The sequence below is a fragment of the Mesorhizobium sp. WSM4837 genome (genome assembly GCF_055811435.1).
In genome coordinates this window covers 1-48,592 of record NZ_JBVVQE010000056.1, presented here as the reverse complement: position 1 = coordinate 48,592, position 48,592 = coordinate 1, and the positions used below count along the sequence as shown (strand labels likewise).

The following is a 48,592-nucleotide window of genomic DNA, read 5'->3' as shown; positions in this document are numbered from 1 at the left end:
CCGCACTCGATCACATGTCCAATGCTTCAGGTTCCTCCTTGCAAAATGGCTGGCATCCACACAAGAACTTGACGCACTCGAACCGGTTCATTCCCTGACCCGATGGGGACGTAAAACGCTCCACCATGCGATCGCTGGAGCCGATGCCCGCCCGCGTCGGGCGCACAAACTTGGGTACACTGGCAGCTAAGCACCTAGCAGCGCACCATATAATGCGGTTTGGTCATCAGGATTATCAATTTTCCACGTCTGGTCCGCACAATCCAAAACAAGTAAACTGTCAATCTTTACAGCAGTTTCCGGAGTTATCTCCATTAACATTCTGTCACCTACGTGCGAAAATCCAATCTTCGTATTTTTTCGAAGTGAACGCGTGTTTGCTGGACGAATCGATCCAGTCACTTTCTTAACCTTCAATCGCTCGAAGGCAAACTGGACTACTGCCCTGCCAGCCTCGACGGCGATCCCCTTCCCCGAGGCCGTAAGGTGGAGGCAAGTTACGATTTCTACATTATTCGAGACGTGGGACAGATTGGGGCCGCTGCAAATCAATCCGCAATAGCCAGCGAATTCTCCGGTTTGGCTTTTATCCTTGACGAACACCATCCATAAGCCGAAACGATTGAGCTGCCAATGATTGATGAACTGAAGCAGTGCAGCTTTCGACTGCTCTATCGTCGGATAGACTCCATCGCCGATGGCGTTCACCACGAACGGATCGTTATGAAGTCCATGTAAAAGAAGCTCGTCGCTATGCGACGGCGGCTTTAAGATAAGACGCGACGTTTCTAGGATGTACATGAGAGCTCCAGTTGTCTCGCTCCTACAGGCGTTTGCCGATCAGGCGCTGTGCGCGGTGATTATCGGCGATGGCCGTTGGGCTTACCTCCCCGCAGGCATTCTCGACCTCGGCACCGCCCGATTTGTGACAGTTCGTCCGCGCGTTCGTGTTGTCAGGTGTGATGCCCATGGATCCCGGCTCGGTGATGAGATCGGCACTCATGCCGGCGACAAGGCGCGTGGCTGGCATCGAGAATCCCGCCTCGATGCCCCCTACGTGGTCAGTGACATGCTTTCGCAGTCTATCCCTCATAGCAATTGGGCTCAATTGCCCGCCTCCACCGTGATGAGCAGACCTTCGGCCTGCTTGGCGACCAGCGAGGGCACGGTCATGAGTGCGGCGACAGCATTTTCCGTGGGTTTGATCATAGAAACATCCGCTGCTGCGTTCGGGAGGTACCCTGCATCGAACGTGCCAGAGTAAAACATCAAGCAAAGCAACGGAAGGCAGGTTTACGATCCTGTCGAGTATCCGACATTGAGAGCCGAAACCTTGCACCGGCGCCGATTTGCACGTAGTCGTACTTTTCGACTTCATAGCGTTGCAGGCGCTCTTGGCACTTTCCACACGGTCGTCATCGAGGAATGGCCTCCGCGCCGAGTGTCGATCCCTTGAAAAGGAATTTCCGTTGCGCAGCTGACTAGCAGGCGTCGCGCATGATCGGGCCAGCCGCGTGTGCGCTTGGCGAACGTCTTGAGCTCGGCTCGGCCTCGCGGCGAAGGCCAATGAGAACGCAAGGTGGGACGACATCGGTTCCACGCCAGCAACCCTGGTTTATGGACTGCAGCACGCAGAACGGCTCTTGCCATTCCTCGCTGCGCAGGCTCGCTGACCGCGTCAAAGACTTGAACGATTCATCCTACGGCAAGAGTTTATCCATCCTGCGGATGCATTGCATCGAAACAATCAATATTACGAAGAGTAACGTCCATGAAAAGAAGCCGCTTCGGAAGGCGGCGCATACAAGGAGGTGTCTCGTCGATGAAGGCGAAATTCCCTCTATGCAAACTTGATCGGCTCCCTTTCTTCATATCACGAGGCAGGTGCCAGCTAGAGTCGGTGCAGACACAGCGGTGAATGCACCGCGCTTGTAGGGCTGAGGTAGCCGTTCGCCTGCGTCGTTGACTATTCCTGTCCAAAACGCTTCCTCCATTGGAAATTGAGAAATGAGTCCATCTCGGCGTACAGCATTTATCACCGGTATCACCGTCCAGCACGGCGCGCTGCTTGCCGAACTGCTGCTTTCGAAGGGCTACATGGTGCATGGCCTGACGCGGCGAGCGTCGCTGATGGGATACCCAGCGGATCGACCACCTTTATCAAGCTCCTCATGAGGACCATCCCGACATGGTCCTGCATTACATGACGGATGCGACAAACCTGATCCGTCTTCGGCAGGAAACGCAACCCGACGAAATCTACAATCTGGCTGCGCAAAGCCACGTTCAGGTCTCCTTCGGGACCCCGCAACACCGCCAAATGCCAATGCGCTCGGCACGCTGACGGCTGCTGGAAGCGATCCGCATTCTTCGTCTTGAGACAAAAACGCGGTGCTACCAGGCATCAACTTCCGAACTCTTTGGTTCGGGCCAGGGTGTCCCGCAGCAGGAGACCACTCCGTTTTATCCACGCTCGCCCCTATGCGACGGCGAAGCTCTACGCCTACTGGATCACCGTGAACTACCGCGAGGCATACGGCTCTGTGCAAGCACCGGCATACTGTTCAATGAGGGCCGACGTTCGGCGAAACTTTCATCACGCGCAAGGTGACGCGTGCGGTGGCTGCGGTCATGGCCGGCAACAGGACTGCCTCTATCTCGGAAACTTGGAAGCAAAGCGCGACTGGGCTCGGCGCGCGACTATCTCGAGAGCATGTGGCACATCTTGCAGCATCACGAACCTGACGATTTTGTGCTCGCGACTCGCGAGACGCATTCCGTCCGCAGCTTTGTCGAGGCTGCCTTCAGGCGAGTCGGAAGGAGATCGTCTGGGAGGGCGAAGGCGTAGACGAGGTGGGACGCGAACGCGGGAGTAACCCACCGCTGATCCGTATAGACAAACGTTATTTCCGTCCGACCGAGGTTGACCTGCTGATCGGCGACGCCTCCAGACTAAGGCGCCACCAAGCTCGGTTGGAAGCCAAAAAACCACCTTCGACAAGCTCGTCTCGGAAATGGTCGATGCCGATTGCCGCGCCTACGGGATCATGCTTTCGTGACGTGAAAACACGGATGACTTGGCGGGCAGGTTCATCTTGCCGTAGATCAATCCGCATTCGCACGCCCGCCCTCTCGGGCAGTCCCGGCATCCAGCCAGGTCCGGTCGTTTGGGTCGGCAAATTCACACATCCTGCGAAGCAGAAAACCATCCGCTCCATTCATGCGATCGACGATTTCGCAAAAAACTGGCCTTCAAACAGATCGGAGTAACCACCCATAGAAGGTTGCCCAATACGTGACGTCGTTCAAAATCCATGGAGCAAAGGGTAAACAGGTAACGTCGCCGTTTGGAAGAACAACGTTCCGATACTGTCGTTCGTCCACGCAGGTCAACGCTGCGTCCACTGGCTGCCGTGGTTCTAGCATCTTGAGGTCGACGTTCCGCCCCTGCTGGTCACGGGTCGTGCGCGAACAAGTGCTTCGGCAGATGATGAGACCATGTCGGGATGAACCTCGCCTAAAACCATAGATTTCTGCGTCGACGAGTTGACGAACCAGATCGCGATACTTGTCTCGGACAAGGGGGCTGTTCATGTGGGTGCCATCATAGAAAACATGGACCACGAATAGGCCCAAGCGCAGGGGTTGCAGGCGTTGCAGATCCTGCCCGTTCATTCCCACCAGCGTCGTGAAAATCCTGATGCCGTGGCCTCTGGGGCGTGCTCCACCATTTCGGTACAGTCCGGATTGAGCCAAGGATCGGAGTACCCCGCAAAGCCAATGTCGACGGAAGTGGGTACGCGCGCCAGACACCGCTTGAAATCCTCAAGACCTGGATGCTTGGCATGAGAGACTTTTCTTTGCTGGTCCGCGAGCTTGTCCCGCGGACAATATGAACATCCCACGATGCATCCCGTGGTCGTCGTTATCTTTAAAAACCTGCCGGCTGGGATTGCTGACCGAAGTTCCGGCAAAATCACTGGTAATGACTCCTACCTTCTTACATCCTGCGAAGCGCCACGACAGTCTGCTTTGGCCTTCTTGACACCGCCTGCTAAGCCCACTGAGGCAACGCGGCCATCTAGCCTAAGCAGCCGGCTCCAAATTTTCCGAGCGTCGCTTCACAAACTTCGAGCGCATCGGCCCCAGACCGCATCGCATCTGTCTAGCATCAGCCATCGCGGAACATGCAGCCCTAACCGTTGATCGCGGAGGCGCCGCCGAGATGCGCGTACAGCACCCTTGATCCGGCCGGAAAGGAGCCTTTCTGGATGAGGTCGATCATCCTTTGCATCGATTTACCTTCGTAGACGGGGTCCGTAATCATCCCCTCAAGCCGCGCATACAGGCGAATGGCCTCCTTGGTTCCTCGGACGGACTGCCATAACAGGGGCCCGCGTAGTCATCGAGCAACACGACGTCATCTTGGACGATCTCCGTTCCGAACTTGATGAGCGCCGCTGTATGTTGGGCAATGCCAAGCACCTGCGCTCCGGTCTGTGCGGGGGTGGCGGAGGCGTCGATTCCGATCACTTTGCGCTGTCGACCGTCCTCGGCGAACCGACGAGCATGCCGGCCTGCGTAGAACCGGTGGCCGTGCAAGCCACGATGTAGTCGAAGGCCCAAGCTGTTTTTCCTGATCGCGCACTTCCTCTGCGAACTCCACATAGCCAAGGCCGCCATTCGGGTGAACTGCCGCCTTGACTTCGTAGACTGCTTTTCCCAGCTGCGGCTGATACCAATGTCAAAGCCTTCGTCTACCAAATGCATCTCTGCTCCTATGAGGCGGCTCAAGAGAATGTTGCCGACTCGGTCGTAGACGACATCCTCATGTGGTACCCAGCTCTCCTGGACCAGCAGACATTTCATGCCGGCCTTGGCGGCGACCGCAGCGACCATGCGCGTGTGGTTGGACTGCACGGCGCCGACGGTGACGAGCGTATCGGCATTTAACGCGATCGCGTCGGGAACGATGTATTCGAGCTTGCGCAGCTTGTTTCCACCGAAGGCGAGACCAGAGTTGCAGTCCTCGCGTTTGGTGTAGATTTCCACCTTGTCCCCGAGAAGCTTTCCGAGGCGCTCGAGCTTCTCGATGGGTGTAGGCCCGAAGGTGAGCGGGTAACGCTCGAAATTTTCCAGCATGTTTTCTCCGGCGGCACGGGATCGAGCTGAACGAGCGACGCAGAGCTGTTTTGCAAGAGGCCTATTTGATAGTGAGGTCGGCTGCGTTCGGATGTTCCAACAGAGCGCCACTGTTATGTTTTCCGGCGCTTCGTTCTCCTTCGAGACGAGCAACCCGCGTGCCGTGCGATTCACTACCATTGTCAGGAGAACCGAACCTGCATTCCCTTGGTGTTAGAACGATGAGAATGCCGTCGCCTTCGACCATACTAGGCAACCATGACCTCAATAATCAAACTTGAACAAAGTGATGAATCTGGGCTCTGATCTTGTTACAGCGCCTCAAGGGAGGAGCAACGATATGCCGAGCGTTTGATTGCGCCGGGGCACGTCTTGAGTATCATTCCTATGCTCATCATCGTCGCGCGACTGGTACCGAACTTCCTGGGACCTATCGAAAACAGACCCGTGCTCGGCTTTTCCGGCGCAGCTGGATCGCCAAATCAGAAAGAGCACACTTGCGAAATAGCCCAGCTGAAGAAGTAGCGAACAGCCCAGCGTCGTGACGACTGCTAGACGGAACGAATAATGCGAGGCGAAGTAAACCGTCACAGCGTTGCCGCACAGGACGAGCCCGAGGAACCGGCAAAATGTGATGAAGCGCAATGCCGTTCTCCTGATTTGTCTCGTCAAATCATGCAACTCATGTTGCGATCTGGTCGGCCGCGACATGGGTCTGGCAGTTTTTCGGGCAGACGCGGCCGCAGGCTCCACAGCCAATGCAGCGGCCGGCATGGTCGACAACCATGATCATGCGATTGAGCTCACCATCGAAGTCGTCGTCACCGCCGTCGCAGGCGCCGAGGATTTCCCCCGCGTCATCGACGCCGTAAAGATGCATGACCTCGCGCGAGCAGACTTTGAGACAGCGGCCGCAGCCGATACACATCTTGCCATCTATAGCGATCAAATATTCCGGCACCCATATGGAGCCGTCGCGGGTGATGAATTCGCCCTTCATCGTAAAGTCTTCATTTTCGCGAGCTCTCTCCTGGCACCATGCAACTCCGCATAAACGGCGTGCGCTTTCTCGGCCACTTCCTCTATCTCAGTCCATTTCACCGGAAGACCCTCGGCAAGGTCGCGCAAGTTCGTCTTAGCAATTGCTGCGCGCAGTTGAAGCTTTCGGACCTTTTTCACCATCTGATCCAAGTTTGACATGATCCTTCCTTGAAAATCGGTCTTTTCACGCTCGCACGACATGGCAATAGGCATAGCTGCAGTCGCGTCATCGACCAGTTTGGTTCCGGAATCCGCAGTTCCGGAAAGTCTCGAGGCCCAAGCGGCGGACGCCTCGACAGAATGAGCAACTGCCTGCCCGCGAAAAGCACGCGCCCGAAGCCCAGAAACTTTCACCTTGCGGGCACTTCATCAGGCCTGAGCAAACCCTGCTGCGGTGAAAACGTAGAGCCTCCATCACGTCCCGATCCGGATCGCACATGATTGGATCTCACGCCGCAGTTCCTTGGTGACGGTAAAGCCGCCAGCAGCTCGGTCCCCGATTTAGCATCGGATAAGCCGCAGGAGGCATTGGTCAAACAGGGGCAAGACGCTCGCCGTCCTTGTTTACGGCAGGCCAGGCGCTGCGTGAGAGATTTCGTTTCCTCAATTCCAATCCTCGTCCGCAACCGAGGATTTCTGCTTTCGGGTACGCCGGGTTCGGGCACACCTGCGCAACCGCGGGCTGGCGTGGGAGGCCCCATTCCACGCAATTGACGTCTTCGTGGCCGATCTCGAACACTTCCTGGACTGTGTTGACTTCCAAGACATGCCAAATTCGGCTCGAACTTCTCCTCCGCGCCGTATCCGCTTGTTGGTCACTAATGTCTGAGCCTTTACTTGCAGCAAACGATCCCCCCCTCTGCTGCCTGGGCATACTTCCTGCGGGCGCGCCGCCGCAGAAAACTGGGATTGAGGGTTCAATTCCAGGTGTGGTTCCTTTGTGATCTTTGCTCATCAGGCGGCTGCGCTTTGACTTTCCGGAGCCTTATTTTGCGGAACCACGCAAAGATCCGCGGAACAGGCGTTCTCACCCGTGTAGTTGGCCAAGGCTTGGAGCAAGGGGGTAAGGTAGTACTGTTTGATGTGGTCCGGCATTGGCTTCGGAAAATCGAGCGATTTCAGCGCGACGTCGATCAGCTCGATCGCGCGAACCTTGTTGCCACACTCGTAGTGGTACTGAGCGACCGGAACGTACCAAACGAATTTAAGGGGGCCGTCGCTTTGTGGGGAACTCAGTGCCAAGATCTGTTCAGACAGCTCCTTGCCCATTGCGAAGCGCTCAGTATGGGGAAGATGGGAGTTGTTCGTCGAGGGATCGAAGAGTTGTTTCAGGGCCATTACCATCCAGGACACGGCCTCAAACTTCTTGTCGATAGCGTCCTCGACCAATTGGCGCATAACTGGCAAGCCGGTCTCCATGTCGCACATCTTGTGCAGCAGAAGATCCACATGAGTATGCCGGAACGCGTAATTGTCTGGCATTAAGGCTAGGCCTCCTTCGACGGCCGAGAGCGCCGCCTTCCAATCCTCCGCCTGCATGGCCGGCTGGAGTTCGGCGTATATCGGTTCGGTCAGCGCCAGTTCGCGCGCTGTGCGCTGATTCCTAGCGATCCGCCCTTTGTCGGCGGCTTTCGCTTCATCGCTGCTGCGCCAGCTTCCTTCTATAACTCTGGGTAAAACGTCATCGAGATCCACCGAGTGTCCGATGAATGCGATGCGTCCGTCGCGGTCCACCAGGAACGAGGCAGGAATCCCGAGAGAAGAACTCGCCTTCATCCATAGTCTGTTCATTTCGCCTGTGTAATCGAACGCGATCCGATAATTTAGATTGGGGAACCTCTGAATCAGCCAAGCATCCAAGCTCGTCCGCGTCTCCTCCGCGGTGGGGCCCTCTTCGCTAGCCGCGACTCCGACGACCGCAAATCCGCTGGTTTGATATTTGTCCTGTAGCTGCATCAAATGGGGCATCGCCGCCACACAAGGTCCGCACGCAGTCGCCCAAAACTCAACAAGGTACACCTTGCCGGGTTGAAAGTTGGTGAGGGGCTTGCCACGCAGCCAGCCTTTGACTTTGATCGGAGGAGCGGGGGATTCAATCCGCAACACCATGTTATTCTCCAAAGCTTTTCCCACACCTTGTTGGCGTCTATGAGCAATCTGACTCTACCCTCAGGAACGGAACACACCTGAGCCCATCACTCGTGTTGCTTATTCTCATGCGGGTCAGCTCACCCACCATCGCCGCACCTCAACTAGCAAAGGCCGTGCCAGCACGCCTGGCGCGCAGCAAATGCTTTATTGGCTTCAAAAGTCCAACAGGCCCAACACGGCGATGTTTCGAACCCGACATGTTTTCAGCCGGCTGTAAGCTTTTGGACACGCATCACTCATGTGTCAGTCGCTTTAGGACAGCGAAGACGTCCGCTGTATTGCCGACTGTAAGATTGGCCTCGCCTAGTGGAGCAGCAGCACTTCGGCGCCCGGCTCGAAGAGCTGGTAACCCCACGACTGGCTCGCGCATGCGACTGCCTGCCGGCCGGCTCATGGCTGACCTCTTCTCCTAGCGCCGGGGTCATGAGGGCCAGGCCATCGAGTTCGAGCTGCCGCGGGTGCTGCGTAAGCTGTTTGCCTAGACGTCGGACGCCGCATGCACGTCCCATATTTTTCGTGAGCGAGCTTGGGAAGGTTTCTGGTAGGTGGTACGCAGTTCAGGCATTCGCCTCTGCTCCCGCAGGAACGGTCAGCGCCCCGAGCCGGGTTCCGAGTTTCCTTGAACTAGTCCCAATCACTTGCCTCACCCGATCCAAACACGACACGCATCGCCACGGGCGGGAGCCCTTCACTCCACCGACCCATCCATGGGCGTCAAGACCACTGCGCAATTCGGAGTGAGCAACGTAACACGGCCTTTACCGCCGTAGCGCAAATGCACCCTCGCAGAATTATGCAGTGCGCCGGTTCAGTCATGAGACTTGGGAGAAGGCTGGCCTTCGCTGCAGCGAAGCCAGAATCACTACTTGGATGCCACCGCCAATGATCCGCCGTCCGTCATATCCCGCTGCCCATCTCTTCTGCTACGGTGTCGGACCAGCTCTTTACAGAGGTAGGGCTGATGAAACTGGGATGCTCGGGGTTGGCGCGCGGCGCGCGCCCCAGAAGGCTGTCGAGGATGCGACGCGCTCGCCAGGCCAGCAGGCTTAGATTCGGATCAGCCAGCCCACGCTGTCCTAGGCTCGCGTTTTGTACGAAGATGCGTCTGTCACGCGGTCCGTCCCAGCACACCGAAAAATCTTCGCGAATAGCCAATTCGTTGTCGCTCTTTTCCAGCCGGTTCGCCATCGGTTCCAAGAAGCCTGGCACCGCGCTCTCGTAACCGGTGGCCAGGATGACGATCTCGGCCGTGACTTCTTCGACCTCCTCCATGCCGTGCTGCAGGGTGAGTCTGTGGCCCGCGCCGGCGTTGATGCAGTGCGAGACAGTGCAGCCCGGCCGCAGTGTGAGATCGCATCGGTTTGGCTCTAGAAACGCGTGGCGGTATAGCGCCTGATAGGTCGCGCGCAACATGCTTTCCGAAATGCCGTCCGAAGCAAGCACGAAGCGCCGCAGGAACAGCTTGCGCTGCGGCTCGCTCATTGCCGAGAAACGATCCGAAAAGCAGGGCATGAACAACTCGTTTGTGAACGGGCTGTTGTCGATGGGCAGGTAGTTTTCGCGCTGCGAGACCCAGGTTATCGAGACAGGCCGCCGTTCTTTTGGCAGACCAACAAGGTGCAACAGCACCTCGGCTCCGGACTGTCCCCCGCCGACCACGCAGACATGCTTTTTGTGCACCTCAGGATGAATGTGCAGCAATTCAGATGAGTGGAACAGATTGCGTCCAGTCCAGCCCTGAAACTGCGGCGGAATATGCGCCTGCTTGCCAATGCCGACCACGACGTTTCTGGCGCCGAGAATCGCCTTATCGGTGCGCACCCGAAACTCGCCGTCAAAGCGGATTTCGCGCACCGTCTCGCCGCCGCGGACAAGCGGGTTCCTGTAGAAGGCCCAGTTCAGGTATTGCTCGAACTCAGCTCTGAGCACGGCTTCGAACTGTGCATTCAGGAAGTGGTACAGACGCCCGTTCTCATGCAGGTAGTTCACGAAAGTGTAGGCTGATCGCGGGTTTACCAGCGTGACCAAATCCTTGAAGTGGCTGACCTGGAGCTCCGAGAAATCGAATGCGCTGCCTGGGTGCCAGCGGAAGTCGACTTGCCGATCCAAGAACAGTGCCCCTTGCCCAATTTGCTCGTGCATCTGGCACGCAAGGCTCAAATTAGACGGCCCAGCCCCCACTCCAACGCAAGAGAGTTCCACTTGCCTTGCTCCTATAGGTGTTTCCCAATTAGGCGATGTTCACGGCGAATATCGGCCATGGCCATTGGGCTTACTGTCCATGCGGGCATTCTCGACCTCGGTGCTGCTGGATTTGCTAGAGTTTGATCGCGCTTTCGTATTGTCGGGTATGAAGCACCATGGATCCCGGCCAAGTGATGAGATCGACACTCATGTCCACGACTTGTGAGCGTGGACGGGATCGACGTATCTCCGCCCGCCTTGGATGATCGCGTCTCAGTCAGCGAGATGCTTTCCGACGTTATTCCGTGTTTTAATCGGGCGAAGTCGCCCGCCTCCACCATGATGCGCCGACCTTTGACCGACTTGGCTATCAGCGAGGGCGCGGTCTCGAATGCGGCGACAGCATTTTTCCCTGAGCCTGCTCATAGGAGGGCATCCGCTGATGTGTTCGGAAGATCCTCTGCATCAAACGTGCCAGAAGGAAACTTTCATGAAACAACGGTTAGCGGGTTTGTGATCCTGTCGGGTATCCGACAATGAGGGGGAAACCTTGCGCCGGTGGCCGATTTGCCGCGTCGCCGTCCTCTTGCCAGGAGCCGGTAGCTAATAGGGCAGCTCCGCATCGGAATTTTCTCTTAGGACGGCCAGCAACCCAGGTTCATAGACTGTGGCGCGGAAAAAGGCTCTTGCCACTCCTCGCGGCGGAAATCTGAAAAGACGCCTTCGGAAGCCGGGGGCCGCAGGAGGTCTCTCCCGTCTTGCGGAAGATGGAGGCGAGATCCGGATTTTGAGACGCAGAATCCAGCTAAAGACGGTCACACAGCTATGTCGAGGCCGTGCCCCATCCTGCAGCACCACGAGCCTGACGGTGCTCGCGACCAGTGAGACGCATTCGGTCCGCAGCCTTGTCGAGGCTGCCTCCAGGCGGGTCGGGAAGGAGATATTCTGGGAAGGCGCGCAGGTGTTGACGAGTTGGGCCGCGAACGCCGGAATAACCAGGCGCTGATCCAAATAGACAAACGTTGTTTCGGGCCATTCGAGGTTGACCTGCTGATCGGTGATGCCTTCAAGGCGGCCATCAAGCTCGATTGGAAGCCGACGACTACTTTCGATGAGCTCGCCTCGTAAATGATCGAGGCCGACTCCCGCGCGTACGGGATCACGCTCGCGTGACTCGAAAAACGCAGTGATTTCGCCGGGCATTTGCAGTCCAAAGCAGCATTCGCCGGCCCGCCTCTCTCAGGCGGTCGGCCGGCACCCAGTCAGCACCCGGTCGTTTGGATCGGCAAATTCACACATCCTACAGAGCAGAAAACCATCCGCTCCGTTCATGCGATCGACGATTTCGCAAAAGACTGCGCTTTTAAAGAGATCGCCGTATTCGTCGCATAGAAGGTTGCCCAGTACGTGACGCCGCTCGAAATCCATGGAGCAGAGAGTAACCTCGCCGTTTGGAAGGAGAACATTCCGATACTGTCGTTCGTCCACGCATATCAGCCCTCCGACGACTGGCTGCCGTGGTTCTACAATCTTAGGATCTACGCTTCCACCCCTGCTGCTCACCGGTCGCGCGCGAACTAGGGCTTCGGCAGGGATAATGTCGACGATATCGGGATGGGCCTCGCCCAAAACCACGAATCGAATTGATGGGATGTCGGCGTCGACGAGTTGCCCAACAAAATCGCGATACTTGTCTCCAACAAGGCGGCTATTCATGTGGGCGCCATCATCAAAAACATGAACCACGAATACCCCCAACCGCAGCGCCTGCAAGCGTTGTAGATCCCGCCCCTTCATTCCCACAAGTGTCGTGAAAATCCTGATGCCATGGCCTTTGGCGGAAGCGTGCTCGACCATTTCGGTGCAATCCGGATTGAGCCATGGCTCAGAATACCCGGCAAAACTAATGTCGACGGAGGTTGGTACGCGCGCCAGACAGCGCTTGAAATCTCCAAGACTAAGATACTTCGTATCAGATACTTTTCTTTGCCGGTCAGCGAACTTGTCCTGCGGACAATATGAACATCCCACGATGCATCCTGTGGTCGTCGTTATCTCCAAAACTCTGCCGGCTGGGATAGCAGAGCGCAGTTCCGGTAAAATCATTTGCTACTGACTCCCACTCGTCTGGTCATGCATAACGTCCAGCATGGTGTCTTTGGCTTCATGACACCGACGGTCAATACGTTCCGAATGAACCCAGCCATCTCCGACTGGGCAGCAGTCAACGGCCGGCTTCCTCAATCTGCCGAGCGAACTATCAACGAACTTTGGGCACATCGGCGCGGCAGCGCGGCGCAACCGCAATGTCGCGCGTCAGCCATTGCCAAAGGTGTAGCAGTGACCGTTGAGCGGGCGCGCCGCCGAGATGGCGTAGCAGACCATCAATCGTCTCGCGCGTTCTCATGCGGTCAGCCCCCACTCAATGGTGCCGCATCTCCAGCAAAGGCCGTGCCAGCGCGGTTAGCCGCAGCAACTGCATGAGTAGGCTTCGAGAAACCTCTCGCCCAAGGCGGCCGGTTTTTTTGGACCAGACATGTTTTTTTGTCGCTGTCAGCTTTTGGACATGCCCTGCCGTTGGTTCCAGGATGCGCGCCTCAAACTTTCCACGACTGACCTCTCCGACCGCTGAAGATTGCGCGCTGATAGCGCACACCTGGCGCGTCGGCGCCTTGGTCGCACTGACCTATCGCGCGGCGGTGGACGACCGGATGCGCTTTGGAAAATCCAATACGGTCGGAGCCTACTTCGGGCTTACGCCCAAAATATCAATCCGGTGAAACCGATCGAGACGGTGGTGTAGCAAGGTCGGCGATACCATGGTGCGAACCGGGCGCTTTGAAGCGGCGCACATCATGCTCAAAGCGGGCAACCCGCTTCTCGAGCCTGAAAGACTGGGCGCTCTCCGTGGCGAAACGTCGGGCGCATGGAGCGCGCCAAGGTGGCCCTTGCCCGCTAGTTGGGCATCGTGCTCCATCGCATGTCGGTGGAAGCTACCGAATTCCGTTCAGCAAGGCTGCCAGTGATGGCATAGGAGATGAGGATTTGTGCGAGCCGAACGGCTCTCCTGAGGGTCCGCGTCGCCGGGACGAGAGCCTGGCAAAGTCGCGTGTAGTGCTGTGAATGCTTCGGCAAACCACGTGCTGTATTGCCCAGATAGATTGTGCTGCCGACCCAACGCGTCGATATTGTCGCGGCGAGCCTATCCTCGCTACGCAGCGCAAGTGTTAGACGCACACGCTCGTCGAGCGGGGACGATCTGCTCGCGCGTCCCCCTGATTACAGCCATGAAGGCGAGCGAACAATTGCAAGAGGCACAAGCTACCGGCGCCATCGATCGTAACGATTTGTCTTATTCGAGCTCGACTGGTGTGGCGTTCCAGTCGGGTGGGGTCTGCCTGAGAATGTTGCGAACGAAGAAGTCCAGGAGTTTGCGCTTAGTATAGATGCCTGGCGCGCCGTGATCGGCACCAGGCACATAGACCATGTCGAAATCTTTGCCCGCCTTGATGAGCCGGTCGGCAAGCTGGAACGTGGAGGACGGGTCGACATTGTGGTCCATTTCGCCGACGACGAGCATCAGCCTACCCTGCAGCCTGTAAGCATTGTCGATGGCGGAGGATTGGGAATATTCAATGCCGACTGGCCACCCCATCCACTGTTCGTTCCACCAGATCTTGTCTATCCGGTTGTCGTAGCAGCCGCTGTTGGCGACCGCGACCTTATAGAATTCGGGATGGAAGAGCAGCGCGCCCACCGCGCTCTGGCCGCCTGCGGACCCGCCGAAAATGCCGACATTGGAGATATCGTACCACGGATACCTCGCGGCGGCCGCCTTGTGCCATAGAATGCGATCGGGAAAGCCTGCGTCATTCAGATTTTTCCAGGCAACGTCATGAAAGGCGCGCGAGCGGTTGTTGGTACCCATGCCATCGATCTGCACAACGACGAAGCCCAGCTGCGTGAGCGGCTCTGTCCGCCTTGAGAAGGATTTTGGGACAAAGGAGCCCTGGGGCCCGGCATAGATATTCTCCACCACCGGGTACTTCTTCTTCGGATCGAAATTGGCGGGCAGGTGGATGACGCCCCAGATATCAGTCTTGCCGTCGCGCCCCTTGGCTTGGAAGCTGAGTGGAGGCTGCCAGCCGGCGGCGACGAGCTCGGAGATGTCGGCGGTCTCCACCTGCATGAGTTTGGCATTGTCGCCGGCGCGGTAGAGCATCATGCGCGGCGGTAGATCGATGCGTGACCAGAGATCGACGTAATAGCGGCCGTCAGGAGAGAACTCGATATGGTGATTGGCCGGCTCGGGCGTGAGCTCAGTCAGCCCCTTCCCGTCGAAGCCGATGCGGTAGCCATGGACGAAGTAGGGATCCTCCCCCGGGTTCATCCCGCTCGCCTCGAACCAGATCTGGCGCTTGACCGGATCGACATGGTTGACCCCCCGGACCACCCACTCACCGAAGGTGATCTGGTTCTTGAGCGCGCCCGTCTGGCCGTCGAACAGATACAGGTGCTCATGCCCATTGCGCTCGGACGCCCAGATGATCTCCTTCCCGTCGTCGACATCGTAACGAAAGACTTTCCCGGTACCGTGCTGGTTCATCACCAGCAGCCGGTAATCAACGAAGGTCGTGCTGGTCTCTTCGATCAGCGAGCGTGCGCGCCCTGTGCGGGCGTCTACCTCGACCAGCCGATAGAGCTGATGGCCGCGCTGGTTATATTCGAAAGTGAAGCCGCGACCGTCTGCCCACCATTGGAGAGCGGAAAGTTTGAAGGGTTGGAGAACAGGGCGTTGTCGATCACGATCTGGCGGCGGGCGGCAATGTCGAACAGGACCGGCTGGGGCAGCGGAAGGACATCGCCCGGCTTGGGATAGACCATTGCCGAATATTCGCGCTGCAACCGGTCCGTCGACGAATTGAGGTAGGGGACCACCCGGTTGAAGCCGGGGCGAACACGGTAAGCCGCGAGGTGGCGCGAGTCCGGCGACCAGCTCAGTGTCGAAAAGACGTAGTAATTGCCCTCGGATCCATCCCGGCTCAGCGCAACATCCTGCAATCCGTCATTGCTGCGCAGGAAAACATTGTGGTTCTTGATATAGGCGATCCATTTGCCGTCGGGCGACGCGCTGCAGTTGTCGGGGTCGTTCTGCGCCGGCGGCGTGTATAGGTGGCCGAGCGGCCAAAGTTCCGGGTCGTCCGAATCCAATGTGGTGCTGGTACAGTCATAGCTTACAAGGTCGCAGCTCCACCAGGTGTCTTCAATCTGGAAGTCGAGCCTGCGACCATCCTCGGTCAGGTCGAAACGCTCGAAGGGAAGATCGTCGGCCTGATACCGCTTATGGCTCGCCCCGTTTAGCGCCGCCGCCAGACGGGCCTGATCGAAGGGCGGCCGCTTCACGCCCGTGGCGACATCGACCAGCATGAACTGGCGCTTGCCGTGGCTAGTCAGGCGGTAGACGAAGGCTTCACCCCCCGTCAGCCAGAAAGGCATTTCTGGGAGATTGACAGTGAGTCCGCTATAGCGGTCGTTTATGTTAAGTGCCCGCTCAAAATCGGCCGGCGCTGGCGGGGAATGTGCACCGTTCGAACCGTTGGGCAGCGTCTGAGTGGTTGCCGATCCCGATGCCCGCTGAACCAGTAGCCCGAGGGTCAAAGCGCCAATCTCGTCCATGTCTCTTACTTCTTTCGGTTTTCGGAATACGCATTTTGGATTTGGCTTCTCACGCCGGTCCGCAGCACCGCCGAGAGTCGCCTTGGAGGAGAGCCTCCAGGCGGGTGCAGCAGGGCCGCAGTCATCATCACAGAGAGTTCCTTGAGAACATCCAGGAACTGGTCGGGTGACCGATTCCAGAGTCGGCGTCCGCGCCAATAAGGGATCTTCGATGCCTACAATCAGGGAATTCTCAACGCCCGATCACACGTGACGATCACGGCCTCTTTCTTCTTCTGCATCTGGAAAGTCATGCTGTAGGACGCCGGATGTCGCGGCGGCAGAAATCATTGTGCACATGTCGACGCTCTCCGCATGAAGTCGGTCGGATGACACGAAGCAATATGCGCGCCAAAGGAAAAACCCGTTTAGATACAAGGCAACCGATCGAACCGGCTATGTCGCATGTCCGACATTCGTCGGGCGTCGGACAATGCCACCCGACATGTCGCGGGGCGTCAAATTGCCCCTCTTCCTCGACTGTGTGGCTAGACTTCCTGACGGGCAACATGCGTGCTCTAGGGAGTACTGCCCTAAGGGGCTCCTTCATAACCGGAGCCCTTCTCGCGGAGAAGTCCTGATCGCTAACGTGCTCGAATGGGAGCCCCCAGCCAGCCAATCCTCGTCGACGAAAGACCCCTCCGTAATCCCGCCCGCACCGAGGAGGCCCTTGAGGAAAATGCCAGTCGGATTGTGGATGGCATTGAAGAATACTTCCTCCGAGTGCGCATCGAGATGGTCATAGGTGAGTCACGAGAGCAGCGACATGCCGCTGGAATCGTAAAGGTTCTTCGATGCTTCGCCGGTACTGTACCAGTAGCGTGAGTCCACCCTCGAACGAAAAGACTCAGGCCGCCCCGGCTACCGACGCAGACTCGGCGATCACCGGCACCTCGGCAGCGGTGGCGCCCGCCGTCAGGCCAAAAAGCGCCACCTATGTCAAAAACAGTCGCCGCATCTTACCGGCACATCGCATGCCGACGACCTACCTCGAGTCCGCGGCCGGTGGTATCGCGCCCCGGAATCGCACGTACTCCCGCGTATCAGGATGTCTCGGCACCATGCTGTCTCTCCTCTACTCATGCGTCTGCAGCTATTTGCGCATGTTCCGTGCCAAATCTGAAATTATTCGGTTTCAATAGGATAGCTGCAAACCGCCGTGGCCATACCCGACATTGTTAGACTGCAGAAAAAGCGGAATGCGGGGGCGTGCCTTGCTGAGTGGCGTAAGTCGGCGGTGACGAAGCCGCTCGCGAGCGCGCCTCAACAGCGCTGAAGCGAGCGAGCGGCGTGTCGGTGGTCATCGATGCTCCCCGGCAGGGTCGGGTTGCTGATCTTCAACCTGAGTCGAAGGAGCCACCGATGAGACCACATGATGGACCAACGCTCCTCGTGGAGAAGACCCCTACGCTAAATTCGAGCTTTCTGAACGGCACTGCACGGCGGCTCTTCGTTCAGCTCAAGCGGCTCCGGCCAATTGCCGAATACGGGGTGGGCGGTCATGCATCTGTTCGAGCGGGAATGCTCGATGCAGCACCGTTCCACTGCGAGTCGCCTGGCGGCCATCTCCCTTCCCGGCCAACCGAACCGCTCCTGACTCCTCTGCTCGTAGCGATCCTGGCCTGCCGATCGAGGAAGCCCACCTCGCCGATCACCATCGTCTCCAGGCCTTCACCAGCTCGCACTCAAATTCCAACGCTCTCAGGTGCTCGCGGCCAGTTCGAGGCACATCCTATCCCATTTGCGCGGCAGTAGCGCTCAATCCTCTTCCGCACGAGCAACATATCGTCTCACCGCGAGGGCTTTGCGTTCGGTCCTGTCCAATGTCCGACAATATCGGATACGCAACGTAGCTGAGGCGAATTCATCACCTTGCGTTTGAACGGTTTTCACACTTGGCACGGTACATGCGCCGTGATTCGCAGACACGTCGCGGACCAAGGAGAAATCGTTCCATGATCACCTCGCCGAAAGCTGCCGCCGCGGGTCTCCCGGATCCAGCCAACGATGACGCTCAACTGAGGCCCGGCAACATGAAAACGGTTGCTCATCCGGCTCGGCGCCGCCCGCCCATCCACCTTCTCCCACCATGGGGTAGACTGAGACGCAGCGCCTTCAAAGTGAGGAACAATCACTTTGCCGCGAACCTTTCCTCCCGTTCTGCCACCACCGCCACCGTCGATGAAACTTCGGCCTGGCTGGCTGCGCAGGATAGTTGCGGCGGCCGCGCTCCATGATCCAAAACCGAAGCTTTGGGAATTCAGTTCCTGCCCCGCTTAGTTCCTATTTGTGTGTGCTATTCTGCCATGCGCCTAATGAGATTGTCCCACCTGCTGACCGCTCCTAACGTGGTTGTGATCAAAGCCAAGAGCTAGCAGTCAACAGGAGTGACCATCAAGAACATTATGAGCTTATCCATCCCTATGACCCAGAGGCTGTGGCGGCCTCCACGGAAAAGGCATTTCGCATGTCGCCAGAGGAACGGAAAGACCGTTTGGAGCGCAATGAAGAACAGTCTCCACGGCCACGATATCCTATCGATGGTGCCACGGCTTCTCTCAAAGCTCTAGGCGGCGGACTTGCCAGCATGAGGCTGATCGCGACCAAGTGAATCAGGGCAGCATTCCGGCCTCGCCGAGGCGTGGTTAATGTGCTGTGGTAACCCCGATGGCGAAGACCGCAGACCAACTACCCAGGTCGGTTGTAGCCGATTGTGCTGGCACGGGAGCGACGAACTTGCGGCTGCGGCCCCTCGTCAAACTAGTTGAGCCGATCCGCAATAAGGGCTCTCGTCGCCGGGTCCGTCGGTGTCGAGCATTCGACTGTCATCGCTTCGCTGATCGAGACCCCGTGTATTGAATATGTCGACCCACCCGGTTGGCGACATCGCTGATGTGCTAAGCAGCATCGACCTACACCGCACGCCAGATCTCAAGACGTTAGCTTGAGCACATTCCATATTAAAACAAGAGGAAAAAGACATGGGTGAGCTCTCTTGCAGTCGGCAGGTTCCTTCAAACGAGCGGCCACGACTGATTGTCGAGGGCGCTCACGCCGCACGGCAACATCAAATGCTGGCATCCATTGACCTGAATTTACTGTTGTCTCTTGAGGCGCTGCTGGAGCACCGCAACGTCACGCATGCGGCTCGGCACGTGCGCTTGAGCCAACCGTCGATGAGCCGAGCGTTGACAAGGCTGCGTGGCATTTTCAATGACGATCTTTTGGTTCGCGGCTCGAGCGGCTTGGTCCCGACGCCGCAGGCCGAACGGTTGGCCCGAATGCTGCCGCCGGTGTTGGATGCGCTCCGCGGGATGTTGAACCGCCAGGGGGGATGGCGATTAAAGACAATAATGCCGATACCCGACCATCAAGCCCTGATCTTGCTGCCGCCTCTCCTACCCCTGCTGCGCGAGCACGCGCCAAATCTCGACATCGTCACCGGCTCGTTTCTACGAATATTTAATACAATGAAGGCATGAACTGCATGGGCAAATGATCGATCAGATCGGGGTCAGGAAAACCAGAGTCAAGTTGAGAGCCCACGCAAGCTCGCTTTGCTGATTTGGACCTGATCCGCGCATCACCATACCGGCCCGCGGCACATGGAACGGCCGCAAATCAAGGCCTGACACATGACCGCACTCGATCACATGTCCAATGCTTCAGGTTCCTCCTTGCAAAATGGCTGGCATCCACACAAGAACTTGACGCACACAACTGCAGTTCGCGGCGGCGCTGTGGATCAACTACGCCCTTCAATTGTGTCGGCGGGCGCGTGGTCACGATGCAGTTCGCAACCGGGATGGCACATCGAAATTCGCCGCGTTTGGTGCGATGTAGGCTGCGGCCATCGCGACCAGTTCCTCTGCAGCCTTAAGATCAGCGCGATATTTTCAAGCGGTAGAGCAACTCGCCGACTTCGAAGCGCGTAGTGTCATAGACGTCGTGCCCGTCTCGTTCACGCCGAGATAGACACTTCCCGTCGTGTGGATGTCGAGCGCATGTCCGTCTACCCAACTGCCTCTAATCTGTCTCAAGCGTCCCGCATCGTTCTCCAACAGGTTGGCGATCAGATCGCGGCTGATCTCACGGCCAAAAGAAGCTCGACAGCTCACTGCGGGTGATCGGCTGGAAATAGGCGATCGTCATCAGCACCAGCGCCTCCGATTGCGACAGATCGCTGCTCTGTTCGCTCTCGCCTGACGCGACATGAATGGCATCGGCGTAGGCCGGCTACGGTGCTGCCAGCCGCCGGCGATCGCGACCAGATCGTAGGGCAGGCCGCGCAGCTCCTCGCGAATGTCGTCAATGAGCAGCTCGATGCCCCAATTCTTGCCGACGATGCGGGCGAGCGTCTCGCGGCCGACCGGCTCGCTCGCAGCAAAATCATCGCTTCCACCCGGTGCATCCATTCGCGCCAGCGCGCCTCTGCCGGCAAGTGTTCCAGCTCGCGATCGAACAACTCTTCCTCCGCCGTCCGCCCTCTTCGTTTCGGGGGACGCGTCGCCTATCGCATGGCGCGTGACCATCCTGACCGTATCAACCGGCTCGCCGTGCTCGACGTCCTGCCGACGGAGACAACGTGGGAGAGGCCGACGCGAGGCTCGTATTGGCATTCTGGCCATGGTCGCTGCTGGCGCAGCCCGAGCCGTTGCCCGAGCGCATCGTGTCCGCAGCCGCCGATGCCATCATTGATAATGCGCTCGGAGAATGGGGCTCGTCGCCCGACGCATTTTCCGCTGAAGTCCAAGCAGCCTATGTCGACGCCTTCGCGATCCCTACCACGTCCATGCAATCTGCGAGAAACATCGAGCGGCAGCGACAATCGACCGCGAGCACGACAGGGCGGATTGGGCCGGCGGCCGCCGGATTCCCCTGCTCGCCGTTTGGAGCGCCAACGGACCAATCGATACCTGGTATGCCGCAGAAGGCGGACCGATCGCGCTCTGGCGGGCCTGGGCGGATGACGTTCAAGGCAAGAAGCTTGAAGGCGGCCACTTTTTCCCGGAAGGAATTCCCGAACAGACGGCCGACGCTCTCGGCCGCTTCTTTAGCAATTAAAGCCGATAGGCAGAGGTGTCGAATTTGCTCATTGACACCATGCCTTTCCCGCAATTAGTCTCCGCGCCCATGAAGATGACACTCATTCTCGTAGTAGGAAAGCGCGTGGGCAAGGCGGTGTAACCGCCGGGCGAAAACCTCCCATGCGCTACACACAGGCTCCCTCGGGGGCCTTTTTATTGCCTGAAACAAGACTAAACGACCAGCAATCGCCGCAGGCGACAAGAACGGGACAGACCGATGAGCAACCGACAGGACGAAACCGGACGGCGTGAAATGACCGGCGCCGAAATGGTCGTGCAGGCGCTGAAGGACAATGGCGTCAAGCATCTCTTCGGCTATCCCGGCGGCGCGGTTCTCCCGATTTATGACGAGCTCTTTCAGCAAGACGACGTCCAACACATTCTGGTGCGCCACGAGCAGGGCGCCGGCCATGCCGCCGAGGGCTATGCACGCTCGACCGGCAAGGCCGGCGTGATGCTGGTGACGTCTGGGCCCGGGGCGACCAATGCGGTGACGCCGCTGCAGGACGCGCTGATGGATTCGATCCCGCTGGTCTGCATCACCGGTCAGGTTCCGACCTCGCTGATCGGCTCGGACGCGTTCCAGGAATGTGACACGATCGGCATCACGCGGCCCTGCACCAAGCACAACTGGCTGGTGAAGGACGTCAACGAACTGGCGGGCATCCTGCACGAGGCGTTTCATGTCGCCACGACCGGCCGGCCCGGGCCGGTGGTCGTCGACGTGCCGAAAGACGTTCAGTTCGCCAGGGGCATGTACACGCCGCCGCAGACGGCGCCGCGCACCAGCTACCAGCCCAAGGTCCAGGGCGACCTCGACAAGATCAAGGCCGCGGTGGCGCTGATGATGGAGGCCAAGAGCCCGGTCATCTATTCCGGCGGCGGCGTCATCAATTCGGGCGCGGAAGCGAGCCCCCTGCTGCGCGAACTGGTCGACCTGACCGGCTTTCCCATCACCTCGACCCTGATGGGTCTCGGCGCTTATCCGGCCAGCGGCAAGAACTGGCTTGGCATGCTCGGCATGCACGGCACCTACGAAGCCAATATGGCGATGCACGATTGCGACGTGATGATCTGCATCGGCGCGCGCTTCGACGACCGCATTACCGGGCGGCTGAACGCGTTCTCGCCAAACTCGAAAAAGATCCACATCGACATCGATCCGTCGTCGATCAACAAGAACGTCCGCGCCGACGTGCCGATCATCGGCGATGTCGGCCGCGTGCTGGAAGACATGGTGCGGCTGTGGCGCGCGACGGCAAGGGCCGACAAGAAGCCGCTCCATCCGTGGTGGGAGCAGATCGCCCGCTGGCGCGCCCGCGATTCATTGGCCTACACGCCCAACGACGAGGTGATCATGCCACAATATGCGGTGCAGCGGCTCTCCGAGCTGACCAAACATCTCGACACCTACATCACCACCGAGGTCGGCCAGCACCAGATGTGGGCTGCGCAGTATTTCCATTTCGAGAAGCCGAACCGCTGGATGACTTCAGGTGGGCTGGGTACGATGGGTTACGGCCTTCCGGCGGCTTTGGGCGTGCAGATCGCGCATCCGGACTCGCTGGTCATCGACATTGCCGGCGACGCCTCGGTGCAGATGACGATCCAGGAGATGAGTTGCGCGGTTCAGTTCGAAGCGCCGATAAAAATCTTCATCCTGAACAATCAGTATATGGGCATGGTGCGGCAGTGGCAGCAGCTGCTGCACGGCAACCGGCTGTCGCACTCCTACACCGAGGCGATGCCGGACTTCGTCAAGCTGGCGGAGGCCTATGGCGGCCACGGCATTGGCTGCGAAAAGCCCGGCGATCTCGACGACGCGATCAGGGAGATGATCTCGGTCAAGAAGCCGGTGATCTTCGACTGCCGCGTCGCCGCGCTGGCAAACTGCTTCCCGATGATCCCGTCCGGCAAGGCGCATAACGAGATGCTGCTGCCCGACGAGGCCACGAACGAGGTGGTTGCCAACGCGATCGACGCGAAGGGCAGGGAGCTGGTGTAAGTTGGCGGACGCGAGTCCTGCTCGCCGTCGTGCGCCGTCACTGGGATGTCGAGAATGGCCTGCACTGGCAGCTCGACGAGGTCTTCTGCGAGGACGACTGCCGGACCAGAAAGGATCACGGCCCCGAAAACCTCGCTTGGCGCTTCTGCCTTAATACCTTTCGAACGGACAGCAAAAAGGACACCATGCGTGGCAAAATGATGCGTGCAGGCTGGAACGATGCTTATCTCTTCCAACTCATGACTCAAATGCGATAGCCCTGCCCCGTGTGGGGGGAGATTGGCCGTCATCGCTGCTTTCGCCAATCTCCAAGGCTGAAGTTTGGAGCCGCCAGTGAAGCTGCCGATCTCCCCTTGCGGGGAGATGGCCGGCATGCCAGAGGGGGGGCGCTGTCACGCCAGCGTTAGATCACGTTCAATTCCCTGAATGCCCGCCCTTCAGCGACTCGGCTGTACCCAAACGCCGAGCAGTCCACCGTGCGGTAGCCGCCATGCACGATCAGCTCGGTCAGCGCCTTGCCGACCGCCGGCGCCTGCTGCAGGCCGTGGCCGGAAAAACCATTGGCGAAGAGAAAATTCTCCACCTGCGGATGCGGGCCGATCACCGCGTTCTGGTCGAGCGTGTTGTAGTCGTAGTGGCCGGCCCAGGCGCGCGTCGGCTTGATGGCTTCGAAGGCGGGAATGCGGGTCGCCAGCACCGGCCAGATCACCTCTTCGAACAGCGGCCAGTCGGGCTCGAAATCGTTGGGGTCGGCGGGGCCGTCGCCCTCTTCGGGTTCGGCCCCGCCGGTGATGTAGACCGAGCCTTCGGGTCGGACATAGATGCCTGAGGGATCGACCAGCATCGGCATGTCGTCATATTTCTCGCGCGCCTCGAAGATGAAGACATTGCGCTTGCGCGGTTCCACCGGCAGCACCAGTCCGGCCATTGCCGAAACATTGCCGGCATTCGGCCCGGCGGCGTTGACGACGATGCCGGCGTCGAGCCTTTCGCCATTGTCAAGGCTGACGCTGGTGACACGCTCGCCCTGCCGTTCGATGCCGGTCACATCGGCGGTGATGAAATCGATCTTCTTCTCGCGCAGCGCCTTGCGGAACAGCATCAGCATGGCATGCGCGTCGAACCAGCCTTCGCCCGTGCGGCCATAGGCGCCGGCGGTGATGCCCTCCGCCGACAGCCACGGAAACCGGCGGACGAGCGCCTCCGCATCTTCAAGTACGATGTCGGCGCCCTCGGCCATCTGCGTCTGGTGATTGGCCTTGAGGATCGGCAGTCCGTTCTCGCCGGCAAGGATGAGGTAGCCGCCTTCGCGAAAGCCGATATCGGCGTCGGCCCCGAATTCTTCCGTCAGCCGCCGGAACAGTTTTAGCGTGAACTGCGACAGCCGGATGTTTTCCGGAATCGAAAACTGCTGGCGGATCGAAGCACAGGACAGCGTCGTCGCCGCATGGGCGAACTGCGGGTCGCGCTCGACCAGCGCGATCGAGCCCGAAAATCCTTCCTCGCGCAGATAATAGGCGATCGAGGAGCCGACGATGGCTCCGCCGATGATGACGACGTCGTAGCGCACTTTTCGCTTCTCCAGTTCCAGAGCATGATCCCGAAAGACGGTTTTCGGATCAGGCTCCAATTCATGCAGCCGGCAGGAAGATCTCGAAGCGCGTGCCGCGCTCGGAGTCAACCAGGCGGATCGTGCCATCATGCGCTATCAGGAGGGCCAGCACGATGCCGAGGCCCATGCCGGTGCCGCCGCAATCGCGGCGCGTGGTGAAGAATGGCTCAAAGATGCGTGCCCGGTTGCTCGGCGAGATGAGGAGGGCAAAAGCCTGTCCTCGTTGGGCTCAAGGTCGGCAACATCGACAGCGGACGCCAAACCCACGCCAAGGGCGAGAAGGACGCGTGTGATGCTGTCGCGCAGCTTTTCCGGATGTTACGGCGGCTTTTAGCGGCTACCTCCACCACAGGATTTGGCTTTTTCAAACGGGCGCGGCTCGTTCTTCGAGGGGCTAACATGGGATGACATCTCACAAATGCGTTCGAAAACTTCCCATGCATGAGGCGTGCCGGAAAAGAAGTCTGCCCAAGCAATGAGTTCTCGAATTCCAGCTCGTCCGGAACCCGACATTGTCGGATAACCGACGATCTGGGCAGATGGATGCTCGCGGCAGTGATCCTTCCACACCGCAGGCCGGGCAGGGTCAGGTCAGGCATCCACGGGCTGGCCCTTCGCGGCAGCATGGTAGGCCAGATATTTTCACTGCGTCGAAATACGGTCGGCCACCTGTTTGGCATCATGCCAGGCGCCCCAGAAGAAGCTGGACCCTCTTTGCGACTGCCAAGGTAAACCCAGGCAATAGAGCCGGGCTGGCTCGAGACGCCACGGTGGTGCCTTGGCCGGCCCTTCTCGTCGAAGGCGTCGACCTTCAGCCAGCTGTAGTCGACAGCAAAGCCTGTCGCCCAGACGATCGCCGCTATCCCGGCCTCGGCCAGGTCGAGCTCGCGGACCGGATTGGTCACGCATTCCGGATCCTGGTCGACCCGACGGGCCGCGGGCTCTTCCGAGAGGTCGAGACGGTTGCGAGCAACATAGGCGTCGGCTTCATCCAGCAGCGACATCAAGCTTACGTCGCCGAGGGCAATGTTTTTCGCGAGATCGGGCGCGAAGCTCATCACGCCGTCCTGGTACTTGCTTGTCATACCGAGGAGCGTAAGCCCCTGCGCGGCCAGACGACCGAAGTCGATCGTCTCGCCGCCGCGCGCGCCGCTCACCGCGACCGTGACGTGTTCGGTGCCGGGTCCCGGGGTCTCGGCGTCCCACTTGCCGAGGACGCCCAGCCACCATTAGAAATCGCGCCCGCGATAGGCCCGCGGCGGGCGATCGTAACTGGGATCTGGAAAGGTCCGGTCGCGGCGACGATGCTGTTGGCTTCGATCACGCCGTCCGGCGTCTCGACGCGGAATCCGGGCCGCCCGACATTTCTTTGCCCGAGTTGACCTCCACGCCGTAGCGGATCGCGCATTGATTTGCTTTGCATAAGCGACAAAATAGTCGGCGACCTCCTCCTTTGGAGGCAAAGTCATCGGGACCGGTCCCCGGAAACTCCATGCCCGGGAACCGGTCATACCAGGCCGGGCCATTGGCAACGAGGGAGTCCCACCGCTGCGAGCGCCAGCGTTCGGCAATGCGGCCGCGTTCAAGAATTAGATGAGGCACCCTGCACTTGCTCAGGTGCTCGCTCATAGCCACTCCCGCTTGGCCGCCGCCGACGACAAGCGTGTCCACTTTTCAAGAGTCATATCGTTCCTTTTCTTCCTGCCCAGGTGTCTGCGAATGCGGCGGCGGTCTGATTCTCGATTTACTGAATGGACCCAAATGCGCAAATTAGCATTTCCTGTGCCAAGGGTTAGCCTGTCCCTAATGTTCGGAGGGATTGCCGATGATGTGCAACGGACGGGATGTCCCGGATCAGCACCATTGGAGAAAAGTGATCGAACGGATGTCTGAATTTTTTGCCGTTCCCGCTCAGATCCTTTGTTCCTAACGTCGGCGTGCGTTGCCGACGCCGTTGTCTTCGGCGATCTCTACCCAAGAAGATCCCGTGGGGGGCCTTCGGGAAATTCGTCTCGGTCATTGGTTTGGTTGAAAGTAGGGGCCCTGTCGGGTGAGGAGGGGCACCGGCAGGCGCGCCGCGCCTAAGTCGACCGGGATGGCGACCTAACAGCGATGGAGGCTGTAGAGACGTCGACACGGCCGCACAGCAGCTGGCGCACACACGACCGAATTGATCCTATCCCGATCCCGCCTCTCTCACCCGCCTCCTCTTCGGGCTAAGGCTTGAGTTTGATGACCGGCTCCATCACTGCGAAGACCGCGTCGTCCGGTAGGTGGCACTTGATATTATGGCTACCGGCAGCATTCGGACGGGCGGAACCTCGCGCTCACAAATTTCTCTGGGAACCAGATGCTTACGCGGACAGCGCGTCTGGAAGGGGCAGCCGCTCGGCGGATCCATCGCCGAGGAAATGTGGCTTTCGAGCACAATGTGTTTCTTGACCACACAGGTGTCGGCAATCGGGATCGCCGACAAAAGTGCATCGGTATAGGGGTGGTAGGGCGGCGACAATGTCTGCTCGACGATGTGGCCGAGATACGTGACCACCACACGGTTGGCGGTTTGGCATCTTGAATGTTCAGATGATTGGCCACCCGTGGGCCGCCGCAGTGCCATGCGCACTGCTCGGCGGGAAGGCGAAATGCAGGTGGGAACATTCATCGTGCAAATGAGAGCATAATGGCAATCGATTAGAGCGATGACTCGACGAGCGATATATGGAGGCGCTTCGTCGCGTGGTGGGCTGCAGTCTGTGAGAATTGAGATCAAAAAACTCATCCTACAGCTGAAACGATTTCTTAGCGGTCAACCAGCTTCCGAAGCCTTCGGCAACGAGCGTCACGATGTTAGCTTGGGTTCTAGTGGCATCGACCGGATCGCCGACTGCGGAGGCGACGACCAGTCTTTGACCCGGGAAAGCTATCACGGATCCTGCGGCGAGAAGGCATGGGACGAACTCTCCGCTGACAATGGCCGCGACGAACCGCGCATTTTCGGCAGGGACAATGACAAGCTCTGCGGATCCGGCGCAGATGTTCTCTACGCTGGAAGCAGCAAGGATTATCTGACCGCGCGCGTTGACACACGGCTCCAGGACCGGATGAGCGGCTTCGACCCGAGGTTCGGGTGGAAGGCGCACATCATCGTTCTCGTCGATATCGAACTAGATACCTTCATCTTTCATACGGTGGGGTTCTACAGAGACGGTTTTGGCCCGAACTCCGTTGACAACGCCGGCGTAGTGCCCGGCTATCCGGCGAGTTGGTTTTACAACAGCAAGCCACGTAGGGCCTTTGCCTCGGGCGCGCCGGATAGCGGCGCACCACTGCGCACCCCAACCATCCCGGCCGTGTCCGGAGACCAGACGCGTTTGCCCTCCGGCGAGATCATTATCTTTCCCTTTAAACGACCGTGATTCCGAAGCGTGACAATCGGTCTCGACACTAGACGAGCTCATCAAAGTCGTCTTTGGCTTCCAACCGTGCTTGGTGGCCGCCTTAGCAGCCCTCGCCAATCGGCAGGTCCACCTCGGCCTGGACCGAAATAGCCGCTTCTATTCAGATCAGCGCCTGTTTACTCGCGGCCTACCTCGTCAACGCCTTCCCCTTCCAGACGATCTCCCTCCCAACATGCCTGAAGGCAGCCTCGACAAAGCTGCGGATCGAATGCGTCCCGCGGTCGCGAGCACAATCGTCAGCTCGTGGTGCTGCAGGATGCGCCAGGAAAGCGAGCGGTTAAATTGAGTGGTGTACCCTGGGTATCAGAACTGGGAGGACTCCGTTCCACTTTCCGCATTGCGCATGACTGGAGAGATTTCCGGCGGGCGTCGTCTCCCGAGCAATGCTTTTCATGTTCAATGATTGTTTCGATGGAGCGCCTCTAAGGTATGAATGCAGGCATCACGGTAGAGCTTCGAACAGCATCGGTGCGGCTCCGCAACCAGTCAGCGAGCCAAAAACAGCGGCAATGTCGGCTTCTCAAAGATCCATCTCGTCACGCCGCCAAAGAGCCGCTCACGCAGCCGACGGCTGCCATAAGCGCCCATGACTATCATGTCGGCAGACGTCTCGATTGCGTGCTGCGCAAGCACCGTGGCCGCCGGTTTGCCGGCACTTGGCAACAGATCAACCGACACCCGAGCACCGTGCCGAGTGAGATAGGCAGCGATGTCGGCTCCAGGCTCCGCGCCGTTCCCGTTATAGTTCGCCTTCGGATCGACCAGGGCAACACGAACTTCCTCAGCAGCGCATAAGACACCCAGCGCTTCCCGAACCGCACGGGACGCCTCGACTCGCGAATCCCAACCGACCAGGACGCGCCGTGGCCACAAGGTCGCCTCAGTGCCCTTCGGCACAACGAGCACCGGCCTTCCCGTATCGAACAAGCAGCCGTTGACAACAGGAGGTCCGAGATTCTCGTCATTGAGGAGACACGGTCCGATGATCGTGAGGTCGGCGCAGAGCGCCCGCTGTCGTGCCACTTCGCCGAGGAATGCCGGATCGCAATAGTCGGTATCAACGTCATAGGCGAGCGACATAGCTCTCAGCAGTCTCTGGATATCTTTGGAGCGTCTTTCCATTCTGGCCACGTCCAGTGTAAATCGGTCGATTTGTCGAAACCGGTCATTCAATCTGGCAATTGCCTGTCCACGTCCTCCAGGCCACTCGGGGACACCATCTCCGATCGACGGATACGACATGAGGAGCATCGGAGGCGGTATAACCAGTACGGAAAGGTGCGCGCCGACTTCGGCACACAAGCCGGCGGCAGTTCTGACGTCCTGATCGGAATTGTCAGCGCCGGTCACACAGAGTACGCTTTTAAAAGCCATTTGCCTGCTTCTCCTGAGTATTCGTTTAGGGGCGTTTCAGGCCGCAAGACCGGCTCACCGCGCGAGGGAGGGGAGTGGCACCACACCCGGCACTTGATTCAGTCGTCCGGCTTCTCGAGCGAATAGCCGGCCGACCTGACGGTGCGAATGACGCTGCCGGGCGAAGCCGTTTTCAGGGCTTTTCTGATCCGGCTGATATGGACATCGACGGTGCGTGCACCGACATGGATATTGGGCGGCCAGGCCGCGCCGATAAGTTCGTCCCGGCTGAAGACCTTCCCGGGAGCTTCAATCATAAGCCGCAGCACGTTGAACTCGATGGGTCCGAGGTGGATATCGTGGCCATTGCCGCGAACCCGGTGGGCGTCGAGCTTCATCTCGAGGCCGCCACAGGAGAGCCAGCCGCCGTTTTCAAGACCATTTGCGCCCCGCTTCGTGAGCGCCAGCCTCTCCCGTAGACAGTCGAGCAGCTTGGCCGGGGCGATCGGCCGCACAAAGCTCTCGTCAATGCCAGCCTTCAGGAGATCGAGGTGCTGGTTCGCCGCGCCCGCCGCGATCAGGGCAATGATGGGCAGGTCGGCGGTCCGCGGCTCCCCCTTGAGACGGGCGCAGATTGTGGGTCCCGTCGCGCTTGCTGGCCCGCAGTCCAGCACCACAGCCTGGAAGTCCCGCTGGTCGGCCAATGCAAATGCATCCTTCACGCAGCCTGCCGGCTCACTCGCGAAGCCGTCCGCCTCCAGAACGTGGCTATACATCAGATAGAACTCCGCATCGTCCGAACAGATCAGCACCAGCGGCTTCATCGGCACTATCCCAAGGGCCCCCATCGGCCCGGACCGGGTCGGCGGCGTAAGGTGGCCATCGACGCCTGCTTCCATCACGCGCGTGCTACCTCGGGATAGGTTTCGATGGCTGCAATTGCGTCGCCGACCAGTTTCGTGCCGGCCTCGGCGAGCTTGCGGAGGGTCTCGAAGCCGAACCGATGCACGTCGCGCAGGGTCTTGGACAGAACGACCAGACGCCCGGCGGTGAAAAGCACGCGCCCGAAGCCCTCATGGCTCATTTCGATCATCGGCGATGCCATCAGGCCGGAGCGCTCTTCGATCGCAAGGGCGACGGCAGTGTAAAACTTGTCGAGCCTCCACAGCACGTCCGGATCGGGATCGCCGATTATTGGAATCGTACGGCGCTGTTCCTTGCTGACGATGAAGTCGGCCAGCAACTCGGCGTCCGCTTTGCCGTCCCATGACCCGTGGGAATCTTGAGCACGGATCAACCGCACGAGGCATTTGACGAACGGGCTGGCAAGGGCCGCCTCGTCCTCGTTGACAGCAGGGCTAACCGCGACTTCAAACATTTCGCTCTTCCTCGTTTCAGTCCTCGTCCTCGAAGGACGGTTTCTCTCCGGCGACACCAGCTTCGGCCAGCACCTTGCGCAGCCAGGGCGGAGGACATGTCCTCAGCATCGTCTGCGTGCGCAACAGCACCTCTTGGATGGGTTGTGGCTGCGGCACCTTGATTGGATGGATTTTTGCCGAGACAAGCTTGGCTGCCGAAGGTCCGCCGATCGCCAGACAAAACAGGAGGTGGCAGCCCTTCAGCGCTTCCACCTTCGGTGCGATGCGGTCATCCCCCTCGGTCCGATGTTTCCCCCTTTCGTCGGAGACGTCGTCGAAGGCAAGGGCTTCCAGGAGGTTCCATTCCTCGCGCGTCACATCGTAGATGACAAAGCGCTTGGCGGACCCGAAATGTGCATTGAGCTCCTTCATGTCCTGGGTTGCGATTGCCACGCGCAAAGCGCCTGCTTGTCGTTCACGCATCGGACCTTGAACCTCGTCAGTGACGAGTGAGAGGCGACGAACGGGGCCCACCTGGCGTTTCCCGCTTGCGGAATGGATCAAGTTCCTCAGGCGTCGGCGCATGCCGGTCGGCTTGGAACATGTTGGCAACCTCGAAAACCAGATCACGGGTCCCTTGATAGAGGATTGAGAGCTTGTGCTGGCTGCCGAGCCGGTCGAACACGGGGAAGCCGACGCGCATGAGCGGAATGCCAAGGCGCTGCGACGCCTGGCGTCCATGTGAATGGGTGACCAGAAGATCAGCGCCGCCGGCAAGCGTTTCCAAATCGCCGAGATCGCCGATCTGAATCGACTCCGCCGATACCTTTTCCAGAATTTCCGACATATCGGTCGTCGTGACCGCCGCCGCGATTTTGGAGCCCATGCCCGTGAAGAAGGTTGCGAATTGATAGAGTTGGTCTGGTTCAGCAGCGATAGCAATTTTCTTGCCTCCGAAATGGAAATGTCCGTCGAGCAGCGCATCCTGCAATTGCGCCCGCCGGCGGCGCACACTGGCCGGCACAGACTCGCCAGAAATCGTGGACAGCAGGGAAACAAACTGATCGGCGTCCTTCAATCCGGTCAGTGACTCGAACAGCACGTAAGGGACACCGGTCACCTTGTGCAGCACCTCGGCCGGCCGGCGCATATGCTCGCAGACGGCAATGCAGTGCTCGGCCGCGCCGAGCTCGCGGATGTCCTCGACGCTCGTACCGCCATAGGTGGTCGGGACCCAGTGGTCTGGTACAGTACCGTCAAGCGAGCCTGAGAGGTCCGGCAAAATCACCGGGTGCAGCCCAAAGCTTTCAACCATCTCGCGCAAATGCTCGATGTCAGCCACAGTGAGGTTCCAGCCGGGCAGGATTGCGATCTTCTTTGACTGGCGCGCCCGCTCGCCAGGCCGCGTAATGCCTTCAATCATCGCGGTGACAGCCTTGGCCCAGCCCTCTTCGAGGGCGCCGCTGAAATCCGGCGTGTTGGCCAGCACGATCTCCGTACCCGCGAGTTCTTCCGCCCGTTTCAGCCTGATGTCGGCGATGTCGCCGGCGGAATCTTCGCCCCGGGTTTCCACCAAAGCCGTCGTGCAGACCCCGATCAGCTTTGGCTTCGTGCGAGTCTTGAGATTGAGGATCGCCTCTTCCAGATTGTCTGACCCGCCGAGGATGGTTGTCACTTCGTCCATCGCGGTGGTCTGTAGGGGAATCGTTTCCTTGAAATGCCGCACGAACAGCACGAGCGCGAAGCTGGTGCAGCCCTGGGTGCCGTGGAACAGCGGCACTGCGCCGTCGATCCCTAGAAAGGCCAACGCGGCACCCAGCGGCTGTGACGATTTCAGCGGATTGACCGAAGCTGATTTGGTCTGGGAAAGGATGCGGGTCATCGGATTTCCTCAACACCAGCCGAAATAGTCCGCGTCGTGCCGGCGAATTCCTGGACAGCGCGCATGGTCGCCGTGTCATTCTTGGTGCTCGGCAATTCGTCCTTCACATCGGGCTGGCACTCCCACGGGGCCCGCTCGCGCACCTGGCACCACATCGGGTTGTGAATGGCGAGGTCGATCTGGCGTACGAGTTCCACCATGCCGTCGTAACCGGCGTAAGGGTATTGGCGCTCCTGGTTGATGTCGAGCCAGGGCGTCTTGGCCTTAAGCGCGACGAATTGCGTGCGCCCGCCCGACAGCATGATATCGGCCTTGCCTTCTGAGAGCATGGCGTAAAGGTCGCGCGCTGCCATCTGCTCGAACACGTGGTTGTCGTCCTTTAGGATCTGTTTGATGCGCTCCTTGTCTTCGACCGTGGATTTCTTGACCGAGGTGCCGACGATCTCCAAGCCGATCTCCATCAGCGCATGGAGGACCGACCAGGACTTCACGCCACCCGTGTTGAGCAGCACGCGCTTGCCTTTGAGCCGCCGCCGGTAGGCCTTGAGCTTCTTCCATGCAACCGCCTCCTGCTCAGCGATCAGCGTCTCTGTGCGGTCGAGGATCTCCCGATCGGCGCCCTTCCTCACCAGCAGCTCAGCAATTTTGCGGAGGGCTTCCGAGGTGTCCGAGATCCCGTAGAAGGAGCCCTCGAAGAAAGGGATGTCCCAGCGCTTGTCCATCTTGCGGGCTAGATTGATGAGGGCCGTCGAGCACACCACCATAGCCGCCCGGGCGCGGTGCGCGGAAGCAACGTCGAGATAGCGCGCGTCGCCCGGAATGCAGGCGCGTACCCGGATCCCGAGCCGATCAAGGAGCGGCTTTATCAGCCAGAATTCGCCGGAAAGGTTGAATTCACCAAGGATGTTGATGTCGTACGGCCCGGCGTCGTCGGGTTCCACCGTGCCGATGACATGGTCGAGCAGCGCCTCGGCGGCGAGCTTGTTGCCGAGGTTCTTGGAGCCGGCCAATCCCGGCGCATTGATCGGAACCACGGCCAAGCCGAATTTTTCGGCGGCGCGTTTACAGACTGCCTCGATATCATCGCCGATGAGCGCCGTCACGCAGGTCGAATAGACAAAGACTGCCGGCGGCGCATACGCTTCCTTGATTTCGCGGATCGCCTTGAAGAGCTTCCGCTCGCCCTGCCCCATCACCACATCGAGTTCGGTAAGGTCGGTCGTGAAGCTTGTGCGCCACAAGGTTGGCCCAGACGAAGCAGCACCTCGGTTGTCCCAGGAATTGCCCTCGCAGGCGAGCGGCGCATGGACCAGGTGCGCAACGTCAGTGATCGGCTGCAGGACGATCTTGGCCCCGTCAAACGCGCAACCGCCCGCTGCCGCTCCTGGCGTCAGCGGCCTTGTGCAGCCCTCCTTGCGCGCCTTGGCGTCCTTTCCACGGTTCTTGTCGCAGGCAGGCTCGTCGAAAACGTCCTGGATCTTGGCACTGAGCGCGGTCATCGCGTTAAGCCCCAAAGCCAATTCGGCAACGAACCGCCTGGGCGAAAAGCCGGCCGTCTTTTAGCGGGTGAGGTCATAGGAATAGTCCGTCACGCCCGTCTGGCTCGTCTCGCGATCGAGCTTGTCGAAGATCTTGTCGAGGATCGTGGTCAGCACGCGTAATCCGCCCTGGTAGCCCATGAGCGCAAAGCGATGGTGGTGGTGCCGGTCGAATATCGGAAATGTCAGCCGGATCAGCGGCGTGCCGGTGTCGCGCTCCAGATACTTGCCATAGGAATTGCCGATCAGCAGGTCCACTGGCTCGGTGAAGAGCAGAGACCGCATAGCCCAAAGGTCCTTGCCCGCCCAGACCTGAGCGTCCTTGCCGAAGGGCGAGGATGCAAGCAGTTTCTTCAACTCGGCTTCCCACGCCGAGGTGCCGTTGGTGGCGAGGCAATGTGTCGGCTCGCCGCCCGTTTCCATGACGAAGCGGGCCATGGCGTACACGAAGTCCGGGTCGCCGTAGATCGCGTATTTCTTGCCGTGCAGCCAGGACTGGCTGTCCGCCATGGCATCAATCAGTCGGCCGCGCTCCAGCCGGATTGCCTCGGGGATTTCCTTCCCGGAAAGCGCCGAGACCTTCATCAGCAATTCGTCAGTCGCCTGGACGCCGAGCGGATAATGGAAGGAAGCCGTGGCCTGCCCAACTTGCCCGCAATAGTCCAGCGTTTTTCGGGTGTTGTAGTGCTGCAGCGAAAGCGTTGCCTCAGCGTCGAGTGCCCCCCTCACCTCATCAATCTTCGTGCCGCCGTCGTACATCCGGTATTCCCCGTCCGATGGTGTATCGAACTGGTCAGACGCGTCCTGGATGAAGGTGTAGGAAACACCCATCACATCGAGCAGACGTTTGAGTTCCCTGTTGTTGCCAACGCAGAAACCGTCGAAGCCCGGAATGACGTTGATGCTTCCCTTGGTTTCCGTACGCTGCTGGCCCTTCCAGAAGTGCTCCAGAATACCCTTGAGCATGCCGTCATAGCCGTCGACATGGCTACCAACGAAGGCTGGTGTGTGGGCAAAGGGCACGTCAAAGTCGAGCGGGACTGACTTTTCCTCTTTGGCGTTCTCGATGAAGCTGTGCAGGTCGTCGCCTATGACCTCCGCCATACATGTCGTCGACACTGCGATCATCTTGGGATCGTAAAGCTGGTAGGTGTTGGCGAGCCCGTCGACCAGGTTCTTCAGGCCGCCGAACACTGCCGCGTCCTCGGTCATCGAGGAGGAAACCGCCGAAGCAGGTTCCTTGAAATGGCGCGACAGGTGCGAGCGGTAATAGGCCACGCAGCCTTGGCTGCCGTGGACGAAGGACATGGTCCGCTCGAAGCCCGCGGCCGCGAACACCGCGCCGAGCGGCTGGCAGGCCTTGGCGGGATTTATTACCAGCGCTTCCCGGGCGAGGTTCTTTTCGCGGTATTCCCAGGTCTTGGTAAATTCGCCTTGATCGGTAACGATCTGATCCGGGTGCGGACATTCGAAATTCAGCTTCTTCTCGGCGAGCATTTGCCTGTATTCCGGCTCGCGGAACAGGGGAGCGTGGTCGAGAATCTTTTCGGCCGACTGCGGCATTGGTATTCCTCTTTTTAATCTGGCCGCGCATTCGGCAGCTCAGATAGATCGAGACGTTTCCGGTAATCCCGAGGCTCACAAGCTCGCGGGGTTCATGGTCTCTCTGGGGAGACTAGGCCAGGACAGGGCGTCTATTCGGCAGCTATCGCCCGCCCACTGGGCGGGCGTTCTTTCCAAGGGGCCTGGTAGAGATCCCAGACCGGATTGTTGATGGCAAGATCCACGTCACGCGCGAAAATGGCAAAGCCGTCATAGCCGTGATAAGGTCCCGAATAGTCCCAGGAGTGCATCTGACGGAACGGAATACCCATCTTCTGCACCGGGTATTTTTCCTTGATGCCAGAGCCCACGAGGTTGGGTCGAACTCCCTCGATGAACTTCTCCAACTCGTAGCCGGTAACGTCGTCATAGATCAGCGTGCCGTTCTTTACGTAATGACCGGTGCGCTGATAGTCATCGTTGTGGCCGAACTCGTAGCCAGTGCCGACGATCACCATGCCGAGGTCCTCGTAAGCTGTGATGACGTGGCGGGGGCGCAGGCCACCGACGTATAGCATGACGGTATTGCCTTCGAGACGCGGCCGGTACTTGGAGATGACGGCGTCAACAAGCGGTCTGTACTTGGCGATCACCTTCTCGGTTTTCTCCTCGATTTCCGGCCCGAAATGCTTGGCTATGCTGCGCAGAGAGGTCTCGATCTGGGACGGTCCGAAGAAATTGTACTCCATCCAGGCGACGCCATACTTTTCCTCCATATGCCGGCAGATGTAGTTCATCGAGCGGTAGCAGTGGATGAGATTGAGCTTGGCCTTTGGCGCGCGCTCAATCTCGGCCAGTGTTGCGTCGCCCGACCAGTTGCCGACCACGCGCAATCCTATCTCCTCAAGCAAGATGCGCGAGGCCCAGGCGTCGCCGCCAATATTGTAGTCTCCGATGACGTTAACATCGTAAGCACCGGCCTCGAACTCGACGTCCTTCTTGTCGAAGACCCAGTCGCGGATCGCGTCATTGGCGATGTGGTGGCCGAGTGATTGCGAGACGCCGCGGAAGCCCTCGCAGCGCACCGGCACGATAGTCTTTTCGTACTCCTTGGCTTTCTTGCGAGAAACTGCCTCGGTGTCATCACCAATGAGACCGATCGGGCATTCGGATTGCACGGTGATGCCGTTGTTTAGCGGAAACAGCATCTCGATCTCGTCGATGATCTGTTCCAGTTTCTTGTCACCGCCGAAGACAATGTCTTTCTCCTGGAAATCGGAGGTGAACTGCATTGTCCCGAAAGTGTCGATGCCCGTTGTGCCCACATAGTAATTGCGTCGCTGTGACCAGGAATATTGACCGCAACCGACGGGGCCGTGCGAGATATGGACCATATCCTTGACTGGGCCCCAGACCACGCCCTTTGAGCCGGCATAGGCGCAGCCGCGTATTGTCATCACACCGGGGATGGACTTGATGTTCGATTTGACGTCGCATTCGGAAAGGATCTCACTTTCCCCGCCAGCCTCACCCCCGCTCTTTGCGATGCTGAGGTGTTTTTTGCGGCGCTTCGCCGCTTTGTCGGGATATTGCGATAGCACCTCCTCGATAAGCTTCGCATGGAGAGCACCATCATTCTCGTATTCCAGGCTCATGGGACCCCTTTCAAGGTGTCTGATGACGCCCCACCGATGAGGCGCCCGTTCTTTGCAAGACGCCCAACTCGAGAGGCGACCAATATCGGTCGTTACTGGGCGGCCGTCTTGGCCGCTTCCTTGGCCTGAAGCTCAGCAAGCATCTGCTCGTCGGTTTTCATGATGCCGAAGTCGAGCAGCATGTCCTCGAGCTCCTCCATGGTGATCGGCGTCGGGATGGTGCCCTGGCCAGAATTGGCATGGATCTTCTCGGCCAGCGCGCGGTACTCTCCGGCCTGCTTGGAATCCGGCGCATACTGGATAACTGACATCTTCCTGAGCTCGGCGTGCTGGACGATGTTGTCGCGCGGCACGAAGTGGATGAGCTTGGAATTGAGCCTGGAAGCCAGGGCTTCAGCGAGGTCGAGCTCACGGTCGGTTTGACGTTCGTTGCAGATCAGGCCTCCGAGCCGCACGCCCCCCGAATGGGCATATTTCAGGATGCCCTTGGCGATGTTGTTGGCGGCATAGAGCGCCATCATCTCCCCAGACATAACGATGTAGATTTCCTGCGCCTTGCCCTCGCGGATTGGCATCGCGAAGCCGCCGCAAACCACGTCGCCGAGCACATCATAGGAGACATAGTCGACATCGTCATAGGCGCCGTTCTCTTCGAGGAAGTTGATTGATGTGATGACGCCTCGGCCGGCGCAGCCAACACCCGGCTCCGGGCCGCCGGACTCCACGCACTTGATGCCTCTGTAGCCAATCTTGAGCACGTCCTGCAGCTCGAGATCTTCCACCGAACCTTCCTGTGCCGCCAGATGCAGGACAGTATCCTGAGCCTTCGAGTTCAGGATCAGGCGGGTGGAGTCGGCTTTGGGGTCGCAGCCGACGATGAGGATTCTCTGCCCGAGGTCGACCAGGGCGGCGAGTGTGTTTTGGGAGGTGGTGGACTTGCCGATGCCGCCCTTTCCGTAAAAGGCGATCTGACGCAGACCTGACATTATAGATTTCCTTCCTTCGTTCCATCCGTCGCGGCTGGCCGCAATATGAATGCCGATGGGCAGCTCTTGCCGCCTCACACCGAAAGGGTCTCAAGACTCGTGCCAAGTAGCTTGCTGATAACCAAAAAGGGTATTTTTTCGTTTGTGTCCCGCGAGTTAGCCTGAGCTTCAACAAGTGTTTGCTGCCAGACAAGTGATTGTCATAACAAGCCCTGTAGCGAACCCGACAATGCCCGACACAAGGCGTCAGCTTCGAGACCGACACCTGAAGAACTCGGGCCCTCGAGCTAGAGCCGACCTTTGGCTGCATACAGGCGGCGGCAAAGCGACCGGCTTGCGCGCCTCCGCCGCGGGACATCAGACGTGCGTGCTCGGTAGCTGGTTGCGCATGGCTGGTTCGAGACTGGCCCCCGCGAAGTCGGCATGGAACATGCCTGATGCGACGACTGCCGACGATCACATCCTCGTCCGGCTCGGAGAACCGGCACTGATATTGCACGCGGCGCTGTCACAACATGTCGGGCAGCGATGAACATTCCCTTCGTGCGACGCCGCCGGCAACGGCGTGCTCCATGAATGCGGGTCGCTGCAGCGAACCCATGTTGCAGTTGCACCCAAGCTGGCGAGCTTATTCATGACCGAATCCGCGACAGGCTTCATGGAGATTTTTCTGCACGGCCCAGAAAAGCCGGATCAACGATCTCGTCCCGCATGGGGCGCGGTCATATCGCTTGCCCTGGGCACCTTCGGGTTGGTGGCGGCAGAGCTTTTGCCTGCCAGCGTACTGACGCCGCTCGCGCATGATCTGCATGTCACAGAGGGTGCGGCTGGACAGACGATGACAGCGACGGCGATTGCTGCGGCGATCTCTGCGCCGACGATCGCCTTCATAACAAAGCGCCTGGACCGCAGGATCGTCCTGTGGGCGATGATGCTGCTTCAGATCCTGTCCAACGTTCTGGCGGGTGTCGCGTGGTCGCTGCCGGTTTTCCTAGCGGCACGCGTCGTGCTCGGCATTGCGCTTGGAGGCTTCTGGTCGATTTCGGCATCGCTGGCGATTCGGCTGGTTCCAAATCATCTCCTGCCGCGCGCCCTATCAATCATCCTCACCGGCGTTTCGGTCGCTATCGTTTGCGCGCCTCCAGTCGGCGCCTATGTAGGCGACATCTGGGGATGGCGAGCCACCTTTATGATCGCCGCAGCCGTCAATGGCGTTACATTGCTGGTGCAACTCGTAACCATTCCGACGTTGCCGCCGGTTGAAATGGCTGGACTCCGCGGTCTGCTGAATGTGATCAAGAAGCCAACTATCAGGGTCGCGCTTTTGGTCGTACTGCTGGTCGCTTCTGGGCACTTCGCCAGCTTCACCTATGTCCGGGCCTACCTCGAGGAGATTCCCGCCCTCCGAATCGAGACGATCTCATTGCTGTTGCTCGTTTCCGGCGTATGCGGCTTCTTCGGCAATTTAGCCGGCGCATTCCTGGCGAAACACAGCCTCAAGGCAGTCGCGGCGCTGCCGCCCCTGCTCATGGCGATAGCCGCTGTCTCATTGCTGATGCCTGGAGCATCGGCCTCCGCCTCGGCCATTGCGGTTGCTGTATGGAGCTTTGGCTTCGGTGCGGTGCCGGTGGGGGTACAGACTTGGATGGTGCTGCGCGCCGTTCCCGAGCAGGCCGAAAGCGCCGGTGTGCTGATGACATCAACGTTCCAGATTGCCATCGCAGCCGGCGCGATCTTCGGCGGTTTGCTTGTGAACAATGTCGGCGTCGCCAGTGTGTTTGCCTACAGCGCGGTTGCCACGTTCCTCGCAGCCCTCACGGTGTTCCTATTCGGCCCGAAACGCACAACATAACCAACCTCTGACGGGAAAGACCTTCAGCTCAGCGCTCGCGATGCAGCCGCACCAGCCGCGCGGCGCGATCCCGCCCACGACTACTTTGTCGGTTCAGGCCTTCGTCTCGCCTAGATATGACCTGGGTCGCGGCTACCACCCGATGGGGCCTGGACCAGTGCCGGGCGCCTCGCCTCGCCGGTTTCACCGTTCGCGGCTACAGGAAGTGCATCAGCGTTCGCCCGGGCGGAGTTGGTCAGGTTACGCAGCCCGGGCGAGCGCGGGTCGCGCTAGGCAGCTGATGGATGACCAGGTGCCGTTCTTGAGGCGTAGCCTCGTCGATGTCCTGAGATTGCAAGGTGTCAGCGCTAGGGCTTCACCGTCGCGGATAACTATGTCCGACAGCCTCATGGCATGGACTCTTCCCGCTGGCGGAGCCGACGAGCTTGGGAGATAGGGCGTAATCTGCTCTTCAATCATCGTTTGAAGGTCAGGCATCGTATGTTCAGCAACCGCGAGCTAGCGAGACGTCAAATCATCTCTTGCAACGCCGACGTTAGGGCGCAGCCGAGGGTCTCGCTCGAATTGCGGACGTCCCACCGACAAGATCATCGACCGCAATTTGCGTGCCCGGGTGGCGCTCCGTTTGCGTTGCGCCCCTTCCCGCTAACCAGCGGCGGCTTGGCGACGTTTCGGTCGGCCTTGCGACAATTCTAGTTCCGTTTCCGACACAGAGGTTTCGATGGACGCGCACGGCGAAGCCAGTTGGAACGCCAAGCATGTCATGATCGTGGCCGAGCCAAATTCGATCCTCATCGACTCGGGATCATGGCGATTGCCGAAGAGCGGCCGCCATGAATTGCTGTCACAGGCGTGCGTTCGCGTCAGTCATGCCTCTGCCAACACCGCTACTAGGAGCGCACTGTGCCCCCTCGCTGCGGTGGTGCCCGCGGCTGCGCCGTGGGCATGGGCATGCGCTGTGTGGTGTTTGCCAGCCGGCGGAAGCGCAAATATCCGCGCTACACACCGACGGCTATGGCGCGCATCCCGCGTGGCGAAAGACGTCGTCCGAAAGGGGAGTGCAGAAGCAGCTTCATTGCAAATGGCATGTCTCTTGCTGCTCGTGCTCAGAGCCCATTGAACACGATGAAAGCGGATACCGAACCATGGCTGGCACGCGAAGCTCTAAACGATCGGCGAAGGCGGCGGTGGTTGTTCTCGCTGAAGACTGCGCATCGCCCGGTTTGGAGATCCGAACATCTGGAGCCGGGCCGTTCCCATAGACCAGAAGGGGGAAAGAATCGGGAGCCGCGTAGGGCATTGTCTCGCGCCCTGGCCTGGCAGCACCCCAGCGCGGCAATCCGATAGCCTCAGTAAAATCCAGTGCGCCAGTTTCTTCAAAAGGAGCAAGTTGATGACCGGTCAAAAGAAGGTCCCATTCGTCACGTTTCTGACGCGTGTTCGCGATGATTCAATCCAGGGGCCAAATCCGTACCGTTGGGAAGAAAAAACATCCGACGACTACTTTGCCGGCAAACGCGTCATCCTGTTCTCCCTGCCTGGCGCTTTCACCCCGACCTGCTCGACCTACCAACTGCCCAATTTCGAAGATCTCTACGAGGATTTCAAGAAAGAAGGAGTTGACGCGATCTACTGCCTCTCGGTCAACGATGCCTTTGTCATGAACGCATGGGGAAAGTCCTTGGGGCTGCAGAAGGTCGAGCTGATCCCGGACGGGTCTGGCGAGTTCACGCGCAAAATGGGCATGCTGGTTGCCAAGGACAATCTGGGCTTCGGTATGCGCTCGTGGCGCTACGCGGCTCTGCTTAATAATGGCGTGGTGGAGCAGTGGTTTGAGGAGGAAGGTTTCTCCGACAACTGCGAGACCGACCCCTATGGCGTCTCATCCCCGCAGAACGTCCTTCAATCATTGAAGGACGCTGCGTGACCTGGTGCACATCGACCATGCGCAACTGCGTTTTGGACGACACTGTGTGCAGAGCGCAAAGCTCTGGAGGCGCGCGGCCCGTGAGGTCGTTCAAACGTGACGCGGCTTAGAAGCCGTCGACCTGTGAGAGATCTAATTAGCCACCGCCAAGAGCTTCTTTGACAGGAATACCGAACCGACCATGAAATCGTCCTTCAGCCTACTTCAGAAACAGTCTCTTGCGGCATCGCCTCAACTCATCGAGTCGATTCGCCTCTTGCAGCTGACGCATGCCGAACTGCATCAGTTCGTGGACCAGGAGCTCGAGAAAAATCCGCTTCTGGAGCATGCGCCAAACGACGAAGGGTGGACTGGCGAGGTTGAAGGACCGAACTGGGCAAGGTCCCCGGACCTGCCCAGGCAAGGGAAATCCCAGCTCAGCACGACGAACACCACGCCGGGCGAGCGTCCTGCCTACGAGGAGTTTGTCGCCTTAGCGGAAACGTTGCACGACCATGTCGCTCGTCAGATCTCCCTCACCGCCTTCACACCGCACGAGCGGCTGATTGCTCATCAGCTTGCCGGGCATCTGGATGACACTGGCTATCTTCGGGTAAGTCCTTCGGACTTGGCTGACACCCTAAACGTCGGGCTGGCCCATGTGGAACGGGTGCTGGGCGTCTTGCAGCACCTCGATCCACCGGGAATTTTCGCACGATCGCTCAGCGAATGTCTCGAGATACAGTTGCGCGAGCGAAACCGGTTCGACCCGGCGATGGCGGTTTTGGTTGCCAACCTTGAGATGCTTGCGCGACGCGATTTTCAGACATTGAAGCAGCGTTGCGGCGTCGATGAAGAAGATCTTCTCGACATGTTGCAGGAAATCCGTGCGCTTGACCCCAAGCCTGGAAACAGATTCCAGTCGGGAACGCCGGAATGCGTGATACCGGACGTATGGGTCCTGCGCTCGCCAGGAGGTGGATGGCAGATCGAACTTGATCCGAACACGCTGCCCAAGGTGCTGATCAACCAAAGCTATGTCGCGGAGGTTTCCTGCCGAGCCGCCAAAAAATCGAAAGACATGACATTTCTCAATGAATGCTTGCAAAACGCGAACTGGTTGATCCGCAGCCTCGATCAGCGCGCCAAGACGATCCTTAAGGTTGCCACCGAAATCGTGCGCCAGCAGGATGCCTTTCTGGAATATGGCGTCGCCCACCTACGGCCCCTCAATCTCAGGACGGTCGCTGACGCGATCAACATGCATGAGTCGACTGTAAGCCGGGTGACCTCGAACAAGTACATGGTTACCCCACGCGGCGTGTTCGAACTCAAGTATTTCTTCACTGTCGCGATCGCCTCCTGTGAAGGCGGTGACGCGCACTCCGCCGAAGCTGTCCGCCATCGGATCAAAGCGATGGTCGCCGAAGAATCGCTTGATAACATGCTTTCTGACGATGACATCGCTGACCGGCTCAAGGAATGCGGCATAGATCTCGCTCGCCGCACGGTCACCAAATATCGCGAGGCGATGAACATCCCCTCCTCCATACAGCGGCGCCGGGAAAAGCGCTTGTGGCGGGACGGCGATCAAGGCCTCAAGGCCTCGTGACCAAAAGCGGCCCCTAAATCAAATGTGACGCGTTCTTCACATTCGCCCTCCTCCGGGCCGAAGCAACCGTCGAAATCGCTACATTCCCGGCAATTGGGCGCAGTGCATAGCAAAAACCCTTCGGCCTCACAGAGTTTGCGGTAAAAGTACTTCTTCCATTTCATGTTTTGGGTATTGCCGGCTGCAAGCATCGGGAAATGGGTGGCAAGCAGGCGGTTGAGCTCGGCCCGATTGAGAAGACCAAGATCCTGCCACAGATGGTCATCGCGCATGGCGCGCCGGGCGACGATCTTAGCGAAGCGCGCGCTCGCCGGGTCGCTCGGCCGGGCATGCGCCAGCAGAAGGCCGCGCAGAAGTTCTTCCTCCATGCCCCGCTCAGGATCGCTGACGTCTTCCAAGGCTAAGGCCGCCATAGCGGTTGCGGACAAACCCAGGGGCAGGACCTCGCGCAGCTCGGCAAGGGACAGCCCTGTTGACTCCGTCGCTGTCGCTTCGCCAGCCTCGACCTCCTTGAGCGCACACGAGAGAACGCAGGCAAGAACATGCTCGTCGAACCCCCTCTCCGGCTCGATGCTGGTGGGCCATTGGCCGGCGCCGACACATGCGTCTTTCTGTGCGGACATGGTCCCGTTCTCCTGGTTTGTTTTCGCGATGCAGCGGCCCTGCCGAGAGCACATGGGTCCGAGTACGGGCACGCGCCGGCGCGGGCTCAACCCCAATACAGCGGGCCGCGGGTCGACCGCATGACCAAGCTGGCCTTCGAAGTCACCGCGCTAAACCATGACCCATAGCGTTGTTGATGGGGGGATGATCCGGTCTCCCCCAGTTCGGTCTGGCAGCATTGTCCCTGGTCGAAATCTCTCAACTGGGTCCGTAACGCGATTGGACAGTTTCAGGATCGATGAGGGGCTCTGCCAAGCTCCAGCAAATCGATACCACCGGCGTCCTCGGTGCGCTCACGGTTTCAGACAGAGCGTTGCCGCTCTCACGCGGGGGTTCCTGCCGGCCCATCTTTCCCTTGCAGGTGGCGCGGTGGCGTTGGAAGTTTCACAGTCCGTAGTCATACTGATGCGGTCCCAAGGTTGTGATGGCACTGTCATGAGAAGCAATGCGGCGCTCCCCGAGCGCATAGACAGGATCGTCCGGATACGGTGCTCCAATCGGCTGTCGCGTGCCGAAGCGTTCTGCCTCCAGGACCAAGGATGGGATCTGCTCCTCCAGCCAGTCATAGACAACGGTCCGTTCGGCAATCCGCCACTCCCCTTCCCGCTTTTGAAACAGATCGCAGTAGCGCCCGCATAGAAACATCTGACGCACTTCTCCGTCTTTGTCCGGTCCGCGTTGCAGCGCGGTGAAATAGCTCTCGACTGCGGCCTCTGCCGGGTTGATGAATTCGACAAGGATGTTCGTGATCTGATGGATGTTGCGCGGTCCGGTCTTGAAGACGCCGAGCGCAAACCGGATGAAGCCCTCTGCCGAGCCGCAATAGGCCCCGTGATTGTCATGTGCATCTGGCCAGTAGGCGCTGCGCAGTGCCGCTTCATCGGCACGGTCTATCCCGCGGCAATACCGATAGAGGCAGTCGCGGATCGCCTCGCGGTCGAGCAGTTCGACGATTTTCGCTTGGCCCGTCGGGTCTGCCGCAAATTCGGTGGTTCCGACGTGTTCCGGGACCTCTGTCTTCGGTTTGAGGGTGGCCTCCGAAGCGATTCGCGCAGCGGGTGGATCGTCGATTTCCAGCGCAAGTTCGGGGCAGGATCGCACCCCATCCGACGCAAGCAGTTGCTCCGCGTCCGCAACCTCGATGTCACCGGGGAGGATGTAACCCGCCTCATCCAGCTTGAAGACTGCCGGCGCTCGCGCCGCGCATTGCGCATGCCCCTGACATCTGGCTTGGTGAACGATGATGCGCAAGGCGACCTCCAACGTCTGTGCCCCAGCTCAGGCCGGGCTAGGTTTAGCCCCACTCCAGGATCAGATTTTCAATCCCGAACAGTTGGCCGCCGTGGGTGATGGGTGCTGTTCCCTCCTTGATCCGAAAGGGCGGCAGGCGCGCCAGCCACTCCTCCAGGCCAATGACAATTTCCCGGCGCGCGAGATGTGAACCAAGGCACCGGTGGGGACCATAGCCAAAGGCGGCGTGGCGGATGCCTTCTCGGGTCAGATCGACCGTGTTGGGAGATTCGAATTCCGCCGGGTCACGATTTGCAATCATCGTGGCGCAGGAAACGAAGTCCCCCTTGCGGATCGGCGCGCCTTCGAAGTCGATATCTTTCCGTGCGACGCGGATCAAATGAACGGTCGGAAAGGCACGCAGCAGTTCTTCGGCTGCGCGCACGATCCGGTCCGGTTCTTTTCGGAGCAATTCCTGATCTTCCAGTTTTCGCGCGAGATAGGCCAAGTCAAAGCCTATGGCTGTAGCGACCGTGTCGAGCCCCGCCACCAAAACGAGCACGCCAATGCCACGGACCTCCTGGTCTGTCAGCCCGCGGCCCTCGACCTGCGCCTGCACAATGAAGCTCATGAAATCGTCGACGGGCTTGTTGCGGCGCATCGCCGCCAGCTCGTCTATGAACGCTACAATCGTCCGAGCCGCCGCCGGCCGTCTGACATCATCGCCATGGAGCAGATCTTTCGCCCAGGCAACAAACGTCTCAAGACGGTGCTCCGGCAGTCCGATGAAGCGAAGGAAGATGCTGACCGCGAAAGGAAAGGCGAAATCCTTCATGACATCGCAGCTTGTTCCCGACGAGGCGATCCTCGTGATAAGCGCTATCGCTCGCTCGCGGATGGCGGGCTCCAGTTCCGTTACACGCTTCGGCGAAAAGAGCGGATTGAGCAATGAGCGAAAGACTGCATGGGAAGGGGGATCGAGTTCGAGCGGGATCGTCGGCCAGTCTTCGCCCAGTGCAGATGCGAAGACGTTGCGATGACTGGAAAAGTTTTCGGTCTCCTGCAGCACCCGGCGCTGATCTGCGGCGCGAGTGATGACCCAAGCACCCTGCCCGGTACGCGTGTTCCAGGGCGAATAAAAGATTCGCGGTCCGGCATGCACGCAAGCGATTGCTGCGTGGGGGTCGCCGTTGGGCGCCGGAGACATGCCTGGCGAGGAAAAAAGGCTGAAGTCGCCCACCATTTCCGGCGGGACATGATCTGGAACCGGGTTGGTCGCCATTTGGTTCTCCTGCGTTCAGGCGTTTACGCTCGGTTGAGATCGCAAGGCTGTTCGTCACCGCTGAGCTCCGCGCGCACTGCCGACATCGCCTCCGATGACAACGTCGAGCAAATTGCGTGCCGAATAAGCGCACCATTGGCGCTGCTCATATCTCCGTTGTAGCTGCCCTTCTGAGGCTAACCTTGGTACGAATTTCGACATTCATGACTGTTCCAGACACGACAAGGTTTTGCAGAAAAGAATGCTAGCGAGGAGCCGAGTGAAGAGGCTAAGTATCGAACGAGGTCACCTGCGAGAGAGGGTGTAGCTCGGCGGTAGCGAAGCCGCTCGCGAGCGCGCCCTCGACAAGCACTGTAGATGCTATGGGCGGCGGCGAGCGTGTGGCACCCTCGGCGCTGTTGAGCAGCTACCTAAGGAGCGCCCCATGTCACCATCCTTTGATGCAAGCAAATCCCTTACCGCCCTTGATCAGGACAGCACGTTGGTCGCAGTGATTGAGATGAGCCAGACAAAGTGGCTCATAGCTGCGACGGTCCCTGGCTTTGAACGTAACCCTCTCAAGAAGCTCGATGCCGACCCGGATTCGGTGTTCAGGCTGTTGCGCCGCTGGCGCAGCGAAGCCATCCAAGCCGGGCGTGAAGTCCGGCGCATCGTTGTCGCCTATGAGGCTGGACGCGACGGCTTTTGGTTGGCGCGCTGGCTCCAGGCGCGCGCTGTCGAAGCTTATGTCATACATCCATCGAGCGTCGCGGTTTCCCGTGAACATCGGCGTGCCAAGACCGATCGCCTCGATACCGAACTGCTGATGCGCGCCTTTCTTGGCTGGCTGCGGGGCGAGAAGCGCCACTGCAGCATGGCAGCCATCCCAACCATCAATGAGGAGGAGGCCCGCCGTCCGAACCGTGAACGAAACAATCTCGTCCGCGAACGTACACGGATCGTCAACCGCATAAAGGCAATCCTCGCTCGCTTCGGCATTCGCGCCTTCAAACCCAATCTGCGCAAAGCTGCCGAGAAACTGGAGGCTCTGCATACGGCGGAAGGTATGCCCCTACCGGAACGAAGCCGAGCCGAGTTGCGCCGTAATCTCGGACGGCTTCACCTGTTGCGTGAACAAATCCACGAGATCGAACAGGAGCGGTTGCGGCAGCTCTCGGTGGTTCCGGACACGGAGAAGGGTCCGCTCGCGATGGTTCGCCTTCTTGCGCGGATCATCGGTGTCGGTATCAAGACTGCGGACATGCTGGTGAATGAGATTCTGTCACGCGGCCTGCGTGATCGGAGAGCCGTCGCCCGCTATGCCGGACTTACCGGGGCGCCGGATGAGAGCGGCCAACG

30 protein-coding genes and 11 pseudogenes are annotated in these 48,592 nt (G+C 59.3%); 11 read left to right on the top strand and 30 right to left on the bottom strand.

Features of this window, described 5'->3' with window-relative positions; translation table 11 throughout:
• Positions 1–186: 186 nt before the first annotated feature.
• Positions 187–801, bottom strand: a complete 615-nt coding sequence (locus AC0L3D_RS26565) for a GNAT family N-acetyltransferase (protein ID WP_473646309.1) — start codon at positions 799–801, stop codon at positions 187–189.
• A gap of 22 nt (positions 802–823) precedes the next feature.
• A complete protein-coding gene (locus tag AC0L3D_RS26560; RefSeq protein ID WP_473646308.1) occupies positions 824–1,030 on the bottom strand; it encodes a hypothetical protein in 207 nt (68 codons plus the stop codon).
• Between the two features lie 977 nt (positions 1,031–2,007).
• On the opposite strand from AC0L3D_RS26560, the gene AC0L3D_RS26555 reads away from it, so the two are divergent.
• The 3 genes and pseudogenes from AC0L3D_RS26555 (at position 2,008) to AC0L3D_RS26545 (ending at position 3,270) form a co-directional block, all read left to right on the top strand.
• Positions 2,008–2,175: a GDP-mannose 4,6-dehydratase gene (locus tag AC0L3D_RS26555; protein WP_473646306.1), complete on the top strand. Its 168-nt coding sequence runs from the start codon at positions 2,008–2,010 to the stop codon at positions 2,173–2,175.
• Positions 2,176–2,188: 13 nt separating this feature from the next.
• A pseudogene (locus AC0L3D_RS26550) lies at positions 2,189–2,611 on the top strand (GDP-mannose 4,6-dehydratase).
• Positions 2,568–3,270 (top strand): annotated as a pseudogene (locus tag AC0L3D_RS26545) (GDP-mannose 4,6-dehydratase). The pseudogenes AC0L3D_RS26550 and AC0L3D_RS26545 overlap by 44 nt, the downstream one beginning before the upstream one ends.
• 925 nt (positions 3,271–4,195) lie before the next feature.
• Here the strand turns inward: AC0L3D_RS26545 and AC0L3D_RS26540 are convergent.
• The 8 genes and pseudogenes from AC0L3D_RS26540 to AC0L3D_RS26505 form a co-directional block, all read right to left on the bottom strand.
• A pseudogene (locus AC0L3D_RS26540) lies at positions 4,196–5,142 on the bottom strand (1-aminocyclopropane-1-carboxylate deaminase).
• A gap of 321 nt (positions 5,143–5,463) precedes the next feature.
• A complete protein-coding gene (locus AC0L3D_RS26535; RefSeq protein ID WP_473646305.1) occupies positions 5,464–5,853 on the bottom strand; it encodes an exopolysaccharide production repressor protein in 390 nt (129 codons plus the stop codon).
• On the bottom strand, positions 5,825–6,142 hold the full coding sequence (gene fdxB / locus AC0L3D_RS26530; RefSeq protein ID WP_473646304.1) for a ferredoxin III, nif-specific: 318 nt from the start codon (positions 6,140–6,142) through the stop codon (positions 5,825–5,827). Before fdxB ends, AC0L3D_RS26535 begins: the two co-directional genes overlap by 29 nt.
• Positions 6,139–6,537 (bottom strand): CCE_0567 family metalloprotein, encoded by a 399-nt coding sequence (locus AC0L3D_RS26525; RefSeq protein WP_473480562.1) that lies wholly within the window; start codon positions 6,535–6,537, stop codon positions 6,139–6,141. Before AC0L3D_RS26525 ends, fdxB begins: the two co-directional genes overlap by 4 nt.
• A 600-nt stretch (positions 6,538–7,137) precedes the next feature.
• Positions 7,138–8,292, bottom strand: a complete 1,155-nt coding sequence (locus AC0L3D_RS26520) for a TlpA disulfide reductase family protein (RefSeq protein ID WP_473646302.1) — start codon at positions 8,290–8,292, stop codon at positions 7,138–7,140.
• Between the two features lie 939 nt (positions 8,293–9,231).
• Positions 9,232–10,476 (bottom strand): lysine N(6)-hydroxylase/L-ornithine N(5)-oxygenase family protein, encoded by a 1,245-nt coding sequence (locus AC0L3D_RS26515; protein WP_473646301.1) that lies wholly within the window; start codon positions 10,474–10,476, stop codon positions 9,232–9,234.
• Between the two features lie 645 nt (positions 10,477–11,121).
• The gene (locus AC0L3D_RS26510) at positions 11,122–11,721 is read right to left on the bottom strand and encodes a hypothetical protein (protein ID WP_473646299.1); all 600 of its coding nucleotides are present in this window, start codon (positions 11,719–11,721) and stop codon (positions 11,122–11,124) included.
• Positions 11,722–11,757: 36 nt separating this feature from the next.
• Entirely contained in the window at positions 11,758–12,624 is an 867-nt protein-coding gene (locus tag AC0L3D_RS26505) for a radical SAM/SPASM domain-containing protein (protein ID WP_473646297.1), read from the bottom strand.
• 557 nt (positions 12,625–13,181) lie between these two features.
• On the opposite strand from AC0L3D_RS26505, the pseudogene AC0L3D_RS26500 reads away from it, so the two are divergent.
• Positions 13,182–13,474: pseudogene (locus AC0L3D_RS26500) on the top strand (transposase); the annotation flags it as partial.
• 396 nt (positions 13,475–13,870) lie between these two features.
• Here AC0L3D_RS26500 and AC0L3D_RS26495 read toward each other — a convergent pair.
• A pseudogene (locus AC0L3D_RS26495) lies at positions 13,871–16,194 on the bottom strand (S9 family peptidase).
• 3,110 nt (positions 16,195–19,304) lie between these two features.
• Between AC0L3D_RS26495 and AC0L3D_RS26490 the strand changes: the two are divergent.
• A pseudogene (locus AC0L3D_RS26490) lies at positions 19,305–19,688 on the top strand (LysR family transcriptional regulator); the annotation flags it as partial.
• 606 nt (positions 19,689–20,294) lie between these two features.
• On the opposite strand, the pseudogene scpB reads toward AC0L3D_RS26490, so the two are convergent.
• Positions 20,295–20,644 (bottom strand): annotated as a pseudogene (gene scpB / locus AC0L3D_RS26485) (SMC-Scp complex subunit ScpB); the annotation flags it as partial.
• Positions 20,645–20,991: 347 nt separating this feature from the next.
• Positions 20,992–21,351: a hypothetical protein gene (locus AC0L3D_RS26480; protein WP_473646296.1), complete on the bottom strand. Its 360-nt coding sequence runs from the start codon at positions 21,349–21,351 to the stop codon at positions 20,992–20,994.
• A 186-nt stretch (positions 21,352–21,537) separates the two neighbouring features.
• Between AC0L3D_RS26480 and AC0L3D_RS26475 the strand changes: the two genes are divergently transcribed.
• Positions 21,538–23,325, top strand: a complete 1,788-nt coding sequence (locus AC0L3D_RS26475; protein WP_473480568.1) for an acetolactate synthase 3 large subunit — start codon at positions 21,538–21,540, stop codon at positions 23,323–23,325.
• Between the two features lie 403 nt (positions 23,326–23,728).
• Here AC0L3D_RS26475 and AC0L3D_RS26470 read toward each other — a convergent pair whose 3' ends face one another.
• From AC0L3D_RS26470 to AC0L3D_RS26455, 4 genes and pseudogenes are all read right to left on the bottom strand, one after another.
• The gene (locus AC0L3D_RS26470) at positions 23,729–24,895 is read right to left on the bottom strand and encodes an NAD(P)/FAD-dependent oxidoreductase (protein WP_473646295.1); all 1,167 of its coding nucleotides are present in this window, start codon (positions 24,893–24,895) and stop codon (positions 23,729–23,731) included.
• 61 nt (positions 24,896–24,956) lie between these two features.
• Positions 24,957–25,136: pseudogene (locus tag AC0L3D_RS26465) on the bottom strand (ATP-binding protein); the annotation flags it as partial.
• 443 nt (positions 25,137–25,579) lie between these two features.
• Positions 25,580–26,566, bottom strand: a pseudogene (locus AC0L3D_RS26460) (NAD(P)/FAD-dependent oxidoreductase).
• 587 nt (positions 26,567–27,153) lie between these two features.
• Positions 27,154–27,497 (bottom strand): annotated as a pseudogene (locus tag AC0L3D_RS26455) (oligopeptide/dipeptide ABC transporter ATP-binding protein); the annotation flags it as partial.
• A 193-nt stretch (positions 27,498–27,690) separates the two neighbouring features.
• Here AC0L3D_RS26455 and AC0L3D_RS26450 point away from each other — a divergent pair.
• Positions 27,691–28,353, top strand: a complete 663-nt coding sequence (locus AC0L3D_RS26450; RefSeq protein WP_473480573.1) for a hypothetical protein — start codon at positions 27,691–27,693, stop codon at positions 28,351–28,353.
• A gap of 528 nt (positions 28,354–28,881) precedes the next feature.
• On the opposite strand, the gene AC0L3D_RS26445 is transcribed toward AC0L3D_RS26450, so the two are convergent.
• The 9 genes from AC0L3D_RS26445 to nifH form a co-directional block, all read right to left on the bottom strand.
• Complete coding sequence (locus AC0L3D_RS26445) at positions 28,882–29,769, bottom strand: universal stress protein (protein WP_473646293.1); 888 nt, start codon at positions 29,767–29,769, stop codon at positions 28,882–28,884.
• Between the two features lie 98 nt (positions 29,770–29,867).
• A complete protein-coding gene (locus AC0L3D_RS26440) occupies positions 29,868–30,572 on the bottom strand; it encodes a winged helix-turn-helix transcriptional regulator (RefSeq protein ID WP_473646292.1) in 705 nt (234 codons plus the stop codon).
• A gap of 74 nt (positions 30,573–30,646) precedes the next feature.
• Positions 30,647–31,126: a NifX-associated nitrogen fixation protein gene (locus AC0L3D_RS26435; RefSeq protein WP_473511887.1), complete on the bottom strand. Its 480-nt coding sequence runs from the start codon at positions 31,124–31,126 to the stop codon at positions 30,647–30,649.
• Between the two features lie 16 nt (positions 31,127–31,142).
• Entirely contained in the window at positions 31,143–31,640 is a 498-nt protein-coding gene (nifX, locus tag AC0L3D_RS26430) for a nitrogen fixation protein NifX (protein WP_163603092.1), read from the bottom strand.
• Complete coding sequence (gene nifN, locus AC0L3D_RS26425; RefSeq protein WP_473646290.1) at positions 31,606–32,988, bottom strand: nitrogenase iron-molybdenum cofactor biosynthesis protein NifN; 1,383 nt, start codon at positions 32,986–32,988, stop codon at positions 31,606–31,608. Before nifN ends, nifX begins: the two co-directional genes overlap by 35 nt.
• Positions 32,985–34,487 carry a nitrogenase iron-molybdenum cofactor biosynthesis protein NifE gene (gene nifE / locus AC0L3D_RS26420; protein ID WP_473480579.1) on the bottom strand — a complete coding sequence of 501 codons (1,503 nt, stop codon included), beginning with the start codon at positions 34,485–34,487 and terminating at the stop codon, positions 32,985–32,987. Before nifE ends, nifN begins: the two co-directional genes overlap by 4 nt.
• A gap of 60 nt (positions 34,488–34,547) precedes the next feature.
• Positions 34,548–36,089, bottom strand: coding sequence for a nitrogenase molybdenum-iron protein subunit beta (nifK, locus tag AC0L3D_RS26415; RefSeq protein ID WP_473480581.1), 1,542 nt, complete (start codon positions 36,087–36,089; stop codon positions 34,548–34,550).
• Positions 36,090–36,220: 131 nt separating this feature from the next.
• A complete protein-coding gene (nifD, locus tag AC0L3D_RS26410) occupies positions 36,221–37,723 on the bottom strand; it encodes a nitrogenase molybdenum-iron protein alpha chain (RefSeq protein ID WP_473646289.1) in 1,503 nt (500 codons plus the stop codon).
• 92 nt (positions 37,724–37,815) lie between these two features.
• Complete coding sequence (gene nifH, locus AC0L3D_RS26405; RefSeq protein WP_404926324.1) at positions 37,816–38,709, bottom strand: nitrogenase iron protein; 894 nt, start codon at positions 38,707–38,709, stop codon at positions 37,816–37,818.
• Between the two features lie 634 nt (positions 38,710–39,343).
• Here nifH and AC0L3D_RS26400 point away from each other — a divergent pair.
• The 3 genes from AC0L3D_RS26400 (at position 39,344) to rpoN (ending at position 44,079) form a co-directional block, all read left to right on the top strand.
• Positions 39,344–40,561, top strand: coding sequence for an MFS transporter (locus AC0L3D_RS26400; protein WP_473480585.1), 1,218 nt, complete (start codon positions 39,344–39,346; stop codon positions 40,559–40,561).
• Positions 40,562–41,954: 1,393 nt separating this feature from the next.
• The gene (locus tag AC0L3D_RS26395) at positions 41,955–42,488 is read left to right on the top strand and encodes a peroxiredoxin (RefSeq protein ID WP_065010713.1); all 534 of its coding nucleotides are present in this window, start codon (positions 41,955–41,957) and stop codon (positions 42,486–42,488) included.
• Between the two features lie 181 nt (positions 42,489–42,669).
• Complete coding sequence (gene rpoN / locus AC0L3D_RS26390) at positions 42,670–44,079, top strand: RNA polymerase factor sigma-54 (RefSeq protein ID WP_473646288.1); 1,410 nt, start codon at positions 42,670–42,672, stop codon at positions 44,077–44,079.
• Here rpoN and AC0L3D_RS26385 read toward each other — a convergent pair.
• From AC0L3D_RS26385 to AC0L3D_RS26370, 4 genes and pseudogenes are all read right to left on the bottom strand, one after another.
• Positions 44,058–44,702, bottom strand: coding sequence for a nitrogen fixation protein NifQ (locus tag AC0L3D_RS26385; RefSeq protein ID WP_473488630.1), 645 nt, complete (start codon positions 44,700–44,702; stop codon positions 44,058–44,060). The two genes, rpoN and AC0L3D_RS26385, sit on opposite strands and share 22 nt — an antisense overlap.
• 424 nt (positions 44,703–45,126) lie before the next feature.
• Positions 45,127–45,696 carry a nuclear transport factor 2 family protein gene (locus tag AC0L3D_RS26380; RefSeq protein WP_473629470.1) on the bottom strand — a complete coding sequence of 190 codons (570 nt, stop codon included), beginning with the start codon at positions 45,694–45,696 and terminating at the stop codon, positions 45,127–45,129.
• Positions 45,697–45,822: 126 nt separating this feature from the next.
• Positions 45,823–45,993: pseudogene (locus tag AC0L3D_RS26375) on the bottom strand (ferredoxin); the annotation flags it as partial.
• A 43-nt stretch (positions 45,994–46,036) separates the two neighbouring features.
• Entirely contained in the window at positions 46,037–47,254 is a 1,218-nt protein-coding gene (locus AC0L3D_RS26370) for a cytochrome P450 (RefSeq protein ID WP_473480592.1), read from the bottom strand.
• A 424-nt stretch (positions 47,255–47,678) separates the two neighbouring features.
• On the opposite strand from AC0L3D_RS26370, the gene AC0L3D_RS26365 reads away from it, so the two are divergent.
• Positions 47,679–48,592, top strand: a 914-nt coding sequence (locus AC0L3D_RS26365; RefSeq protein ID WP_473646286.1) for an IS110 family transposase, incomplete at its 3' end; no start/stop codon positions are given.

What these genes read in the sequence shown, in the direction of transcription:
- rpoN (WP_473646288.1), top strand. Translation starts at nt 42,670, where the DNA reads ATGAAATCGTCCTTCAGCCTACTTCAGAAACAGTCTCTTGCGGCATCG.
- nifE (WP_473480579.1), bottom strand. Translation starts at nt 34,487, where the DNA reads ATGACCGCGCTCAGTGCCAAGATCCAGGACGTTTTCGACGAGCCTGCC.
- AC0L3D_RS26385 (WP_473488630.1), bottom strand. Translation starts at nt 44,702, where the DNA reads ATGTCCGCACAGAAAGACGCATGTGTCGGCGCCGGCCAATGGCCCACC.
- AC0L3D_RS26475 (WP_473480568.1), top strand. Translation starts at nt 21,538, where the DNA reads ATGAGCAACCGACAGGACGAAACCGGACGGCGTGAAATGACCGGCGCC.
- AC0L3D_RS26510 (WP_473646299.1), bottom strand. Translation starts at nt 11,721, where the DNA reads ATGCCCGGCGAAATCACTGCGTTTTTCGAGTCACGCGAGCGTGATCCC.
- AC0L3D_RS26395 (WP_065010713.1), top strand. Translation starts at nt 41,955, where the DNA reads ATGACCGGTCAAAAGAAGGTCCCATTCGTCACGTTTCTGACGCGTGTT.
- AC0L3D_RS26370 (WP_473480592.1), bottom strand. Translation starts at nt 47,254, where the DNA reads ATGGCGACCAACCCGGTTCCAGATCATGTCCCGCCGGAAATGGTGGGC.
- AC0L3D_RS26440 (WP_473646292.1), bottom strand. Translation starts at nt 30,572, where the DNA reads ATGAAGCCGCTGGTGCTGATCTGTTCGGACGATGCGGAGTTCTATCTG.
- AC0L3D_RS26445 (WP_473646293.1), bottom strand. Translation starts at nt 29,769, where the DNA reads ATGGCTTTTAAAAGCGTACTCTGTGTGACCGGCGCTGACAATTCCGAT.
- AC0L3D_RS26555 (WP_473646306.1), top strand. Translation starts at nt 2,008, where the DNA reads ATGAGTCCATCTCGGCGTACAGCATTTATCACCGGTATCACCGTCCAG.
- nifD (WP_473646289.1), bottom strand. Translation starts at nt 37,723, where the DNA reads ATGAGCCTGGAATACGAGAATGATGGTGCTCTCCATGCGAAGCTTATC.
- fdxB (WP_473646304.1), bottom strand. Translation starts at nt 6,142, where the DNA reads ATGAAGGGCGAATTCATCACCCGCGACGGCTCCATATGGGTGCCGGAA.
- AC0L3D_RS26435 (WP_473511887.1), bottom strand. Translation starts at nt 31,126, where the DNA reads ATGTTTGAAGTCGCGGTTAGCCCTGCTGTCAACGAGGACGAGGCGGCC.
- AC0L3D_RS26515 (WP_473646301.1), bottom strand. Translation starts at nt 10,476, where the DNA reads ATGCACGAGCAAATTGGGCAAGGGGCACTGTTCTTGGATCGGCAAGTC.
- AC0L3D_RS26400 (WP_473480585.1), top strand. Translation starts at nt 39,344, where the DNA reads ATGACCGAATCCGCGACAGGCTTCATGGAGATTTTTCTGCACGGCCCA.
- nifH (WP_404926324.1), bottom strand. Translation starts at nt 38,709, where the DNA reads ATGTCAGGTCTGCGTCAGATCGCCTTTTACGGAAAGGGCGGCATCGGC.
- AC0L3D_RS26565 (WP_473646309.1), bottom strand. Translation starts at nt 801, where the DNA reads ATGTACATCCTAGAAACGTCGCGTCTTATCTTAAAGCCGCCGTCGCAT.
- AC0L3D_RS26505 (WP_473646297.1), bottom strand. Translation starts at nt 12,624, where the DNA reads ATGATTTTACCGGAACTGCGCTCTGCTATCCCAGCCGGCAGAGTTTTG.
- AC0L3D_RS26520 (WP_473646302.1), bottom strand. Translation starts at nt 8,292, where the DNA reads ATGGTGTTGCGGATTGAATCCCCCGCTCCTCCGATCAAAGTCAAAGGC.
- AC0L3D_RS26535 (WP_473646305.1), bottom strand. Translation starts at nt 5,853, where the DNA reads ATGTCGCGGCCGACCAGATCGCAACATGAGTTGCATGATTTGACGAGA.
- AC0L3D_RS26560 (WP_473646308.1), bottom strand. Translation starts at nt 1,030, where the DNA reads ATGCCAGCCACGCGCCTTGTCGCCGGCATGAGTGCCGATCTCATCACC.
- nifK (WP_473480581.1), bottom strand. Translation starts at nt 36,089, where the DNA reads ATGCCGCAGTCGGCCGAAAAGATTCTCGACCACGCTCCCCTGTTCCGC.
- nifN (WP_473646290.1), bottom strand. Translation starts at nt 32,988, where the DNA reads ATGACCCGCATCCTTTCCCAGACCAAATCAGCTTCGGTCAATCCGCTG.